At 48.0% G+C, this 57,671-nt stretch carries 51 protein-coding genes and 8 pseudogenes (2 of these 59 cut by a window edge); 27 read left to right on the top strand and 32 right to left on the bottom strand.

Translation table 11 applies throughout. From position 1 onward, the window contains the following. A pseudogene (locus tag QUF14_RS07395) lies at nt 1-209 on the top strand (leucine-rich repeat domain-containing protein) (its annotated part extends 1,030 nt beyond the left edge of the window); the annotation flags it as partial. 167 nt (nt 210-376) lie between these two features. Here QUF14_RS07395 and dadX read toward each other — a convergent pair. Together dadX and dadA are read right to left on the bottom strand one after the other, a co-directional pair. Continuing rightward, nucleotides 377-1,447: a catabolic alanine racemase DadX gene (gene dadX / locus QUF14_RS07390; protein ID WP_000197855.1), complete on the bottom strand. Its 1,071-nt coding sequence runs from the start codon at nt 1,445-1,447 to the stop codon at nt 377-379. Between the two features lie 9 nt (nt 1,448-1,456). Continuing rightward, nucleotides 1,457-2,755, bottom strand: coding sequence for a D-amino acid dehydrogenase (gene dadA, locus QUF14_RS07385; RefSeq protein WP_001266908.1), 1,299 nt, complete (start codon nt 2,753-2,755; stop codon nt 1,457-1,459). 329 nt (nt 2,756-3,084) lie between these two features. On the opposite strand from dadA, the gene QUF14_RS07380 reads away from it, so the two are divergent. Further along, nucleotides 3,085-4,617 carry a SpoVR family protein gene (locus tag QUF14_RS07380; protein ID WP_100733976.1) on the top strand — a complete coding sequence of 511 codons (1,533 nt, stop codon included), beginning with the start codon at nt 3,085-3,087 and terminating at the stop codon, nt 4,615-4,617. 51 nt (nt 4,618-4,668) lie between these two features. Here QUF14_RS07380 and fadR read toward each other — a convergent pair whose 3' ends face one another. After that, the gene (gene fadR / locus QUF14_RS07375) at nt 4,669-5,388 is read right to left on the bottom strand and encodes a fatty acid metabolism transcriptional regulator FadR (RefSeq protein WP_000234823.1); all 720 of its coding nucleotides are present in this window, start codon (nt 5,386-5,388) and stop codon (nt 4,669-4,671) included. A gap of 222 nt (nt 5,389-5,610) precedes the next feature. On the opposite strand from fadR, the gene nhaB reads away from it, so the two are divergent. Both nhaB and dsbB read left to right on the top strand, forming a co-directional pair. Beyond that, nucleotides 5,611-7,152 (top strand): Na(+)/H(+) antiporter NhaB, encoded by a 1,542-nt coding sequence (nhaB, locus tag QUF14_RS07370; protein WP_000406370.1) that lies wholly within the window; start codon nt 5,611-5,613, stop codon nt 7,150-7,152. 145 nt (nt 7,153-7,297) lie between these two features. Continuing rightward, the gene (dsbB, locus tag QUF14_RS07365) at nt 7,298-7,828 is read left to right on the top strand and encodes a disulfide bond formation protein DsbB (protein ID WP_000943444.1); all 531 of its coding nucleotides are present in this window, start codon (nt 7,298-7,300) and stop codon (nt 7,826-7,828) included. 44 nt (nt 7,829-7,872) lie between these two features. On the opposite strand, the gene umuC is transcribed toward dsbB, so the two are convergent. Next, nucleotides 7,873-9,141 (bottom strand): DNA polymerase V catalytic protein, encoded by a 1,269-nt coding sequence (umuC, locus tag QUF14_RS07360; protein ID WP_000457601.1) that lies wholly within the window; start codon nt 9,139-9,141, stop codon nt 7,873-7,875. Further along, nucleotides 9,141-9,560, bottom strand: a complete 420-nt coding sequence (locus QUF14_RS07355) for a translesion error-prone DNA polymerase V autoproteolytic subunit (protein WP_000897378.1) — start codon at nt 9,558-9,560, stop codon at nt 9,141-9,143. The genes umuC and QUF14_RS07355 overlap by 1 nt, the downstream gene beginning before the upstream one ends. 371 nt (nt 9,561-9,931) lie before the next feature. Here QUF14_RS07355 and hlyE point away from each other — a divergent pair, with 371 nt between their 5' ends. Then, nucleotides 9,932-10,843, top strand: coding sequence for a hemolysin HlyE (gene hlyE / locus QUF14_RS07350; protein WP_100733978.1), 912 nt, complete (start codon nt 9,932-9,934; stop codon nt 10,841-10,843). A gap of 206 nt (nt 10,844-11,049) precedes the next feature. Here hlyE and ycgN read toward each other — a convergent pair whose 3' ends face one another. From ycgN to QUF14_RS07335, 3 genes are all read right to left on the bottom strand, one after another. Further along, entirely contained in the window at nt 11,050-11,496 is a 447-nt protein-coding gene (ycgN, locus tag QUF14_RS07345) for a cysteine cluster protein YcgN (RefSeq protein ID WP_001306825.1), read from the bottom strand. A 91-nt stretch (nt 11,497-11,587) separates the two neighbouring features. After that, nucleotides 11,588-12,247: a fumarylacetoacetate hydrolase family protein gene (locus tag QUF14_RS07340; RefSeq protein WP_000284282.1), complete on the bottom strand. Its 660-nt coding sequence runs from the start codon at nt 12,245-12,247 to the stop codon at nt 11,588-11,590. 70 nt (nt 12,248-12,317) lie between these two features. Then, on the bottom strand, nt 12,318-12,611 hold the full coding sequence (locus QUF14_RS07335) for a YcgL domain-containing protein (RefSeq protein ID WP_001355235.1): 294 nt from the start codon (nt 12,609-12,611) through the stop codon (nt 12,318-12,320). A gap of 239 nt (nt 12,612-12,850) precedes the next feature. Between QUF14_RS07335 and pliG the strand changes: the two genes are divergently transcribed. After that, complete coding sequence (gene pliG / locus QUF14_RS07330; protein ID WP_000695225.1) at nt 12,851-13,252, top strand: g-type lysoyme inhibitor PliG; 402 nt, start codon at nt 12,851-12,853, stop codon at nt 13,250-13,252. 143 nt (nt 13,253-13,395) lie between these two features. Here the strand turns inward: pliG and QUF14_RS07325 are convergent, their stop codons facing one another. Beyond that, the gene (locus QUF14_RS07325) at nt 13,396-13,764 is read right to left on the bottom strand and encodes a YcgJ family protein (RefSeq protein ID WP_001057310.1); all 369 of its coding nucleotides are present in this window, start codon (nt 13,762-13,764) and stop codon (nt 13,396-13,398) included. Nucleotides 13,765-14,283: 519 nt separating this feature from the next. Here QUF14_RS07325 and minC point away from each other — a divergent pair. The 3 genes from minC to minE are packed head-to-tail and all read left to right on the top strand — an operon-like array spanning nt 14,284 to nt 16,085. Beyond that, complete coding sequence (minC, locus tag QUF14_RS07320; protein WP_001355234.1) at nt 14,284-14,979, top strand: septum site-determining protein MinC; 696 nt, start codon at nt 14,284-14,286, stop codon at nt 14,977-14,979. 23 nt (nt 14,980-15,002) lie between these two features. Beyond that, the gene (minD, locus tag QUF14_RS07315) at nt 15,003-15,815 is read left to right on the top strand and encodes a septum site-determining protein MinD (protein ID WP_000101055.1); all 813 of its coding nucleotides are present in this window, start codon (nt 15,003-15,005) and stop codon (nt 15,813-15,815) included. A gap of 3 nt (nt 15,816-15,818) precedes the next feature. Next, nucleotides 15,819-16,085 carry a cell division topological specificity factor MinE gene (gene minE, locus QUF14_RS07310; RefSeq protein ID WP_001185665.1) on the top strand — a complete coding sequence of 89 codons (267 nt, stop codon included), beginning with the start codon at nt 15,819-15,821 and terminating at the stop codon, nt 16,083-16,085. A 371-nt stretch (nt 16,086-16,456) separates the two neighbouring features. Here the strand turns inward: minE and QUF14_RS07305 are convergent. The 7 genes and pseudogenes from QUF14_RS07305 to QUF14_RS28995 form a co-directional block, all read right to left on the bottom strand. Continuing rightward, nucleotides 16,457-20,884 (bottom strand): annotated as a pseudogene (locus QUF14_RS07305) (AIDA repeat-containing protein); the annotation flags it as partial. A gap of 27 nt (nt 20,885-20,911) precedes the next feature. After that, nucleotides 20,912-22,483 carry an IS66-like element ISCro1 family transposase gene (locus tag QUF14_RS07300; RefSeq protein WP_000381395.1) on the bottom strand — a complete coding sequence of 524 codons (1,572 nt, stop codon included), beginning with the start codon at nt 22,481-22,483 and terminating at the stop codon, nt 20,912-20,914. A gap of 19 nt (nt 22,484-22,502) precedes the next feature. After that, nucleotides 22,503-22,850, bottom strand: coding sequence for an IS66 family insertion sequence element accessory protein TnpB (tnpB, locus tag QUF14_RS07295; protein WP_000624622.1), 348 nt, complete (start codon nt 22,848-22,850; stop codon nt 22,503-22,505). Next, on the bottom strand, nt 22,850-23,527 hold the full coding sequence (gene tnpA / locus QUF14_RS07290; RefSeq protein ID WP_100733974.1) for an IS66-like element accessory protein TnpA: 678 nt from the start codon (nt 23,525-23,527) through the stop codon (nt 22,850-22,852). The genes tnpB and tnpA overlap by 1 nt, the downstream gene beginning before the upstream one ends. Nucleotides 23,528-23,579: 52 nt before the next feature. Continuing rightward, a pseudogene (locus QUF14_RS07285) lies at nt 23,580-23,840 on the bottom strand (hypothetical protein); the annotation flags it as partial. A gap of 67 nt (nt 23,841-23,907) precedes the next feature. Then, nucleotides 23,908-24,024, bottom strand: a pseudogene (locus QUF14_RS07280) (ATPase); the annotation flags it as partial. Between the two features lie 42 nt (nt 24,025-24,066). Further along, nucleotides 24,067-24,129: pseudogene (locus tag QUF14_RS28995) on the bottom strand (hypothetical protein); the annotation flags it as partial. A gap of 142 nt (nt 24,130-24,271) precedes the next feature. Here QUF14_RS28995 and QUF14_RS07275 point away from each other — a divergent pair. The 3 genes and pseudogenes from QUF14_RS07275 to QUF14_RS07265 form a co-directional block, all read left to right on the top strand. Next, nucleotides 24,272-24,442: pseudogene (locus QUF14_RS07275) on the top strand (hypothetical protein); the annotation flags it as partial. Nucleotide 24,443: 1 nt separating this feature from the next. Beyond that, nucleotides 24,444-24,788 (top strand): YMGG-like glycine zipper-containing protein, encoded by a 345-nt coding sequence (locus QUF14_RS07270; protein ID WP_000726978.1) that lies wholly within the window; start codon nt 24,444-24,446, stop codon nt 24,786-24,788. A 3-nt stretch (nt 24,789-24,791) separates the two neighbouring features. Continuing rightward, the gene (locus QUF14_RS07265) at nt 24,792-25,127 is read left to right on the top strand and encodes a YmgD family protein (RefSeq protein WP_000979977.1); all 336 of its coding nucleotides are present in this window, start codon (nt 24,792-24,794) and stop codon (nt 25,125-25,127) included. 175 nt (nt 25,128-25,302) lie between these two features. Here QUF14_RS07265 and ymgF read toward each other — a convergent pair whose 3' ends face one another. From ymgF to ycgZ, 6 genes are all read right to left on the bottom strand, one after another. After that, nucleotides 25,303-25,521, bottom strand: coding sequence for a cell division-associated protein YmgF (gene ymgF, locus QUF14_RS07260; RefSeq protein ID WP_001065863.1), 219 nt, complete (start codon nt 25,519-25,521; stop codon nt 25,303-25,305). A gap of 131 nt (nt 25,522-25,652) precedes the next feature. Continuing rightward, on the bottom strand, nt 25,653-27,176 hold the full coding sequence (gene pdeG / locus QUF14_RS07255; protein WP_024210570.1) for a cyclic di-3',5'-guanosine monophosphate phosphodiesterase PdeG: 1,524 nt from the start codon (nt 27,174-27,176) through the stop codon (nt 25,653-25,655). A 332-nt stretch (nt 27,177-27,508) separates the two neighbouring features. Further along, the gene (locus tag QUF14_RS07250) at nt 27,509-27,757 is read right to left on the bottom strand and encodes a hypothetical protein (RefSeq protein ID WP_001065748.1); all 249 of its coding nucleotides are present in this window, start codon (nt 27,755-27,757) and stop codon (nt 27,509-27,511) included. 120 nt (nt 27,758-27,877) lie between these two features. Then, nucleotides 27,878-28,144, bottom strand: a complete 267-nt coding sequence (gene ariR / locus QUF14_RS07245; protein WP_000888777.1) for a biofilm/acid-resistance regulator AriR — start codon at nt 28,142-28,144, stop codon at nt 27,878-27,880. 28 nt (nt 28,145-28,172) lie between these two features. Further along, nucleotides 28,173-28,445 (bottom strand): hypothetical protein, encoded by a 273-nt coding sequence (locus tag QUF14_RS07240; protein WP_000858009.1) that lies wholly within the window; start codon nt 28,443-28,445, stop codon nt 28,173-28,175. A 42-nt stretch (nt 28,446-28,487) separates the two neighbouring features. After that, a complete protein-coding gene (ycgZ, locus tag QUF14_RS07235; RefSeq protein WP_001186982.1) occupies nt 28,488-28,724 on the bottom strand; it encodes a regulatory protein YcgZ in 237 nt (78 codons plus the stop codon). 313 nt (nt 28,725-29,037) lie between these two features. On the opposite strand from ycgZ, the gene QUF14_RS07230 reads away from it, so the two are divergent. The 5 genes from QUF14_RS07230 to iraM all read left to right on the top strand — a co-directional run bounded on the left by QUF14_RS07230 (nt 29,038) and on the right by iraM (nt 33,472). Further along, nucleotides 29,038-30,249 (top strand): diguanylate phosphodiesterase, encoded by a 1,212-nt coding sequence (locus QUF14_RS07230; RefSeq protein ID WP_000958306.1) that lies wholly within the window; start codon nt 29,038-29,040, stop codon nt 30,247-30,249. Between the two features lie 204 nt (nt 30,250-30,453). Continuing rightward, nucleotides 30,454-31,185: a DNA-binding transcriptional repressor BluR gene (gene bluR / locus QUF14_RS07225; protein WP_000332296.1), complete on the top strand. Its 732-nt coding sequence runs from the start codon at nt 30,454-30,456 to the stop codon at nt 31,183-31,185. Nucleotides 31,186-31,405: 220 nt separating this feature from the next. After that, the gene (locus QUF14_RS07220; protein ID WP_000373091.1) at nt 31,406-31,810 is read left to right on the top strand and encodes a DUF1398 domain-containing protein; all 405 of its coding nucleotides are present in this window, start codon (nt 31,406-31,408) and stop codon (nt 31,808-31,810) included. A gap of 830 nt (nt 31,811-32,640) precedes the next feature. Next, on the top strand, nt 32,641-32,901 hold the full coding sequence (locus tag QUF14_RS07215; protein WP_001354918.1) for a biofilm development regulator YmgB/AriR family protein: 261 nt from the start codon (nt 32,641-32,643) through the stop codon (nt 32,899-32,901). Between the two features lie 247 nt (nt 32,902-33,148). Then, a complete protein-coding gene (gene iraM / locus QUF14_RS07210) occupies nt 33,149-33,472 on the top strand; it encodes an anti-adapter protein IraM (protein WP_000649798.1) in 324 nt (107 codons plus the stop codon). A gap of 732 nt (nt 33,473-34,204) precedes the next feature. On the opposite strand, the gene trkG is transcribed toward iraM, so the two are convergent. The 4 genes and pseudogenes from trkG to icd form a co-directional block, all read right to left on the bottom strand. Continuing rightward, on the bottom strand, nt 34,205-35,662 hold the full coding sequence (trkG, locus tag QUF14_RS07205; RefSeq protein WP_001360580.1) for a Trk system potassium transporter TrkG: 1,458 nt from the start codon (nt 35,660-35,662) through the stop codon (nt 34,205-34,207). Between the two features lie 249 nt (nt 35,663-35,911). Next, nucleotides 35,912-36,301, bottom strand: a pseudogene (locus tag QUF14_RS07200) (transposase); the annotation flags it as partial. A 312-nt stretch (nt 36,302-36,613) separates the two neighbouring features. Beyond that, complete coding sequence (locus tag QUF14_RS07195) at nt 36,614-37,981, bottom strand: hypothetical protein (protein ID WP_000258473.1); 1,368 nt, start codon at nt 37,979-37,981, stop codon at nt 36,614-36,616. A gap of 385 nt (nt 37,982-38,366) precedes the next feature. After that, nucleotides 38,367-39,617, bottom strand: coding sequence for an NADP-dependent isocitrate dehydrogenase (gene icd, locus QUF14_RS07190; RefSeq protein ID WP_000444487.1), 1,251 nt, complete (start codon nt 39,615-39,617; stop codon nt 38,367-38,369). A gap of 171 nt (nt 39,618-39,788) precedes the next feature. Here icd and rluE point away from each other — a divergent pair, with 171 nt between their 5' ends. From rluE to roxA, 8 genes are all read left to right on the top strand, one after another. Continuing rightward, a complete protein-coding gene (gene rluE, locus QUF14_RS07185; RefSeq protein WP_001248700.1) occupies nt 39,789-40,442 on the top strand; it encodes a 23S rRNA pseudouridine(2457) synthase RluE in 654 nt (217 codons plus the stop codon). Nucleotides 40,443-40,451: 9 nt separating this feature from the next. Then, nucleotides 40,452-40,913 carry a phosphatase NudJ gene (gene nudJ / locus QUF14_RS07180; protein ID WP_000476077.1) on the top strand — a complete coding sequence of 154 codons (462 nt, stop codon included), beginning with the start codon at nt 40,452-40,454 and terminating at the stop codon, nt 40,911-40,913. Nucleotides 40,914-40,966: 53 nt separating this feature from the next. After that, nucleotides 40,967-42,073, top strand: a complete 1,107-nt coding sequence (mnmA, locus tag QUF14_RS07175; RefSeq protein ID WP_001353282.1) for a tRNA 2-thiouridine(34) synthase MnmA — start codon at nt 40,967-40,969, stop codon at nt 42,071-42,073. Between the two features lie 34 nt (nt 42,074-42,107). After that, on the top strand, nt 42,108-42,749 hold the full coding sequence (gene hflD, locus QUF14_RS07170) for a high frequency lysogenization protein HflD (protein WP_001297479.1): 642 nt from the start codon (nt 42,108-42,110) through the stop codon (nt 42,747-42,749). A gap of 3 nt (nt 42,750-42,752) precedes the next feature. Then, complete coding sequence (gene purB, locus QUF14_RS07165) at nt 42,753-44,123, top strand: adenylosuccinate lyase (RefSeq protein WP_000423751.1); 1,371 nt, start codon at nt 42,753-42,755, stop codon at nt 44,121-44,123. Between the two features lie 168 nt (nt 44,124-44,291). Then, complete coding sequence (phoP, locus tag QUF14_RS07160; protein ID WP_001265481.1) at nt 44,292-44,963, top strand: two-component system response regulator PhoP; 672 nt, start codon at nt 44,292-44,294, stop codon at nt 44,961-44,963. Continuing rightward, nucleotides 44,963-46,423: a two-component system sensor histidine kinase PhoQ gene (phoQ, locus tag QUF14_RS07155; RefSeq protein WP_000735412.1), complete on the top strand. Its 1,461-nt coding sequence runs from the start codon at nt 44,963-44,965 to the stop codon at nt 46,421-46,423. The genes phoP and phoQ overlap by 1 nt, the downstream gene beginning before the upstream one ends. Before the next feature lie 75 nt (nt 46,424-46,498). Further along, nucleotides 46,499-47,620: a [50S ribosomal protein L16]-arginine 3-hydroxylase gene (gene roxA, locus QUF14_RS07150; protein WP_001354917.1), complete on the top strand. Its 1,122-nt coding sequence runs from the start codon at nt 46,499-46,501 to the stop codon at nt 47,618-47,620. A 48-nt stretch (nt 47,621-47,668) separates the two neighbouring features. Here roxA and pepT read toward each other — a convergent pair whose 3' ends face one another. After that, nucleotides 47,669-48,895 (bottom strand): peptidase T, encoded by a 1,227-nt coding sequence (pepT, locus tag QUF14_RS07145; RefSeq protein WP_000359451.1) that lies wholly within the window; start codon nt 48,893-48,895, stop codon nt 47,669-47,671. A gap of 249 nt (nt 48,896-49,144) precedes the next feature. Between pepT and potA the strand changes: the two genes are divergently transcribed. Together potA and potB are read left to right on the top strand one after the other, a co-directional pair. Further along, nucleotides 49,145-50,281 (top strand): spermidine/putrescine ABC transporter ATP-binding protein PotA, encoded by a 1,137-nt coding sequence (gene potA, locus QUF14_RS07140; RefSeq protein WP_000531596.1) that lies wholly within the window; start codon nt 49,145-49,147, stop codon nt 50,279-50,281. Then, a complete protein-coding gene (gene potB / locus QUF14_RS07135) occupies nt 50,265-51,128 on the top strand; it encodes a spermidine/putrescine ABC transporter permease PotB (protein ID WP_000799405.1) in 864 nt (287 codons plus the stop codon). Before potA ends, potB begins: the two co-directional genes overlap by 17 nt. A 234-nt stretch (nt 51,129-51,362) precedes the next feature. Here the strand turns inward: potB and QUF14_RS07130 are convergent, their stop codons facing one another. The 5 genes and pseudogenes from QUF14_RS07130 to gpJ form a co-directional block, all read right to left on the bottom strand. Next, nucleotides 51,363-51,935, bottom strand: a complete 573-nt coding sequence (locus QUF14_RS07130) for a DUF4376 domain-containing protein (RefSeq protein WP_047662523.1) — start codon at nt 51,933-51,935, stop codon at nt 51,363-51,365. A gap of 14 nt (nt 51,936-51,949) precedes the next feature. Continuing rightward, a complete protein-coding gene (locus tag QUF14_RS07125) occupies nt 51,950-54,040 on the bottom strand; it encodes a prophage tail fiber N-terminal domain-containing protein (protein WP_286333498.1) in 2,091 nt (696 codons plus the stop codon). 90 nt (nt 54,041-54,130) lie between these two features. Continuing rightward, the gene (locus QUF14_RS07120; RefSeq protein ID WP_000017388.1) at nt 54,131-54,922 is read right to left on the bottom strand and encodes a hypothetical protein; all 792 of its coding nucleotides are present in this window, start codon (nt 54,920-54,922) and stop codon (nt 54,131-54,133) included. Further along, nucleotides 54,919-55,290, bottom strand: a complete 372-nt coding sequence (locus QUF14_RS07115) for a hypothetical protein (RefSeq protein ID WP_047089024.1) — start codon at nt 55,288-55,290, stop codon at nt 54,919-54,921. The genes QUF14_RS07120 and QUF14_RS07115 overlap by 4 nt, the downstream gene beginning before the upstream one ends. Before the next feature lie 45 nt (nt 55,291-55,335). Then, a pseudogene (gene gpJ, locus QUF14_RS07110) lies at nt 55,336-57,671 on the bottom strand (phage attachment tail tip protein J) (its annotated part continues 883 nt past the right edge of the window); the annotation flags it as partial.

Genomic DNA, 57,671 nt, shown 5'->3' with positions numbered 1-57,671 from the left:
AGGATCCGGTACTCCTGGAGCGCGTGAAGGTACAGGAGGACCTGGAGCTACTGGATCAGCAGTTGGGCCTGTTGAGTCTGGAAAGACAACAGGACTCGCAGCCTGTTAATCAACATTCTGAACATGAACCCGAATCTGCATTAAGGGTAAAGCGTGATTTATCTGAAGTCGAGTTCGAGTCAACAATGAAGCGTAAGCGTTTTATGTAGAACGCCTGTGCGGTGAGCTCAGGTTCCGGGGAAATAGTGTCCATCATTTTAATGGGCACTATCATGGAAAATGGCTCTGTCACATTAACAGCGAAAGTTGCTGACCAGCCGGATGGATGATTTTTTTGCAACCAGAAGACACTGCCTCCGATCCGGCTTACAACAAGTTACACCGTCACAACCGGGACCCGTAACGCCAGCGCGCACATCAACTCATAACCCACGGTTCCGGCAGCGGCGGCAACATCATCAATTTTGATCTCCTTGCCCCACAGCTCAACCGGTGTACCAATACCCGCCTGCGGGCAAGGCGTTAAATCGACCGCCAGCATATCCATCGAGACTGTCCCCACCGTCATGGTACGCACGCCGTCGACTAAAACAGGTGTACCGGTAGGCGCGTGGCGCGGATAACCGTCGGCGTATCCTGCGGCAACAATGCCGATTCGTTGCTCATCGCGCGCAGCATAGCGACCGCCATAGCCCACACGCTCACCCGCTTTTAGCGTCTGGACACCAATAATCTCACTGCTTAGCGTCATTACCGGACGTAATCCGGTATTGGCGATATCGCGCCACTGACCCGACGGCGAAGCACCATACAAAATAATGCCAGGCCGAACCCAGTCAAAATGCGCTTCCGGATGCCACAGAGTCGCCGCCGAATTGGACAATGAACGCCGACATTCCAGCCCTTCCGCCGCCTGCTCAATACGCGCCATTGCGCCGGCAATCCCATCAGGATGCTCCGCCTCGGCAAAATGCGACATCAGAGTCATTTCGCCAACATTCGCCATCGCCCGCAGCTGCTGCCAGACGGTAAGCACACGATCGGGCTGGAAGCCCAACCGATTCATCCCACTGTTCACTTTAAGATAAATATCCAACGGCGCTTTTAGCCGCGCATTTTGCAGTGCTTTGAGCTGCCAGTTGCTGTGGACGCAGGTGGTCAGGCGGTACTGGTCATAAATCTCCAGATCCTGTGCATGGAAAAAACCCTCCAGCATCAGGATCGGTCCTTTCCAGCCGCGCTCACGTAACGTTATTGCCTCTTCCAGATTAAGTAATGCAAAGCCATCGGTGGCCCCTAGCGCGCTCCAGATACGCTCAATACCGTGCCCGTAAGCATTCGCTTTTACCACCGACCAGACACGCGCGTGCGGCGCGGCTTGCCGGACAATGGAAAGATTCTGTTTTAATGCCTGCAGATCGAGGCTGGCCTGTATCGGACGGGTCATCTCGTTTCCTTAGCTGTGCGCGCCATGTAAATGGCCCGGGCGTGATGGCGTAAATCCACGGCTGTAGCGTGCTACGCTTAAATCCTCATACGGGATCGCTGGCGTACGGCCAGAGAGCAGATCGCTTAACAACTGACCGGAACCGCAAGCCATCGTCCAGCCGAGCGTACCGTGACCGGTATTCAGCCACAGATTTTTAAAGCGTGTACGCCCCACAACCGGCGTACCGTCTGGCGTCATCGGGCGCAGACCAGTCCAGAATGTGGCCTGCTCGACATGACCGCCGCGTGGATAGAGATCGCGAACCACCATTTCCAGCGTTTCACGACGTGGCTGCAACAGCTCGGTGTTAAAGCCAACAATTTCCGCCATTCCACCAACGCGAATGCGGTTATCGAAACGAGTAATGGCGATTTTATAGGTTTCATCAAGAATGGTGGACACCGGCGCGCCATCTTCTTGCGCAATCGGAATGGTCAGCGAGTAGCCTTTCAGCGGATAGACCGGAATATCAACAATGCCTTTAAGCATCGCCGTCGAATAAGAACCAAACGCCATCACATACGCATCGGCCTTAATCACTTCATCGCCACACTTCACGCCATAGATCTGCTCGCCGTCGCAAAGCAGTTGGTCAACGGGCGTATTAAAGCGGAATTTAACCCCCGCCTGCTCCGCCATCCGCGCCAGATTCTGGGTAAACAGCTGGCAGTCTCCGGTTTCGTCATTGGGCAGTTGCAGACCACCCGTCAGTTTGTGCGCTACTTCTGCCAGCGCGGGCTCCACTTCCGCCAGGCGGCTGGATTCCAGCAGTTGATACGGTACGCCAGCATCTTCCAGCACGGCGATATCGCGGGTCGCATTTTCATACTGTTGTTCGGTACGGAACAGTTGCAGCGTCCCACCCTGACGCCCTTCATACTGAATATTGGTTTCGGCGCGCAATGCTTTCAGGCAATCACGGCTGTATTCCGCCAGACGCACCATCCGTCCTTTGTTTTCCATGTAGTGGCTGGTGTCGCAGTTACGTAACATTTGCCACATCCATTTCAACTGGAACTGCGTACCGTCGAGACGAACCGCCAGCGGCGCATGGCGCTGGAACATCCATTTAATCGCTTTTAAAGGCACACCTGGTGCCGCCCACGGTGCAGCATATCCGGGAGAGATTTGCCCGGCATTCGCGGCACTGGTTTCCAGGGCTGCCCCCGGCTCCCGATCAATGACGGTGACCTCATGTCCTGCCTGATTTAAGTACCAGGCGCTGGCAACGCCTACCACACCACTTCCCAGTATGACAACTCGCATAGCCACTCCGATAACGGTAGATACAGTAAAAGAATAATAATCTAATTACATCTTGATAACTCAGTTGAAAATATTATTCAACATACGGCTTTTTTATGGTGAGCTGGCTCACATCTCCCTGACTCTGCGGCAATATGGCGTCTTTAGTATCTCCTGCTGAACGCCCTTTTTATCCAGCATAAAATTCCGTTCAGAAGCGGATTAGTGGCACTCTGATAATAAGAAATCGCAAAGAAAAAAATTCTTCGGCGACGCGGTTTTTAACAGGTGTTCTATGCTTGAAATGAGGTGCTCCACACAGAGAGCGCCGACAACAATGAGGTGCGCGTATGGCGACGATCGATTCTATGAATAAGGACACCACACGTTTGAGCGATGGACCCGACTGGACGTTCGACCTGCTGGATGTTTATCTGGCAGAGATAGACCGGGTGGCGAAACTCTATCGGCTGGATACCTACCCGCACCAGATTGAAGTGATAACCTCAGAACAGATGATGGATGCCTACTCCAGCGTCGGCATGCCAATTAACTATCCGCACTGGTCATTCGGTAAAAAGTTTATCGAGACTGAACGGCTGTATAAGCACGGTCAGCAAGGACTGGCCTATGAAATCGTCATTAACTCTAACCCGTGTATCGCTTACCTGATGGAAGAAAACACCATTACCATGCAAGCGCTGGTGATGGCACATGCCTGCTATGGGCATAACTCTTTCTTCAAAAACAATTACTTATTCCGTAGCTGGACCGACGCCAGTTCGATTGTCGATTATCTGATTTTTGCCCGTAAATATATTACCGAGTGCGAAGAACGTTATGGCGTTGATGAAGTAGAACGGCTTCTTGACTCCTGTCATGCGCTAATGAACTACGGCGTGGACCGCTACAAACGCCCGCAAAAAATCTCGTTGCAAGAAGAGAAAGCCCGGCAGAAAAGTCGCGAAGAATATCTGCAAAGTCAGGTTAATATGCTCTGGCGTACCCTGCCGAAGCGCGAGGAAGAGAAAACGGTTGCTGAAGCGCGCCGCTATCCGCCCGAGCCACAAGAAAACCTGCTCTATTTTATGGAGAAAAATGCACCCCTGCTGGAATCATGGCAGCGTGAAATTCTGCGTATTGTGCGTAAGGTGAGCCAGTATTTTTATCCGCAAAAACAGACTCAGGTAATGAACGAAGGCTGGGCGACCTTCTGGCACTACACCATCCTTAATCATCTGTATGATGAAGGGAAAGTGACGGAACGTTTTATGCTGGAGTTTTTGCACAGCCACACCAATGTGGTTTTCCAGCCGCCCTATAACAGCCCGTGGTACAGCGGAATAAACCCGTATGCGCTTGGTTTCGCCATGTTCCAGGATATTAAACGGATTTGTCAGTCGCCGACGGAAGAAGACAAATACTGGTTCCCGGATATCGCCGGTTCTGACTGGCTGGAAACATTGCATTTTGCGATGCGTGATTTCAAAGATGAGAGTTTTATCAGCCAGTTCCTGTCACCGAAAGTGATGCGTGATTTCCGCTTCTTCACCGTGCTGGATGACGATCGGCATAATTATCTGGAGATTTCCGCTATTCATAATGAAGAAGGTTATCGGGAGATCCGTAACCGGTTATCGTCGCAATATAATTTAAGTAATCTGGAGCCGAATATTCAGATCTGGAACGTGGATTTGCGCGGCGACCGTTCGCTGACGCTGCGTTACATTCCACATAATCGCGCACCGCTGGATCGGGGGCGCAAAGAAGTGCTGAAGCATGTGCATCGCCTGTGGGGATTTGATGTGATGCTGGAACAGCAAAACGAAGACGGCAGCGTCGAGTTGCTGGAACGTTGCCCGCCGAGAATGGGAAATCTGTAAAAACAACAAAAAACCCCTCGTTTGAGGGGTTTGCTTTTTAAACGGAAGGGATTATCGCCCCTGAATGGCTAAATCACCCGGCAGATTTTTCTGCATCCGGTGCCAAATCTCGCCGCTCTCATGCCCATAGCGACGCACTGTTTCGTATACCTGATCGTGTGCGCCTTCACTGCACAACGCCGACAGTTTGTGGTAGAAGCCCAGCGCCAGACTGCGCGCTTCCGGATTGGCGAAATAGTGACGACCAATGCGCGTATACAGCCCTTTCATCCCGTTAAGGATCAGACCGTAAATCGGGTTGCCGGAAGCAAACGCCAGACCGCGGAATATGTTGTAATCCAGCTCGGCAAAGGCATCGGCGTGATCGGCCACTTCATTAGCGGTAGCCAGCACTTCCTGCGCTTTATCGGGATGCTGACGAAACGCGGTGCGAATAAAAATAGTGGAAATATTGGTACGCACCGACAGCAAATTATCAATAAGCTGCGGCACACTTTCGTGATCCAGTCGCGCCAGGGTTTCAAGGATATTTAAACCGGAAGTTTCCCAGAAATTATTCACCTTCGTCGGCTTGCCATGTTGAATGGTCAACCAGCCATCTCGTGCCAGACGCTGTAACACTTCACGTAACGTAGTACGCGTTACGCCAATTAATTCTGAAAGTTCACGTTCTGCGGGCAAAATAGTCCCGGGAGGGAAGCGGTTATTCCAGATACTTTCAATAATGTACTCTTCCGCGAAACCCGCCGGGCTTTGCGCCTTAATGACCATAGTGAGATTTCCATAACACAGCAAAACAAAGTTGGACTCATCATACCAGAGGGCTATCTACGCTGATAGCACACAAAAAGAAGAAAAAAGGGATCAAGGCTTCATTTTCTACATCTCTTTTCTCCAGACCATCAACACTTGCCTCGATCCCCTCCTGACCGTTAAGCTTTGCGTTCTAAGATAAAAACATCATTGATTATTTCTAAGGTAAGGGAAACCATCATGGAGATCTCCTGGGGCCGTGCCCTATGGCGCAACTTTTTGGGCCAGTCCCCCGACTGGTACAAACTCGCCCTCATTATTTTCTTAATTCTTAATCCGTTAATTTTCATCATCAGCCCCTTTGTTGCCGGTTGGCTGCTGGTGGCGGAATTTATTTTCACTCTGGCGATGGCCCTCAAATGCTATCCGCTGCTCCCCGGTGGTCTGTTGGCTATCGAAGCGGTATTCATCGGCATGACCAGCGCGGAACATGTTCGTGAAGAGGTGGCGGCGAATCTTGAAGTCTTGTTGTTACTGATGTTTATGGTGGCGGGTATCTATTTTATGAAACAGCTGTTGCTGTTCATATTTACCCGTTTGCTGCTAAGCATTCGCTCCAAAATGCTGCTGTCGCTCTCTTTTTGCATGGCGGCGGCGTTCCTCTCCGCGTTCCTCGATGCCTTAACCGTCGTGGCGGTGGTGATCAGCGTTGCCGTCGGTTTTTATGGTATTTATCATCGCGTTGCCTCTTCCCGTACCGAAGATACCGACCTGCAAGACGATAGTCATATCGACAAGCATTACAAAGTGGTTCTGGAACAGTTCCGTGGCTTTCTGCGCAGCCTGATGATGCATGCAGGTGTCGGCACCGCATTAGGCGGCGTGATGACCATGGTGGGCGAACCACAGAACTTGATCATCGCTAAAGCGGCTGGCTGGCATTTTGGCGATTTCTTCCTGCGCATGTCGCCGGTGACCGTTCCAGTTCTGATTTGTGGCCTGTTGACCTGCCTGCTGGTGGAGAAGCTACGTTGGTTTGGCTACGGCGAAACGCTGCCGGAGAAAGTCCGCGAAGTGCTGCAACAGTTTGACGATCAAAGTCGCCACCAGCGTACCCGTCAGGATAAAATTCGTCTGATTGTCCAGGCGATTATCGGCGTCTGGCTGGTCACCGCGCTGGCGTTGCATCTGGCGGAGGTTGGCCTGATTGGTTTGTCGGTCATTATTCTGGCTACATCATTGACTGGTGTCACTGATGAACATGCTATCGGTAAAGCCTTCACCGAATCTCTGCCATTCACCGCACTGTTGACTGTCTTTTTCTCGGTCGTCGCGGTAATTATTGATCAGCAACTGTTCTCACCAATTATTCATTTTGTCCTACAGGCATCGGAGCACGCCCAGCTGTCGTTGTTCTATATTTTTAACGGCCTGCTGTCATCTATTTCGGATAATGTCTTCGTGGGAACGATCTATATCAACGAAGCAAAGGCAGCCATGGAGAGTGGCGTTATCACACTGAAGCAATATGAACTTCTGGCCGTCGCCATTAACACCGGGACCAACCTCCCCTCCGTCGCGACGCCGAATGGCCAGGCGGCGTTCTTGTTCCTGCTGACCTCCGCACTCGCGCCATTGATTCGTCTCTCTTATGGTCGCATGGTATGGATGGCTCTTCCCTACACCCTCGTACTGACGGTTGTCGGGTTACTCTGTGTTGAGTTTACGCTTGCCCCTGTAACCGAATGGTTTATGCAGATGGGCTGGATAGCAACGCTTTGATAACAACTTACCGGGCATATAAATGCCCGGTTTGCCTTTTCGCCCGATAATTGTCCAATTACCTCCTATTTTTGCTGCCTCCTGGTGGCGCAGCGAATGAATTGGTTTAAACTGCGCACTCTATGCATATTGCAGGGAAATGATTATGTTGCGATTTTTGAATCAATGTTCACAAGGTCGGGGCGCGTGGCTGTTGATGGCGTTTACCGCTCTGGCACTGGAACTGACGGCGCTGTGGTTCCAGCATGTGATGTTACTGAAACCTTGCGTGCTCTGTATTTATGAACGCTGCGCATTATTCGGCATTCTGGGTGCTGCGCTGATTGGCGCGATCGCCCCGAAAACTCCGCTGCGTTATGTAGCGATGATTATCTGGTTGTATAGTGCGTTCCGCGGTGTGCAGTTAACTTACGAGCACACCATGCTTCAGCTCTATCCTTCGCCGTTTGCGACCTGTGATTTTATGGTTCGTTTCCCTGACTGGCTGCCGCTGGATAAATGGGTGCCGCAAGTGTTTGTCGCCTCTGGCGATTGCGCCGAGCGTCAGTGGGAATTTTTAGGTCTGGAAATGCCGCAGTGGCTGCTCGGTATTTTTATCGCTTACCTGATTGTCGCGGTGCTGGTGGTGATTTCCCAGCCGTTTAAAGCGAAAAAACGTGACCTGTTCGGTCGCTAATCCATTTGGCGCTCCTGCGGGAGCGCTTTTTGCTACCGCTATGTTCATTTGACCCGCAGTAAATCCGTACTTCGTGTTGTATAACGTGGTGAAAGCATGGCACGCTTCATCTGCCATTGTTGCTGGATCCCCTGCCCGGCAAAATAGAGTGTTCCTCTGCCCTCTTTAGCATTTAGCGAATCCATTACCGCCATCAATTGCTCACTCCCGGGGCGCGGTGCGTTGTCATCGAATAAATTGAGCTGCGCGACTCCCTGACTGAAGAAATCCCCCAGCATCACGCCCGCTTTTTGGTAGCGATGGCCCGCTTGCCAGATGGCATCCAGAGATCGCGTAGCGGCGTTAATGATATCCCTGCTGTCCTGAGTGGGCGTCAGCAGTTTTACCGACGCGCTATTGCCGTAATAAGGTTCATTGAGCGCAAATGGTGACGTCTTAATAAACGTGGAAATAAACCGACAATATTGATGCTCACTGCGAAGTTTTTCCGCCGCCCGGGCAGCGTAACTACAAATGGCCTGCCGCATCGACGTATAATCCGTGATGCGTTCACCAAACGAACGGGAACAGATAATTTCCTGCTTTGTCGGTGCAAACTCTTCCAGTTGCAAACAGGGTTCACCGCGCAGTTCACGCACCGTTCTTTCGAGCACGACATTAAAATGTTTACGGATAAACCGGATATCTGTATCCGCCAAATCGAGAACGGTTTTGATCCCCATCGCGTCCAGTTTTTTGCTGATCCGCCGTCCAATCCCCCAGACTTCATCCACGGGGAGAGCAGACATTAATTTACGCTGGCGTTCCAGATTTGATAAATCCACCACCCCACCCGTCTGCCGCTGCCATTTTTTTGCCGCATGATTGGCAAGCTTAGCCAGCGTTTTGGTCTGGGCGATACCCACACCAACAGTAAGATGGGTACGTTGTAGCACCTTTGCGCGAATTTCTCTGCCAAAATCAGTCAGATCGCGACAATTACGCACACCGGTCAGATCGCAGAATGCCTCATCAATACTGTAAATCTCGACGCGGGGCGATAGCTCTTCCAGCGTCGACATCACCCGATTGCTCATATCGGCGTAAAGCTCATAGTTACTGCTAAAGCAAACCACGCCACAGCGGCGAAACAGATCTTTTTGTTTGAACCAGGGATCGCCCATTTTAACGCCCAGCGCCTTTGCCTCAGCGTTTCGGGCGATAACGCAACCGTCATTATTCGATAGCACAACCACCGGTTTACCCCATAAATCAGGGCGAAACACCGTCTCACAGCTGGCATAAAAAGCGTTTACATCACAGAGGGCAAACATCAGCGCATCGCCTTAACGACGTGGATCACCACACCAAAGACATCCAGCGTATCTTCGCTACTGATGGTAATGGGTGAATATGCACTGTTCATGGGAATAAGCTGCACAGTCGGGCGTAGTTGCAATTTTTTCACCGTAAACTCGCCGTCAACAGCAGCGATGACAATATCACCATGGCTGGCGGTAATAGCGCTATCGACAATCAGTAAATCACCGTCACTAATCCCACCGTCAATCATAGAATCACCACTTGCTTTGACGAAGTAAGTCGCGCTGGGATGCTGGATCAACAGTTGATTCAGATCGATGCGCTGTTCAACGTAATCTGCGGCCGGTGAAGGAAAGCCACACTGAACAAGATCGCTAAATAGCGGAAAAGTCACAATTTCGCGGAGATCCGCAGGCTTGATAAACAACATAATAATCTGCCTGAAGTTATACTGTTTTTATATACAGTAGTCTGTTCTTGCCAGCAGATCAATACTGATTCAGGCTATCAATATTTGTCGCTGCATAGACTGCTGATTTTTCGTTCTCTTATCCTGTGCTCACGCGGCCTTCTGGCGACGACGCTCATCCAGCAGAAATGAAAAATATCACCCGGCTAAAAATAGAATAGAAGCATTCGCCATAATGACATTAAACATTGTTTGATATTTATCATATTAATATAAATAAAGACATTGACGCATCTCACCCGGCTAACTATGAATTAGATGAAGTAAAATTCATTAATAGTTGTAAAACAGGAGTTTCATTACAATTTATATATTTAAAGAGGCGAATGATTATGACTGAAATCGTTGCAGATAAAACGGTAGAGGTAGTTAAAAACGCAATCGAAACCGCAGATGGAGCATTAGACCTTTATAATAAATATCTCGATCAGGTCATCCCCTGGCAGACCTTCGATGAAACCATAAAAGAGCTAAGTCGCTTTAAACAGGAGTATTCACAGGCAGCCTCCGTTTTAGTTGGCGATATTAAAACCTTACTTATGGATAGCCAGGATAAGTATTTTGAAGCAACCCAAACGGTGTATGAATGGTGTGGTGTTGCGACGCAATTGCTCGCAGCATATATTTTGCTATTTGATGAGTACAATGAGAAGAAAGCATCCGCCCAGAAAGACATTCTCATTAAGGTACTGGATGACGGCATCACGAAGCTGAATGAAGCGCAAAAATCTCTGCTGGTAAGCTCACAAAGTTTCAACAACGCTTCCGGAAAACTGCTGGCGTTAGATAGCCAGTTAACCAATGATTTTTCAGAAAAAAGCAGCTATTTCCAGTCACAGGTAGATAAAATCAGGAAAGAAGCGTATGCCGGTGCCACAGCCGGTGTCGTCGCCGGTCCATTTGGATTAATCATTTCCTATTCTATTGCTGCGGGCGTAGTTGAAGGGAAACTGATTCCAGAATTGAAGAACAAGTTAAAATCTGTGCAGAGTTTCTTTACCACCCTGTCTAACACGGTTAAACAAGCGAATAAAGATATCGATGCTGCCAAATTGAAATTAACCACCGAAATAGCCGCCATCGGGGAGATAAAAACGGAAACTGAAACAACCAGATTCTACGTTGATTATGATGATTTAATGCTTTCTTTGCTAAAAGAAGCGGCAAAAAAAATGATTAACACCTGTAATGAGTATCAGAAAAGACACGGTAAGAAGACACTCTTTGAGGTACCTGAAGCCTGATAAGCGATTATTCTCTCCATGTACTCAAGGTATAAAGTTTATCACATTTAAAAATACAGACGTTTTTTAAAGATTGAGAGTTACCTGTTAATAATAAGGTATCGGGTAACTCTCATTATGATAGAGCGCTTTCAAAAACAGGGCTACGAAATGGCGAGCATCCAGACGTATATTAAGAAAGCCCCCATCAACATCTATTAAATTTATCACTGCGCCCAGTCAGGTTTATTTAAGATATGATCCTGCCAGTCAATCACTTCTGATTCTTTCACTGCGATATGACGCACAGAGATACGTTCGCCATGCATTGCCGCTTTCGAACCAGTAAGCAGCGGATGCCACGCAGGTAAATCTTTACCTTCCGCCAGCAAGCGATAAGCGCAAGTCATTGGCAACCATTCGAATGTTGGCAGATTTTCACGGGTTAGTTTAATGCAGTCGGGTTCAAACTCGAAACGACGCTCGTAGTTCCGACATTGACAGGTTTTAATATTGAGCTGGCGACAGGCGACGTTAGTGAAGTAGATTTCGTCGGTGTCTTCGTCCATTAGTTTATGCAGACAACACTGACCGCAACCATCACACAACGACTCCCATTCCGCATCGCTCATTTCGTCCAGGGTTTTACTTTGCCAGAAAGGTACATCGCTCATCAGGTGTTCCGCCATTACGTTAAAACGCACCTTATAACCAGTCTGGCACAGCGATGCAAGTTTTGCCGCCGCTTTCAGGCGGCAAAAAGTATTACAAAACGCGAGTTGTCAAAGAATGTCCATCGAAAGTAACCGTCAGCTCATCACCGCTTTGCAAGGGGCCGACGCCATCAGGCGTGCCTGTCAGCACAACGTCACCGGCCTTGAGGGTAAAAAACTTGCTCATATAAGCGATCAGCGGAACGATTTTATGGATCATGTCCGCAGTCGTACCTTGCTGGCGTTGTTCGCCGTTGACGCTCAGGCCCAGCACTGTATTTTGCGGATCGCCGGTGAATTCCGCCGCTGGAATAAACCCGGATAGCGGACAAGAGTTATCAAACGCTTTGGCCTTTTCCCACGGCTGCCCGGCTTTCTTCATTTTTCCCTGAACATCACGCAATGTCAGATCGAGCGCCACGCCGTAACCGGCAATTGCTTTGCGGACATGCTCTTCCGTAGCCTGACGTAGCGTCGCGCCAATCAACACCGCTAGTTCGACTTCATGATGAACTGAACCGAAATCGGATGGGATCGCCAATGGCTGCCGCAGATCGCACAGTGCCGTCTCTGGTTTAATAAACAGCACTGGCTCTTCGGGCACTGCACTGCCCATCTCTTTAATATGTTTGGCATAGTTACTGCCAACACAGACTACTTTACTCACCGGATAATCCAGCAGCGCACCTTGCCAGTTGTGATGTTGATACATAACGTTCCCCTCACTTATCGTGGATATGAAAACCCGCGCCGACAAAGATAATGCCACCGCCGGATATCGGTTATTTGTTAGTGTCGTCTGTTTTCTGCCCCATTATGGAAAGATGTTGCTTCAGCAAATCTTCGGGGGGTGGCGGTAACTGCAGATAGTAACCTTGCTCGGTTAATGCCAGTTTAACCTTCTCAATATCGGCATTGACCAATTTCTTCCGCCCATCCAGCGGCAGAATCATCGCTAACTGAGGCTGACCAAAACCTTTCATCAGTTCCTCAGGAACACGCGAAAAATCGTCTTTTTTTTCGACATATAAATAGGTCTGGTCACGCTTGCTGCTTCGATAAATCACACAAAACATACATTTACTCTTTAAAATGCCAGGTTTTGGCATAAGCTAACATCAATGAAACCCGCGCCACAAGCCAGCCAGCTGTAGATTTCTGCGGTTTGTTCAATCCATGCGCCCTTTATAAGTAATCCCCGGCAAGAATACCGCACCAGGATTTTACCGAATACAGGAAAGCCACTGGAATTCCCCCGTAAGGAATTGTTATATTATAACAGTTCATCGTACTCATTCTGAACAGGAGACTACCTATGAAAATCAAGAGCATCAGTAAGGGTGTATTGCTGCTTGCACTGCTAACCTCTACGAGCTTTGCTGCAGGTAAGAATGTCAATGTTGAGTTCAGAAAAGGTCATAGCAGCGCTCAGTACTCCGGCGAAATAAAGGGATATGATTACGATACATATACCTTCTATGCCAAAAAAGGCCAGAAAGTGCATGTGAGTATCTCTAATGAAGGCGCTGATACTTACCTCTTCGGACCAGGGATCGATGATTCTGTTGATTTATCCAGATATTCCCCAGAACTCGATAGTCACGGACAATACGCACTCCCAGCTTCTGGCAAATATGAGCTGCGTGTGCTGCAAACTCGAAATGACGCCCGTAAAAACAAAACTAAAAAATATAACGTTGATATTCAAATTAAGTAAATGTCAATCGACGGGGACTCTCCCCGTCATAAACGTTATCGCCCCCACGCCTCTCTGTCGCTCAAGAGGTTAATGACGAATATAAAGAAGGCTATGCGACGACGAGCGGAAAATACAGAATAGAACATAATGTAAACAAGACATCACTCACGACACATAAATAACATCTTTGTGGTGGTTTGATTGATTTTCCCACTCCGCTGACCATCCATACCAAAATAACGATCATCACGACATAATTTTTCTTTAACATCGCAAAATACACCGTTAGAGAATGTAAATTGGCTGGGATCGTAGCCTTCTACTGATTGCAAGTTATCCGCAGCTTTTTCACCGAGATATTTCCTTGTTAACTCAGGGGAAATGCCATCTAAGTCAACACAAATATACGGGTCGCAAACAACGCCACACGCCGGCGATTGAAGTCCGCCGGCGTCATTTCCAGACGCCATTGATGAGAACATCATCCCCACACCTGACAATCCAATATAAAAAATACGCCTCATATTCATAGCACATCCTGAGAAACCAACCGTACAACACTTATGCTCATTTCATCATCAACTCATAATCAAAACCGCTGACCTGGACGAGTTACGATGACCTGACAGAAGCATCAGACATCTTCTGCGGATTCTATGATAGAGCAATTCTTCAGCTGATATTAAGATAAAGGTGGCCGTCTTTTAATGGCGTTGAAAGAAATGGAAAGTTAAGAAAGCTTAGCGATGGTGAAAAAATACGCTTGCCTCAACACTGGATATTTAAACAGTTCTCATGAGATTGTCACGATTAGAGTGCAGAAAAAGGAAGGGTAATTAAGAACAATCAAAAGTACGACGGCAATAGGTTGATTGACAAGGGTATTTTTTAAGCTATGAATCAGCGCCATTTATCACAGAATAGACTTTTACTCTGAATAAATGGGAGGGTGACTTGCCTCAATATAATCCAGACTATAACATGCCTTATAGTCTTCGGAACATCATCGCGCGCTGGCGATGATTAATAGCTAATTGAGTAAGGCCAGGATGTCAAACACGCCAATCGAGCTTAAAGGCAGTAGCTTCACTTTATCTGTGGTTCATCTGCATGAGGCAGAACCTAAGGTTATTCATCAGGCGCTGGAAGACAAAATCGCTCAGGCCCCCGCATTTTTAAAACATGCCCCTGTTGTACTCAACGTCAGTGCACTTGAAGACCCGGTAAACTGGTCAGCGATGCATAAGGCTGTTTCGGCAACCGGTTTGCGGGTTATTGGCGTAAGTGGCTGCAAAGATGCGCAACTTAAAGCCGAAATTGAAAAGATGGGGCTGCCTATCCTGACGGAAGGAAAGGAAAAAGCGCCGCGTCCAGCTCCCGCACCGCAGGCTCCAGCGCAAAATACAACGTCGGTCACAAAAACGCGTTTAATAGATACCCCGGTGCGTTCCGGTCAGCGTATTTATGCTCCACAATGTGATCTGATTGTTACAAGCCACGTTAGCGCTGGGGCCGAATTGATTGCCGATGGTAACATTCATGTTTATGGCATGATGCGCGGTCGTGCGCTGGCAGGGGCAAGTGGTGACCGGGAAACGCAAATATTTTGTACGAACCTGATGGCGGAACTGGTGTCCATCGCAGGTGAATACTGGCTGAGTGATCAAATCCCAGCAGAATTTTATGGCAAAGCAGCGCGACTACAGTTAGTCGAAAACGCTTTGACCGTTCAACCGTTAAATTGATCCCTTTTTAACAAGGAATTTCTATGGCACGCATTATTGTTGTTACTTCGGGCAAAGGGGGTGTTGGTAAGACAACCTCCAGCGCGGCCATCGCCACTGGTTTGGCCCAGAAGGGAAAGAAAACTGTCGTGATAGATTTTGATATCGGCCTGCGTAATCTCGACCTGATTATGGGTTGTGAACGCCGGGTCGTTTACGATTTCGTCAACGTCATTCAGGGCGATGCAACGCTAAATCAGGCGTTAATTAAAGATAAGCGTACTGAAAATCTCTATATTCTTCCGGCATCGCAAACACGCGATAAAGATGCCCTTACCCGTGAAGGGGTCGCCAAAGTTCTTGATGATCTGAAAGCGATGGACTTTGAATTTATCGTTTGTGACTCCCCGGCAGGGATTGAAACCGGTGCGTTAATGGCACTCTATTTTGCAGACGAAGCCATTATTACCACCAACCCGGAAGTCTCCTCAGTACGCGACTCTGACCGTATTTTAGGCATTCTGGCGTCGAAATCACGCCGCGCAGAAAATGGCGAAGAGCCTATTAAAGAGCATCTGCTGTTAACGCGCTATAACCCAGGCCGCGTGAGCAGAGGTGACATGTTGAGCATGGAAGATGTGCTGGAGATCCTGCGCATCAAACTCGTCGGCGTGATTCCTGAGGATCAATCAGTATTGCGCGCCTCTAACCAGGGTGAACCGGTCATTCTCGACATTAACGCCGATGCGGGTAAAGCCTACGCAGATACCGTAGAACGTCTGTTGGGAGAAGAACGTCCTTTCCGCTTCATTGAAGAAGAGAAGAAAGGCTTCCTCAAACGCTTGTTCGGAGGATAAGTTATGGCATTACTCGATTTCTTTCTCTCGCGGAAGAAAAACACGGCCAACATTGCAAAAGAACGGCTGCAGATTATTGTTGCTGAACGCCGTCGCAGCGATGCTGAACCGCATTATCTACCGCAGTTGCGTAAAGATATTCTTGAGGTCATTTGTAAATACGTACAAATTGATCCTGAGATGGTAACCGTACAGCTTGAGCAAAAAGATGGCGATATTTCTATTCTTGAGCTGAACGTGACTTTACCGGAAGCTGAAGAGCTGAAATAAGCCCGCTGTAAAAGCGCATTTATCTTCAAGGCAGAGTCATCTCTGCCTTGAGTTTTTCATTCCTCTCATCCACGTTTAGTAAGCGCGGCGAGCATTCTTGCTGATGCGACGCATTGCTATTTCTCCCTCCCCCTTTACACCTTAATGCTGTTCCCATATACAGAACAAAATGTTTATGCCTGGTTGAGTAGATAACCTTATTGTTAGCATGGGTATACTGGGCGATGATAACCCCGCAATTTCATTATTCATTGTTCTCCCATAGGATGAGGTTTCCCGCCGTAACTGGCGGGCTTTTTTTGCCTCAGCATTTTCCCTTGTAACACCCTGTAAATGAAAACTGCGCCGAAGCGCAGTTTAATTACTGATTGTCAGAACGACCAGTTCACACCAGCCACCGCGTTCCACGGGGATTCCACACTGGCACCATGGCTATACCCCACCCCGAGATGCCCGCTTAACGAACTGCTGAATGAGGCTTTAATACCTGCCTGGTATATTCCACGTCTGCCCGACAAATCATTGACAAAATTACCGTCATTATTCACTTTCACCCGGTTATCATCGACAAATTCTTTGCGCACAGCCGCCTTCAGCCACGGCTCAACTTCCATGCCGTTCCCCAGACGCATGTTGTAACTCAGCGTTGCGCCCAGTTCACGATATATACTGCGGGAATCGACTGATTTCGATTCCATACCATTGGATAAATGATATTCGGGGTTGTCAGCGGTGAACCCCGTTAACGATACATACGGCGTCAGGTTCCAGTTACCATCGGTAAATCGCATCCCGGTTTCAATGTGACCGCCCAGCCCGTTGCTGCGATAACTGCCGTTGGCGGCTCCACCGCTGCTCATTTTACCGGCTACGTTACTTTCAAAGCGGTTCAGCTTCACGATACCGTCCAGATAGAAACCACTTTCATGTTCCCAGCTGACATAGCCCCCCAGAGAATAACTGCCCACACTGCCATGTCCTCCACGATCAAAACCGATATGTGAATGGGAATAACCCATAAAAGCGCCCAGCGTCGCAATCCCCTCAGGAATACCATTACGGCTATCGATCCCCACCGTCATTCCGGTCAGCGTCTGCTCAAACCCGGCACCCGCATCGGTGGTGACATTATTACGGGTGTTATACGTCGTCCCCCAGACATTATTGTTGTGTGGACTCGCTTTCATTATGTTCAACCGCTCGCGAATACTGTTTAGCTCAGCATCAAAGACCAACGGTAATGTTGCTGCCATATTGAGTACGGCTGCCGTAGAAGGCGTGATGCGTTTCTCCGGGACGGGTGTCGGCGTTGGATCGGGAGTCGGGTCTGGTTTCGGATCCGGTTTTGGGTCTGGTTTTGGATCCGGTTTCGGATTTGGGTTGGGGTCCGGGTTGGGTTTGACATCATTGGTCAGGTTCCAGTTGCTGTTGCCGTCGCTTTTCAGGACATACTCATAGGTCCCAAGATCAACGAAACCGCCGGTATTACCCAGCGTAAACGAAGCATCCCCTCCCCCTGTTTTCACCAGCGTCATCGCGTCGTCAGACTGAGGGCTGACGCCGGTATCCTGAACAAAGATTTTAAAATTGCCAGTGGCGTTGTTGTTGACGACCAGTTGATCGCCCCGGGAGCCTGCAACGTTGGTATGCAGGTAGAAATTACCGCTGCCGGAAAGTTCACTGGTGGTCAGCGTATTGTAGATACCGTTAGTTGTGGCAGGCGCTGCTGTTTGTGCTGATAAATAAACATCACCGTCGTTGAGGAGCAAACTGTTTACTCTATATTCGCAGTTGCTGGTGCCTGCACAGGAATTATTGCTGTTAAGCCAGACACTGCCCCGGCTGGCAGCCGTCAGGTCGGCAAGCGTCGTATCGACGCCATTTCCGATAGTTAATGTCGCGCTATCGGTAATCCGGACCACCCCTTCAAGTTTAACTGGCGTAACATTATCCCGTGGCGCCATTAACGACAGGCTTCCTGTCGCTCCACTGACCGATGCATCCGCCAGCGTACCTGCGTAGACGATTGCCGTCCCGCCAGCGACCTGTAGATCTTCTGCCCGGGCCAGAGCCTGAAACTCATCTTTTGACCGACCAAGGGTATATTGCCCACCGGAATTAACCTTTGTGGCGAAGTCCTGACCCAGGTTTTGCATTGCCCCACCGTTGCCAACCGTGGAATCGCGAGCTTCGGTACCTGCTAATACCAATAAATTACCGCCATTTTCCAGCAGCACATTGGTCGCTAAATTTCCGGCAATGGAAAAGGTGCCGTACTGGTGAGTACCGCTGATTTCAATACCGTTAGCCGTGCTCGTCTGGAGAGCGGCACCGCTGTTCTGGATGATATCTGTCGCTTTGCCATTATCGTTGACTGTCAGCGTACCGCCTTCATTAATCGTTGTTTTTACTGCCTCACCGTTAGCCGAAACTGTTTGTATTCCGCCGTCGTTAATCGTTGTCTCAGTCGCCACACCCTCGACGATTTGTTCACCGCCGGTAAGCATCGTGCCAGTCGCAGTGGCTTTTGTTTTGACGATCTCCCGTCCGCCCGCATTGACCTGTGTTTTGGCGGAAGTGGTGTCTGACTCCACGGTTAACACGCCGCCATTTGCCAGCAGGATATTGTTCGCCGCATCCTGCTCGATGCTGAACGCGACGCCATCAGCGCGTGTCCCTGTGACCCGCGTCGCCCTGGTGGTTGCCACCAACGCGCCCTGGCTACTCTGCTGTATCCCCGTAGCGCTGCCTTTCTCCCGCACATCGAGTGTGCCGCCGTCATTAAGTACCGAGTTTTCAGCCAGACCGCCCTCATTAACTACCTGTGAACCGCCATTAATAATGGAACCTTCCGTTGTCCCGTTTGCCATAATTTGTTGTAGGCCAGAGACGATATCGGTATTGATCGCCTTACCATAATTCTGAACGGTTTGCGTGCCGCCTTTGATGTGCGTTTTATCTGTTGACCCACCATCAACAATTTGTTCACCACTTTCGATATTTGCCTCAGTGGCTAAACCATATACCGTTTGCTTGCCACCTTTGATATTTGCTTTATCAGAAGTGGCACTGGCATATATTGTTTGGGTGCCCGCACTATTGAGTACAGTGCCAACATCTTTTCCATAAACATCCATTTTGCCGTTGGCATTAATAATCGTATCAACTGCCCGGGAACCAGTAACGACTGTTAATGAGCCAGCGTTTTCCAGCACTACATTTTTAGCTTCTGAATTCCTGATGTAGAAAGCATCACCATAACTGTTGGTTCCTTCGATAAGTGTTCCGGAAGTCGTGGAAGCAATCAATGCGCCGCCGGATTGTTGCTCAACATGCTTAGCCTCACCACCGTCCTGAACCTCCAGAACGCCACCATTATTAAGTCTGGTGGTATCTGTTTTAGCCTCCTTCTGGACAATCAGCTTACCGCCAGCATCAACGGTAGTATTTTTCGCCGTGGTTTTAGCCACTACCGTCAGTTCGCCGGTATTTTCCAGCACAACATAATTAGCCTCCCCTCCGGTAATAGTGAAGTGAGAGAGCTTGTTGTATCCTTCAATATCAGTCCCTGCGCCCGTGTTGGCAACTAAAGCACTGCCCGTCTCCTGGTTAACCCCATGTGCGATACCACCGGTATAGACAATCAGCGAGCCTCCGGCGCTAATATTGCTGCCAGTTGCCGTACCATCTTTCTCAACAACCTGCCGGCTCCCGGAGGAGATATTTGTCGTGTCAGCTTTCCCGCCGCTCTTGATATTTTGTGTTCCGCTGTTGATATTGGTTCCCGTGGCAATACCATGATTATTTATATTCTGTGTGCCACCATTAATTATGGTATTTGTCGCGTTTCCGGCCACGTCCATGGTTCCGCCGATATCTATTCGGGTCGCATCAGCTTTAGCATTCGCTAAAACTGACATTGTTCCTTTATCTTTAATAATTGTCTTGTTTGCCGAACCATATACGTCTAAATGGCCACCGTTTTCCAGCAACACATTGTCTGCCACGTTATTGTGAATAGAGAATGCACCTTCACTATTCGTACCGCTCACCGTCGACCTGTCAGTCATTGCTTTTAAAGCCGCGCCATCGTGCTGGGTAACATTCGTTGCCGTACCCTCTCTAACATCAAGCACGCCACCGGAATATATTTCAATAACATTCGAGGTGCTCCTGCTATCAACAATTTGCGTCCCACCAGAATAGATCGTGGTAGTGTGCGCCGTTGACGTGTTTTGCAGCGTCTGCATTCCTCCATTTTTAATGGTGGTTATTTGTGCAGTGCTTGAATCAACATCCTGTCGACCACCATCTATTGTGGTGTCCAGCGCATGGCTCTTAATTGTTCTTTGGTCACCTCCATTTTTAATGATAGTGTTTTCTACAATACTCGAATCTACATACTGTCGGCCCCCATCTATTGTTGTGTTCGTTGCCAGACTTCCTTGTGTGATGTTCTGAGAACCAGATGTATTTATCGTCGTACCGTCAACATGCCCCTGAGCTGTTACTGTTTGTTTACCACCATCAATGACAGTCCCGTTTGCTCTCCCTCCTTCGACGTATGAATTACCATTCTTAATTATCGTGCCATTGCTGGTACCATCCTTATAAATGTACTGATTGCCACTCTCGATTAACGTGCCATTGCTGGTACCACCGTTATAAACTTGCTGATTGCCACTCGCGATTATCGTACCGCTAGAATTCCCACCATTATAAATTACCTGTGTACCCCCATGAAGGATTGTATTATTAGCTTGCCCCTGATAATTGTTATGGTTTGCTACATCTTGGTAAGCGACTCGTCAGAACCGTATTGATATTTACTGAGAGCTCAGATCAACTTTCCAGGGCAACAGATCGCGTACCCGGTTTGCCGGCCAGTCCTGGATATGTTCAATGACGTAACGCAGCCACTTTTCTGGCTCCACATTGTTCAGACGGCATGTGCCGATCAGCGAGTACAACACCGCCGCATGTTCACCACCGCTGTCGGAACCCGCGAACATCCAGTTTTTCCGGCCTACGGCCACTCCCCGTAAGGCGTTCTCTGCGATGTTGTTGTCGATTTCCACCCAGCCATTACTGCAGTACACGTTCAGTGCATCCCACTGTTTCAGCAGGTATGCGAACGCTTTTGCCGTATCTGAGTGACGCGACAGTGTTTTCATCTGTTGCTGTATCCAGTCATACAGTGACTGCATCAGTGGCGCGGCTCTGGCTTTTCTTGCCGCCAGACGCTGTTCTGCTGAACAGCCCCGGACCTCTGCCTCGATGGCATACAGTTCACCGATACGCTGCAGGGCTTCCGTGGTGATGTAGGTGGGCGCTCTTGCATGCACATCGTGGATTTTTCTCCGGGCATGAGCCATACACGCGGCTTCCGTTATTCTGCCGGATTCGTATAACGCCCGGTAACCACCGTAAGCATCGGCCTGAAGCACACCGCTGTAACCGGCCAGGTGATTTTGTGGATGGATACCTTTCCGGTCCGGACTGTACGCGAACCAGACCGCCGGGGGCATCTGTGAACCGGCGTTACGGTCATCACGGACGTAGACCCACAGCCGGGCTGTCCGGGTTTTACCGCTGCCCGGCTCCTGGACCGGGACGGGGATATCATCAGCATGGACTTTACCGGGCATCAGCACATACTGGCGCAGGACGTCATACAGCGGCTCCAGCAGTTCAGCAACAGCACCTGTCCAGCGCCCCAGTGTGGCACGGCTCAGCTCCACTCCCTGACGACGGTATATTTCTGACTGGCGGTATAACGGCAGATGGTCTGCATATTTCCCGGTGACAACATGGGCCAGAAGCCCCGCTCCGGCATAACTGCGTGCAATGGGTTTTGAAGGTACTGGTGCCTGCACGATATGGTCGCACCGGCAACAGGCCTGTTTCGGACGTTGTGTTTCGATAACCTTAAAGGCGCTGCTGATAAGCTCCAGTTGCTCTGACACATCACATCCCAGAGAACTGAGTTCACCACCACAGGCAGGACAGCATTCCTCTTCCGGCCGGATAACCCGGGTTTCACGGGGAAGTGAGGCCGGTAACGGTTTACGGGCTGAAGACTGGCGCAGGGCGGATGGCAGTACCGGGTCATATTGCTCACCCAGCGTTTCCGCCATTTCTTCCTGAAGTGCGCTGATTCGCTCCTGTGCTTCCTGTATCTGCCGTTCGGTTTTTGCACGAAGTTTTTCTGAGCTTTTACCGAACTGCATACGTTGCAGTTTCGCAACCAGCGCCTTCAGCCGGTTGATTTCGGAAGCATAAGCCGCCACCCGCTGTGAGAGCAGGCGGTTGTATTCAGCCATCTGGCGGATGGTGTCCTGTTGCGTCTGCAACAGTGCCCGCAGGCGGGCGTTCTCATGAGCAAGTGAGGTGTCCATATCCTCACTTTACAACGGGTTATATGCGGATTCCAGCGCGTTCCGTTCGTTTCGGGTGCTTCCAGTTGATACCTTCAAGAAGCATGGATAACTGAGCCGGAGTAAGGTGCACCTTGCCGTCACGGGTGACTGGCCAGACGAAGCGGCCCCGCTCCAGGCGTTTGGTGAAGAGGCACAGTCCGTCACTGTCAGCCCACAACACTTTTATCTGGTCACCCCGGCGTCCGCGGAAGATGAACAGGTGTCCGGAGAACGGGTCATCCTTCAGGACGTTCTGAACTTTTGATGCCAGGCCGTTAAAGCCATTTCGCATATCGGTGATACCTGCAACCAGCCAGATACGCGAACCTGCAGGGAGAGATATCATCAGTGGCTGCTCCCTTTTATTTCGCGGATAAGTGTCTGTAATAACGCCGGCGTCAGTTTACCTTTAAGCCTGAGAGTTCCGGCCGGCAGAACCAGCTCACAACACAGACTGTCGGACGGTGTATTTATCTGCTCTGGTTCCTGTGCGGGGGCCGGGATTTTATTATCCGGCTCCGGCGTTAACGTCACGGGAAGCAGTGCCGGCATATTTTTTCCGGAAGGCAGCAGGCCACCTTTCCGGTATTGATGGCGCCAGTTGAAGAGCAGGTTATCGTTGATTCCGTTTTCCCGGGCGATCTGCGCCACACAGGCTCCGGGCTGCAGTGACTTCTCCACTAAGGCGATTTTAAACTCATAAGGGAAGTTGGGCCGCCGGGGACGTTTTTTTACCACGGGGGCTTCGGATATAACGGTGCTTTCAGGACGTACGACTGGTACCGTGGAAAATTGTCCGTAAAGGCAGGCATCAAGTTCCTGCTCCGACATGCCTGCGGGCAAAGGCCACGAAAGGCCAGCTCTCCGAAAGCGCACGAACATACTACAAACTGTTGATTTTGGTACACCCAGGCGACGCCCGGCCACAACCCGGGGTAAATGTTCTTCAAAGTGAAGACGTAAAGCTTCAGTGATCCAGGTCCGGTGTTTCATACGATAGTGTCCATTAAAAATGATGGACATTATTTTTGTAGAGCCGGAGGAAACAGACCAGACGGTTTAAATGAGCCGGTTACACATCTTGTTGTCCACCCATTTCAATAATACTTCCATTAGACACCCCACCAAATACAGTCTGGTGGCCGTGATTAATGATATGAGTATCATTAGTTGTCCCCCGTTCATCTACTATTTGCTCGCCATCCACAGTTTCACCATTTACGATACCAGTAACGATTGATGTGAAAGCAGCCTCTCCAGGCTGGGCATATATCAAGGCAGATATCAATAAGGAAAGTACTGAACGGCGAAAATAATAGCGACTGGTCCTGTTCATAAATTTCATCCTCTGAAAAGTGAATACTGAGTAGCGGGTAAGCGACCTTAGCTCTGCTGCAACATCGGCCCACAGGCACCAGACCAGGGGATTCATCCTTAAGAGACAGCGCAAGTGTATTGTGTTCACCGCTCATCAAAGACATCATGATGAAATGATGATATTCCGCATAAGAAAGAGGCATTTTTAGACGCATCGCGCTGAAGTGTGGTTGAATAAAAATCAATCTTTTCAGATAAGACTGTCGTACTCTTATTTTGCGGAAATAAGGCCGTCGGCAAAGTAAAATGACTCACATAATTGTTTCTGATGAATATCTTCTACTCACATGAATATTACACAATAATATTGATGCATCAGATTATCTTACCTTTACAACATCACGTTAACAGCCAATGACACTTCTTGAATAAAAATATTGTCAATCAAAGAGTTATTTTTTATTTAAGATTATTCTCATTCAAGTAAAAGACATAATTCCTATCATCACAGCCACGCTCATTTTGAATTATCTGAATAATAGCGAGCGTTCTTTAGTTAAGCAGGTCTTAATTGAAGACGAAATTATTGTGTGTGCAACTTACTTAATACCGGACATCTAAGTTGAAGAAAAAAATACTCGCCTTCGGGCTTATCTCAGCATTGCTCTGCTCCGCGCCAGCGATGGCGGATATGAATCGCACCACAAAAGGTGCACTACTTGGTGCAGGCGTTGGTTTACTTACTGGCAATGGCGTTAATGGCGTACTGAAAGGTGCAGCTGTTGGCGCTGGCGTTGGTGCAGTAACAGAAAAAGGCCGCGACGGCAAAAATGCGCGCAAAGGTGCAAAAGTGGGTGCCGCCGTTGGTGCTGTCACTGGCGTTCTGACCGGCAATGGCCTTGAAGGGGCGATTAAAGGTGCCGTAATTGGCGGTACGGGTGGTGCAATTCTGGGTAAAATGAAATAAGGAATGATGATGAAAAAATTTGCTTTACTGGCGGGTCTGTTTGTTTTCGCACCAATGACCTGGGCGCAGGACTACAATATTAAGAACGGTTTGCCGTCAGAAACCTATATTACTTGCGCAGAAGCCAACGAAATGGCAAAAACTGACAGCGCACAGGTTGCAGAAATTGTTGCGGTAATGGGTAATGCCAGCGTTGCCAGCCGTGATTTAAAAATTGAGCAATCTCCGGAACTGAGCGCCAAAGTGGTAGAAAAACTGAACCAGGTTTGCGCTAAAGACCCGCAAATGCTGTTGATCACGGCAATTGATGACACCATGCGTGCTATCGGCAAAAAATAATATTTCGTCTGTTACCGCGTCGATTGATTCGACGCGGTGGTTGTATATAGTTCTACAATGAAACATCACACCCGCCAATACGCCCTCACAACAACAAGCAAAGCAATTTAATCGGCATTAAACCACAAGTACAACAATACTTATTACTATATAGCGGCTATAGCATAAAGAAAGATTAGTGCTGATCCCTGTGGCTAACGAGTTTTTCCCTTACTCGATTAACCAGATTGATCGCCAGCCAAACAAGGGCATTCAGCAAATTTATCGTCACAAGCACTTCTCCAAGCCCAGTACTGGGTTTTGCGATAAGGATGACCAGCAAGGTGATCAGCATAAATGCAATGGAAAAGATGATATAGAGAGTGAAATAATCCAGATTATTACTATTGTTCATGCTACTAATGGCAATCCTGTCAAAACTTTCAAACAATTATAGCAAACAAAATAATGAACAATAGTAACAAGACGCAACGAGCTAATTAGCTGTCTATAATTACACCGCACCATGGTCTTAATGATCAATTTTTACTCAATCATAACCTTCACCTTCGGTTTAGAAAGGATAATTTTAACCAGGTCGATGTAGGTTACCGGTTTATAGAAATAATAACCCTGCTGAAATGTGATGTTGTTTTGATTCAGATAATCAAGCTGTTCTTTTGTTTCGACACCTTCAGCGACGATACTGATCGAAAGTTTACGCGCCAGATCCAGTACACAATCCAGAATCCTGGTTGATTCTGGGTCTGCATTGACACGACCAACAAAACTGTGATCAATTTTAATATAATCAATATGCAGATCATGCAGATAAGAAAGCCCTGAATAGCCAGTACCAAAATCATCCAGTGCGATGACAAAACCATTTTCATGCAGAATGTTCAACCGCTGAACCAGACTTTCATCAACATCTAATGATTCACGCTCGGTCACTTCCAGAACGAGGTTTAAATCGCGGCGGGTAAAACTGTCACGGAAAATTAAGCACTCGTCGACAAACGTCGGCGAAATAATATGCGAGGCACTAAAATTAATTCCGATATGAAAACCTTCCGGCAATTTACTCGCGATAGTGTTCATCTGTGTGACAACCTGATTCATCAGACTTTGTGTAAGCGGAACAATTAATCCAGATTTTTCAGCAAGTGGAATAAATGCCGCGGGTGAGATATATTTGCCGTGAGGTTGTTTCCAGCGGGCTAATACCTCAACTCCCCGCAATGACCCTTCCCGACCATTTACCACAGGTTGGTAAAAAGGGACAATCTCACCATTACTTATGGCCCGTCGCAGGACCTCTTCAGGCGTTGCGCTTTTATTAAAATACTTATCAAGCAGGTAGGCTGCGGCGCAGGCAATTAACAGAATGAATATCAAAACCCCTACGCCATTATCGATAAGTCTGTAGAAGCTAAAGAATGGTGGTGGGTTAAAGATAATAGTGAAATGATATCTTGTGGAGTGAACCTTCTCAGTATAAGGATAGTGTCCATTAAGCGTCATCACGTCACCGGTAGGTCCAATAATGTCATCCGCTACGCGTAATGCATACCTTACCCCTTTCAAGGGCACATTAAGCGCTCCACGAATATGCTGATCACTTATCGTGACCAAAATACGCGTGTCTGCAAATTGGCTCTGATAGAGCAGGATAGGCAATCTATTGACGGTGTCGATTGCCGGAGCCAACAGTAAATTACTGTCAGGGAAAGCAGGAATACGAGACAGCAGGACTCGATTCCCCGGCAAGGATGTACACCAGACCATTCCGCGTTTGAGAATGATGATTGTGCGCAAGTGAGGTTTCAGAGCTGCTTCAGTGCCAAGCTGATATTGCTCCTCGAGGTCGCATTCCTTCCCGGCAATGTTAACCGCCGCTTGAGTCGCCTGTGACGCTTCTTCAAGTATGTGATTGATATTGTTGACAGCATATCTCGCTCCCGCCGTATATGCTGCTTTTGCGGAATACCAAAGCTGGATATTCAAAATAGCGACACCGGTTATAAACAAGCATATCGCAACGAGGATGGGTATGAGTGTATTGCGCATTCGCTTGTCCCGGACTAAGGATTTTAATACATAAAATGATGTTCATTCGCTCGTGCTGGCGTCTAAAGAGAGCATGGTAGAGAGCATAAGAAATATCCACGCCGAAGATAAAATTTTCTCCATCGTCATCTAACCTATTAATTATTGTGCTTAATGTGGGTAAAATTAAGCAAATCTGGCAGGATGTCAGACGTCAAGAATGGAGAACAATAGTTCTCCATTCTTGTTTAAACCCTGATATTCCGGATATATTAAGAAACATAACGACTTAAATTATTACTTTGCAACAGAATATGATACAGCTGATGGTAATTTTAAAACCTTACTCAGTTCTAAGAGAGCTCGGATTCCCTGTCATTAATAATGACATCCGTTAGTGTTGTCTTATGCAATTCAATGTACTGCAAAATTTGCAGGTAGAGATCAGAAAGAATCACACTCGTTTCATCTTTTAAACGCAAGCGTAAAGCCTGATCAATAATATGACTATTAACATACCCATGCGCCATGAACACCTCCCTCTCGAGATTTTTAAATAAAGCACATTGAAAAATAAATCTCTCGGGAATTGAATTATTCATGTCAGCCTCGTAAAAATATCAATCCAATAGAATTATGCTGTGTATAGTCTAAGCGACAGACAAAAATAAGATGAATGAGTTTTCTATAAACTTATGCTAGTTATACTAAACAATAAAAAGTCACATATCATCAGCTGTGTATCGCAACACGATTTCCAGTGTTTTTCTAATCACATCAGCTTTGAGAATATCATTCGTTGTTTCCAGGGAGTGTATCAGACTTAAGATAATATTTTTATTATTAACATTATCCCCTGAAAGCATTAAATTGGTCACCGCCTGCCCTAATACAGCAGACTCTTCTTCTAACAAATTCCCCGAACTGCGAAAGTAACTTGATAACGCCTTATCAGTTATTGCGTTATGAATAGTAGTATCTTCAAGCATGGTAACCTCTCATCTTACTTATGAAATTTTAATGTATTCTGTTTATTTTCTTACCATTGAATATACTTTTATTGTCAGCTATTGCTGCTCTTCTGTTAGGCCCTCCTGTATCACAGTTGCTAAAATCACGAATTATGCTATCAATTAAATCTCGTCGGAAGGCATTTTGTTCAACAGATTTCATTACGAGTAATTGCTTAATAAGAGTCTGCAACGAAAAATTTATCTTCATGCGTAATATCTGGAGCACCGCCTGGCCAGTAATTTCATGTTTTATACTTTCATTATCAGATGTCTTCATAACGACTTCATAGTTAATCTGTCAAATAATCAGGCTGTCACATTATTCAAAAAGCAACCCAATTAGTGAATTGTAGTGTTTCTGTTCCTCTTCCCCTGTCGCTTGCTCCAGTCGACAAAGAAGTTTGGTACAAAGCGACTTTCGACTCAGATTACGTCCATCTTTCAAAATTTCAGTCACAATCTCCCCGAGGGTTTCCTGCTGAGTAGGCAAGTTAGCTTTTGCAAAGTAACGAGTAATTGCCCCCGCAGAATCTGAAATCACTGAATTTTGCTGCATGCTACGCCTCTATTAAAAATGTTAAACGTTGTTAAGTGCAGTAACAATAGCAAACTTGTACGAAATATGTGTACAGAATGATAAATTATTTTTTTGCAATTAGTGCTAACACCTATAAAACAATGAGATACGTAAAAATTATTTGCATCATTTGACTGACAACCTATACAAGATTCCAAACGAACTCATCTTCAAATTTTTCCATTTTTTATCAATGTAAATAAATAGTTATGTTTTAGTATTAAAAGCAAGACACCAGAAGATATGTCTGTTACCGTCATACTCTCGCCTCGCCCATTACCCTGGACTATTAATGCTTACTACCCTTATTTATCGTAGCCATATACGTGACGACGAACCTGTCAAAAAAATCGAAGAAATGGTTTCGATAGCAAATCGCAGAAACATGCGGTCTGACGTAACAGGGATTTTACTGTTTAATGGTTCACATTTTTTTCAACTTCTTGAAGGTCCGGAAGAACAGGTTCAAATGATTTATCGGGCCATATGCCAGGATCCACGGCACTATAATATCGTTGAACTGCTGTGCGATTACGCACCTGCTCGCCGTTTTGGCAAAGCAGGAATGGAATTATTTGATTTGCGCCTCCACGAGCGCAATGACGTTTTACAGGCCGTACTCGACAAAGGCACCTCAAAATTTCAGCTAACTTATGATGACAGAGCGCTGCAATTTTTTCGTACTTTTGTTCTTTCAACTGAAAAATCAACCTATTTCGAGATTCCTGCCGAAGACTCCTGGCGTTTTATCGCTGACGGACCTGATAAAGAACTTGATTCCTGTACCCTTTCACCAAATATAAACGACCACTTTGCCTTTCATCCTATTGTCGATCCTTTATCGCGGCGGATAATCGCTTTTGAAGCAATTGTTAAAGATAGGGAAGACAGCCCATCAGCCAGAGTGGTTGGGCAAAGCAATGACGGGGAAATCTACACAGCGGATCTCAAAAGTAAGGCACTTGCATTCGCGATGGCACACGCACTTGAGCTCGGTGATAAAATGATTTCAATCAATCTATTACCTATGACCCTGGTTAACGAGCCTGACGCGGTCTCTTTTTTACTTGATGAAATAAAGGCCAATGGTTTGGTGCCTGAACAAATTATCGTGGAATTTACTGAAAGTGAGGTCATATCTCGGTTTGATGAATTTGCCGATGCTGTTAAATCACTTAAGGCTACCGGTATGAGTGTAGCAATTGACCATTTTGGCACAGGTTTTGCCGGTTTGTTACTCCTGTCACGCTTCCAGCCTGACAGAATTAAAATCAGTCAGGAATTGATTACCAATGTTCATAAAAGCGGGCCTCGGCAGGCAATTATTCAGGCGATCATAAAATGCTGTACATCACTTGAAATTCAAGTCTCTGCTATGGGTGTGGCAACACCAGAAGAGTGGATGTGGCTTGAATCTGCAGGAATTGAGATGTTTCAGGGAGATCTGTTTGCCAAAGCTAAATTGAATGGTATCCCTTCAGTTGCGTGGCCGGAGAAAAAATAATTTTCAGCACATTATTTCACATGATTTCTGGAAATCATCGTGAAAATGAATACGTTATGTTTTAATTTAATCCACATTAAAAATAATGTTTTATCCAATTTAGCTGAAATCTTATTTATACTTTGTACAATTTTAGCGTATATTGTACAAAGTATTATTGGGTCGTGTACAGGCGACGGAGATTTATGAGCGCAAGGAGGAATTGTGGCTTATTACAGCATTGGTGATGTTGCTGAACGTTGCGGGATTAATCCTGTCACTCTCCGGGCTTGGCAACGCCGCTACGGTTTGTTAAAACCACAGCGCAGTGAAGGCGGACACCGACTCTTTGATGAAGAAGACATACAACGCATCGAAGAGATCAAGCGTTGGATAAGTAATGGCGTCCCTGTAGGCAAAGTTAAAGCATTACTGGAAACCACCAGCCAGGATACGGAAGATGACTGGAGCCGCCTGCAAGAAGAGATGATGTCAATTCTTCGTATGGCTAATCCTGCCAAACTACGCGCGAGAATTATTTCACTGGGTCGAGAGTACCCGGTAGATCAATTGATTAATCATGTTTACCTTCCTGTTCGTCAGCGTCTCGTGCTTGATCACAACACCTCCCGCATTATGAGCAGTATATTTGACGGCGCATTAATTGAATACGCAGCAGCCTCACTTTTCGAAACGCGCCGTAAGCCCGGTAAAGAAGCCATTCTGATGGCGTGGAATGTTGAAGAGAGAGCACGATTGTGGCTGGAAGCATGGCGTTTATCATTGTCAGGATGGCATATTTCTGTCCTTGCTGATCCCATTGAATCGCCGCGCCCGGAACTGTTCCCGACGCAAACATTGATTGTCTGGACTGGCATGGCACCAACGAGAAGGCAAAACGAACTATTACAACACTGGGGTGAGCAAGGTTATAACGTCATCTTTCATGCCCCCTAATTTCACCTTTATCCCGCCCCTTAGACAGAATCTTATAATCTGAACCCACAACAGCGTTTGTACCGGAGCTGATCCGTTGCAAAATGCTCACCGGGAGAATTCAGGTAATCCCCCTTTCACACTTTGTACATATCACAGCCAAAGGACAGACCAGCTTGAAGTGAGAAAACCGATCGTGCACACTACGCACTCTCACAACTAACAAAAGGTTATTATCCTGATGGATCAGGTCGTTGTTTTTCAAAAGATGTTTGAAAAAGTGAGAAAAGAGCAAAACTTCTCCTGGTTTTATTCAGAATTAAAACATCACCGTATTGCACATTACATTTATTATCTGGCTACGGATAACATCAGAATTATTACTCACGATGAAACAGTTTTGTTATTAAGAGGAAACCGTAGCCTGTTAAAAGTCAGTACAACCAAAAATCCAGAAAAAATTAAAGAGGCGGCATTGCTTCATATTTCTGGGAACTCTACATTTTGGGAGTATTGTACAACACTGGCAAGTGCTGGCGTTTTCCGCTGGGTAACCGATGTTAATAACAATAAACGCGGCTACTACGCTATTGATAATACGCTGTTGTATGTTGAAGATGTGGAAAATAACAAGCCATTAATCTAGCAAAGTTTTAACACATAAGAGAACTATCATAATTCAGTAAAATAACAAAAAAGAGGTCTTTCTATGACTTATCAGAACTCCCTTTTTATTGTTATCCATAATTGTTCAGCCGACCAATACTATAAATCTGACATTTGACATGCCTCCTTTGCCGTTCTGATACGTTACTTGTATTACAGTTATCAAACCCACAAATACAACGGGCGTGTTATATGCCCGTTCAATACTTAATAGGTATAGCGTTAACATATTCTTGATAGCATGTATTGCATACCTCCAGCCTTAGAGTTATCTCCGGCTAACTCCACCAAACATGGCTGCACACAGCCAGATAAGAACGCTTGCGCGCATCTGGATATCATACCGCTGCTGGAACTGTTTCTTAATCATCCTACCTTATTAGACCTATTCGATACTGGCCATTATGAAGGACGCAAAGTAAGCGCTTTTTATGCGTTTTTGCTGAGTTATCATCACGTTACCTTAATATTATCAGGAACGAGTTAACGCTGCTCATAACGGTCAAACCGATACTATAAAGCCCAATAATTGAAACCTTTTCATCATGTCAGGAAGATAGTCATCCTTATGATCTTTATATAAAAAAGCCAACCATGGGGTTGGCAAAGTGGCACAAACCAGCATAAAAGCTATGCTTTGTTTACAAATCTTCTTTGAATTAAATATATATCGTCCTGACTAAACAGAACTAAAACGGAATGAATTATTTAATCATGTTACTAAATTTCATTTTGTTTAGCCTCTGTTGAGATCCCTTGTTTTAAATTTCATTTAGATAAAATTCTTAATTAAATCCTTGGGAGTCAATTATGTCTATGCAAAGTCAAGGAATGAACTTTGAAATGAACCTATACGCATATTTGAATAAATATGATAGTCGGCTTTCAGAAGAAAAACTTGCAATTGATAAGGCAGTTAGAGATTTATATCTTTGCAACGAACACGTGGATAACAAGAGCATTATACTGAAATTGCTCTCATTTTTATCATCTGCTGATGACATTGTTGAAAAAGATATTATCAGGAATGCTTTGGAAGTGGTGCTTCTTTTTACATTAGACGATATTTAAGTCATCTCAGGAGTTTTAATACACGAAGAGTGCCCGGATACTAGCGATTATATTCATATTTAATTATTAGTGCGGGGAAAGAGATTATGCATTGGCATATTTCTCTAACGTCCGTGATAGAAAAAAACTTTAAATATAAATAAAGAACAAACCACCTTTGCATTCAACCTCATCTGAGCTGACTATAGTACAAATTATATTGATATTCTTTATCAACATCATTGGAACAGAAGAATAAGGCGAAGAAATGAAGTGTATAGTAATTGATACTGTAATACAACCTTCGTGTGGTATATATTTTTCAGTCATATGGAGCGATATGAAAATGATCATTTGGTATCGTTCAAATATATTTCTCCCACCTGGCAGCATATTTACAGTTATTAAGTCAGGTATTATACTCGAGGATAAAGAATATCCGATCAGTATTTTTAACGTGGCGCTATTCAACAAAAATTTATGGAATTTAATCAAAAATAGTCAAGAGTGTCCTACAGAATCAAACAAAATTACGAATAAATGCATGCATAAGCATTGCATTATGCAAATATGTCCACATGGTCTCAAGTAATGGGGGTTATTTAACCTTCCCTATATGCTATAGATAAATCTACCAAAAACTGCCCCTTCGTAGAGGGGCGCTATGATTTTGTTTTATTTGAAGGCATGGTGCTGAATGTATTCGTTGAATCCAGATTCAACACCTGAAGCTGCACTTAACCCATAATACTTGTTTCTGGTTCCTCTACCGAGTGGTCAAACAATGATATGTATGTGACGTCAGAGTTTATTTTTTTAGTGTTTAATGCTATTAATTTAACGTAGTTACCTATCTTTTTTCTACCTTCTGAACTAACCTTAGGTTTCAACGTAACCGGCAGGAGGGGCTATCCCCAATCTTAAATTTTGCTGCCCGATTTGCTCAAGCCAAAGTTTTAATTTTACAACCTATAAACCTGAGTTAAATCAACCTCATGGTGCTGTCTGTTCCCGCTGTGTAACAAGACTCACTGCAACATCTTGCATTCCTAAACTTCGCAGAAGGCGATGGGCAAAAACTGTACTGTAATGTTATTTCGATGTCTCTTATGGTAAATAGGAGGCATCGAGGCTAAGTGAGCAGCCTGCTTGCTTCTCAATCCTGGATACTATCAGCATTCACGCAGATGAAATGATGATATTTCGCGTAAGAAAGAGGCATTTTTTTATCAACTTCACATCGGAGATGGTAATAATCCTATGGGTCCAGTCCATATGAGGGGGCAACATACTATAAAATTCACAATCATAAATTAACTATATATCAAGAACGCCAAAAAAATCCTGAAAATAGTATAATAACAGGGTAAATTTCAAGTCGACCAAGAATCATAGCAATACACATGAGATATTTTGCAATATCATTAAGAACACCGAATGAGGATGCGGTAGCCCCAAAACCCAGCCCCATATTATTAATGCATGCAGCGACTGTCGCAAATGATGTAAGGAAATCATATCCCATACCATTTAGCACCAGTATAAAAAACACTGTAAAGAAAGTATAAAGAAAAAAGAAACTCCATACAGACCTCATTACGCGGTCTGTAACAATCTTCCCTCCTACATTTACACTAAGCAATGCTCTGGGATGAGAAAGCTGATTTATTTCGTGTTTACTTTGTTTAAAAAGTATAAGAAATCTAAGTGATTTAATTCCGCCGCACGTTGAGCCTATACATCCCCCAAAAAAACTTGACAGCAGCAAAAAAACTATCGTATGTGTGGGCCAGTTTGAATAATCCTGCGTAGCTAAACCATTATCAGTGAGCATGGAGCTAGCAAGAAAAAACGAATGAACAACACTTCCAGTTAAGTCATACATACCTATATGCCAGACCTGGAAAGAGGTAACAATGATAACACCTGAAGCTATTAACAAAAAGAAACGAAGTTCAACATCTCTGAGTAAGGGTTTTATTGTTTTCCTGCTTATAACAACATACCAAAGAGTGAAGTTGAAAGCCGATAACAGAGAAAAAGAGCCCGCCACCAGTTCAATCAAATAATTATTGAAATAGCCGATACTCTCACTATGAGTTGAAAAACCGCCAAGAGAAACTGTAGAAAGTCCATGACAAATAGCATCAAACAAAGGCATTCCTGCAAGTCGATAACAAACAATACAAGCAATGCCTAATAAAGAATAAGTTATCCAAAGTGTCCGCGACGTATCAGCCAAGCGTGGAGTCAGTTTGTCATCCTTAAATGGCCCTGGCATTTCTGACTGATAAAGTTTTGCACCACCAATACCCAATAATGGCAACACAGCAACTGCCAGAACAATAACCCCTAAACCGCCTATAAAATTTAATTGTGACCGGTAGAACAAATATGCCCGAGATAATGAACTGACATCATCAATTACTGTTGCTCCTGTTGTTGTTATTCCGGAAACCCCTTCAAACAGCGCGTCAGCAAACGTTAAATTAAGCTCTGAATCAATCCATAATGGAAATGCGCTAATAATAGAAAATAAAATCCAAAACATTACAATTATAATAAACCCATCACGGGTGCGTAATTGAATGCCAGATTTTTTAGTGGTATACCACGCTCCGCCACCAATACAAAAAAATATAACAAAAGTAATAAAAAAAACGAACAAGCTTTTTTCTTTATAAAACAATGCTACAACCATTGGTGGTAACATTGAAAGACTATAGAGCCAGACCAAGAACCCACACATATGAGTTACAACTCTTACATGAGATGTATTCATATCCAAATGTTCTTTCAATTATAACCACCTTACTGCAATGTCATGATTATACTGTATAAATTTAACTCTTCTTAGATCTTACTTCACTGGTCCTTATGAAACAATCAGCAAAATGAATCTTATTATAACACTGTTCGGTTATGTATTGTTGAGCCTTCCCGCTGGGCCTGCATCATTACAAGTCGCTCCCTATGGGGCTTTGTCGAATAAATAATTTTTCGGTAAGTATCCCCTGAGCAGGTTGTATCTTCAGGCAGTATGAACACTTTCTGGCATACCTACCTTCGTCATTATGTTCAGCGTATGCACCATGACCAAAGCCTCTGCAACCGGCCGATCATAATCTAGCAACATCAGAGAACCTCAGAATAACTGTTTTACCCTGTACATTGCCGTTTCCGCTATTGAGCAACGATTGTAATCTTTTGTCCATTTTCACCGGGAATTACCCTCGGTCAATCGCTGATACGCGACTGCACAGTTACGGTCGGCATACTCACCGGGCCAGTAACCCGCTCCTTTTTGGGGTGGGATGAGCGCGCTGATTTTCACACGGCGCAGCTGCTCGTAACAGAGCCGAGAGGCGTAAACTCCGTCTGCTGCTGTCCTGATTTTTTGATGGGTTTGCCGGATTAATCCGGCTACACCTCTACATCCGTTACGCTGAATGCTGAGGTCGCCCTTGGGAAGAAGGCATTGCTGACTTATACCAATCCGAAATCACCTCCTCGTGCAACCAGACAGGGAGGGGCCTCGGTTGATAAGAGCTCTGTTATTGATGTGCCAGTTGGTGATTCTAACTTTTGCTTTGTAACGGGACGAGCCGTGTTGGCAGATGATGTGTGGTCTGATCCTTAAACTCAGTAAAAGTACGATTTATTCAAAAAAGCCCCTCCACTATGATTTCGATTTAAGGGGCTGATGATTATGTAACGCGAATTTACCGGATCCTTACGAACCTTTCTTTATCCTGCTCTTGCCCCTTTCGGTAAGCCCATTCTCTGTCATGTATTTTCTGGCAGTGAATATATTAATGCTGTGGTCAGTACAAAACCCCTTAACACCCTTGATCTTTTCCCGCTGAACCTGGGGCATCTTCGACCATTCCCGGACGAGATTTTTGGTAACTCTGTTCCATTTCTCTGGTTTGTTCAGCTTCGCTCGGCCCACCCAGGTTAATCCGTCCTTGCTCAAATTCAGGTAATGACGTGCTGTGCACGGCCGGATGTTGTGGCTCTCACACCACTTATTGAAATCGACGTTGCGCCGCTCATCCGAGGTCATCATCGACCATTTCCGGATAACCTCGTAGGGAATGGGGAGCTTTATGGCAACTTTCGACCTTACCCTGACGCGACGTTGCGGGACTGTCTCATGTTTCGCACTCAGGTTTTCTTCCGACAGTGCGGAGAGGGAGGACCTGAAATCAAGTGATTCTGGCTGGTTATGTGACAACAGTGTCGCGGCAATGGCGTGAAATCGGGCACTATCCACACTTCCACAGACCTTCACACTGCCATCACTGACATCAATATTCACTAATTTGCTATTACTAATAGTTTTCGTGAAGGTGATGGTGTGGCCGGAAAAACAGAAACTAAACTTGAACGGCTCAGTGAAAAGCTTAGTGAGTTGCGGGTCAGCCCCCACCTCCGCCCGGTACGTAAACAGTGCATTCGTCATGGCAACTACCAGTTCGTTAGCCTCGTCCGTATTCTCGATGATTAAATTTTTCATCTGATTCAGAATTTTCTCGCTGCTCTGGAGCAGCAGCAGGGGCCGGGGCAATGTCGCGCCCATGGCGAGGTTGGAGTAGCATGGCGTTAGCATGTAATTCACTCCTTCCCGTTGTTTTTCTTCTGTGATAGAAGGGCTGAAATCATCTATTCCGGGCTGGCGACTGCGTGAGACCAGTGTTGTGACAAAGGCGTTAAACAGATAACAATCAGCATAGCCACAGGCACTCCTCCCATCCTTGCTGACCATAATATTCACGCAATTGTCCCCATTAAAATCCATATGCGTGTTGGTGAAGGTAATGGTGTGGTCGGAAAAACTAAAACTGAACGACTCAGGAATTTGCAGACCACGCGCCCTAGGCATGTCTGGATTATCCGGCAGTTTAGCCATCTGATTTGGCTGCAGTGCGGTCGCCATGACAGCCGCCAGTTCGTTAATCTGGTCAGAACTCATCGTGCTACAGTCCGTATTTCTGTGAATTAAATTTATCATCTCCCGCAGATGAGTCCTGCAACTTTCCTGGCTCTGCAGGAGCTGGGACAGTGTCACAGCCGCGTTAATGCGGCATGGTGTTACCATATAATACAATCCTTTTTCTCAGGGGGGTTGATATTCCGGATCGTGCCGTGTTTGCCCACGGCTCCCCCTGGAGAGCTGCAGACCTGTTTATTTAACTCGCACAGCGCCGGGGCCTGTCAGCAAACAGGGAGCATAACCGTCGTGCCATTAAATGCCAGACGGGAGATCATTATTATTTTATTAATACAGATCCGTTGCATTCCGGTCTTTACCGCAGTTTAAAAGAAAAGAGAATAGGGACTTAGGCAGTAGAGCAGTCATTGGACAGACCACACTACCCCAAACTAGCAGGGGAGTTTTGATAAAATTTTGATAACCGTTAGCAGGCTAACAAAAGACAACGGGCGTGTTATACGCCCGTTACAGTTTTTAACACATGCAGAAATTACATATTCTTGATGATCGCATCACCAAACTCTGAACATTTCAGCAGTTTAGCGCCTTCCATCAGACGTTCGAAGTCGTAAGTTACGGTCTTGGCGTTGATTGCGCCTTCCATGCCTTTAACAATCAGGTCTGCGGCTTCAGTCCAGCCCATATGGCGCAGCATCATCTCAGCGGAGAGGATAATAGAGCCTGGGTTAACTTTGTCCTGACCAGCATACTTCGGCGCAGTACCGTGGGTGGCTTCAAACAGCGCGCATTCGTCACCGATGTTTGCGCCTGGGGCGATACCGATACCGCCAACCTGCGCTGCCAGAGCATCAGAAATGTAGTCACCGTTGAGGTTCATACAGGCGATAACGTCGTATTCAGCCGGACGCAGCAGGATCTGTTGCAGGAATGCGTCAGCAATCACGTCTTTAATGACGATCTCTTTGCCGGTGTTCGGGTTTTTGACTTTCAGCCACGGGCCGCCGTCGATCAGTTCACCGCCAAACTCTTCACGCGCCAGCTGGTAACCCCAGTCTTTAAACGCGCCTTCGGTGAACTTCATGATGTTACCTTTGTGCACCAGGGTCACAGAGTCACGGTCGTTAGCAATTGCGTATTCGATCGCGGCACGAACCAGACGTTTGGTGCCCTCTTCAGAACACGGCTTAATACCGATACCGCAATGTTCCGGGAAGCGAATTTTCTTCACACCCATCTCTTCACGCAGGAATTTAATCACTTTCTCAGCGTCGGCAGAATCAGCTTTCCATTCGATACCCGCATAAATGTCTTCCGAGTTTTCACGGAAGATAACCATATCGGTCAGTTCAGGATGTTTAACCGGGCTTGGGGTGCCCTGATAGTAACGTACCGGACGCAGGCAGATGTAGAGATCCAGTTCCTGGCGCAGAGCTACGTTGAGAGAACGAATACCGCCGCCAACCGGAGTGGTCAGAGGGCCTTTAATGGCAACGCGATATTCACGAATCAGATCAAGGGTTTCAGCAGGCAGCCAGACGTCCTGACCATAAACCTGTGTGGATTTTTCACCGGTGTAAATTTCCATCCAGGAGATTTTACGCTCGCCTTTATAGGCTTTCTCGACTGCAGCGTCGACCACTTTCAGCATGGCTGGGGTTACATCTACACCGATTCCATCACCTTCAATGTAAGGGATAATCGGATTTTCAGGAACGTTGAGTTTGCCGTTTTGCAGGGTGATCTTCTTGCCTTGTGCCGGAACAACTACTTTACTTTCCATTCACCTCTCCTTCGAGCGCTACTGGTTTGCTCGTCTGCCACCACGTTGCATATGCGTTTGCGTCCTGCGATACGGATGCTTTAGAGCAATTTTTTGTTAATGATTTGTAATTGGCTTGTCAATACTACCCTATTGTTTGCCGTCATGAAAGATGCGCGTTATTAGGCTATAATGCGGCAATTCATAATCTCTGAAAATACCATGCAAAAAACTTCTTTTAGAAATCACCAGGTTAAGCGATTCAGCTCGCAACGTTCTACCAGGCGAAAACCTGAAAACCAGCCCACGCGTGTGATCCTGTTCAATAAACCCTACGATGTTCTTCCGCAGTTCACCGATGAAGCCGGACGCAAAACATTAAAAGAATTCATCCCGGTTCAGGGAGTGTATGCGGCAGGTCGTCTCGACCGCGACAGCGAAGGGTTACTGGTACTGACCAATAACGGCGCTTTGCAGGCGCGTTTAACCCAGCCGGGTAAACGTACCGGGAAAATCTATTATGTACAGGTAGAAGGTATTCCCACACAAGACGCCCTTGAAGCGTTGCGCAATGGCGTAACCTTAAATGATGGCCCTACCCTGCCCGCAGGTGCGGAGATGGTTGAGGAGCCGGAATGGTTATGGCCCCGTAATCCGCCAATTCGTGAACGAAAAAGTATTCCCACCAGCTGGCTTAAGATCACCTTATATGAAGGACGTAATCGCCAGGTGCGCCGCATGACCGCCCATGTTGGTTTTCCCACGCTGCGACTGATTCGCTATGCGATGGGTGATTACTCTTTGGAAAATCTTGCCAATGGCGAATGGCGAGAAGCGACAGATTAAGGACGCAAAATGTTTAAACCGCACGTTACCGTTGCCTGCGTGGTGCACGCAGAGGGCAAATTTTTAATCGTTGAAGAGACGATTAATGGTAAAGCGTTATGGAACCAGCCCGCCGGGCATCTGGAAGCCGATGAAACCTTAGTGGAAGCCGCCGCCCGTGAGCTGTGGGAAGAGACGGGCATCAGCGCGCAACCGCAACATTTTATCCGCATGCATCAGTGGATTGCGCCGGATAAAACGCCGTTTTTGCGCTTCCTGTTTGCCATTGAGCTTGAGCAAATATGTCCAACCCAGCCCCATGACAGCGATATCGACTGCTGCCGTTGGGTCAGCGCCGATGAGATTTTACAGGCCTCAAATCTGCGCTCGCCGCTGGTGGCGGAAAGTATTCGTTGTTATCAAAGTGGGCAACGCTATCCGCTGGAGATGATTGGCGATTTTAACTGGCCTTTTACAAAGGGTGTCATCTAAAAGGCTGCGTGATAGAATACGCCGCCTTGAAGTTCAATGTCGTGAGTGATCCAATGTCTGAAACCGCAAAAAAAGTAATCGTCGGCATGTCCGGCGGTGTCGATTCCTCCGTTTCTGCCTGGCTGTTGCAACAACAGGGATATCAGGTCGAAGGCCTGTTTATGAAGAACTGGGAAGAAGACGACGGTGAGGAATATTGCACAGCGGCAGCGGATCTGGCTGATGCCCAGGCTGTCTGCGACAAGCTCGGCATTGAACTGCACACCGTTAACTTTGCTGCCGAGTACTGGGACAACGTCTTCGAACTGTTCCTTGCCGAATATAAAGCCGGTCGCACGCCGAATCCGGATATTCTGTGCAACAAAGAGATCAAATTTAAAGCTTTCCTCGAATTTGCCGCTGAAGATTTAGGTGCCGATTATATCGCTACCGGTCATTACGTACGTCGGGCAGATGTCGATGGCAAGAGCCGCCTGCTGCGTGGTCTGGACAGCAATAAAGACCAGAGCTACTTCCTTTATACGCTCAGCCATGAGCAGATTGCGCAAAGCCTGTTCCCGGTCGGCGAACTGGAAAAACCGCAGGTGCGTAAGATTGCTGAAGATCTCGGTCTGGTCACCGCGAAGAAAAAAGATTCTACCGGTATCTGTTTTATCGGCGAGCGTAAATTCCGCGAGTTCCTGGGCCGTTATCTCCCTGCGCAACCGGGCAAAATCATTACCGTCGATGGCGATGAAATCGGCGAGCACCAGGGGCTGATGTATCACACACTCGGTCAGCGTAAAGGTCTGGGTATCGGTGGCACCAAAGAAGGCACCGAAGAACCGTGGTATGTGGTCGATAAAGACGTCGAAAACAACATTCTGATTGTTGCGCAGGGCCATGAACACCCGCGTCTGATGTCTGTCGGTCTGATTGCCCAGCAGCTGCACTGGGTCGATCGCGAACCCTTCACCGGCACTATGCGTTGCACGGTAAAAACCCGCTATCGCCAGACCGACATCCCATGCACCGTCAAGGCGCTGGACGACGATCGCATTGAAGTGATTTTTGATGAACCCGTTGCCGCCGTGACGCCGGGCCAGTCTGCCGTCTTCTATAACGGTGAAGTGTGCCTCGGTGGCGGTATTATTGAGCAGCGTCTGCCGCTGCCGGTCTGATTATTATCTTTACTTAAACAAGGAAGCAGTGAACGTGGCAAAGAATTACTATGACATCACCCTCGCCCTGGCCGGTATTTGTCAGTCGGCACGCCTGGTGCAACAACTCGCTCACCAGGGGCATTGTGATGCCGATGCGCTACACGTCTCACTCAACAGTATTATCGATATGAACCCCAGCTCCACGCTGGCGGTTTTTGGTGGCAGCGAAGCTAACCTGCGCGTCGGGCTGGAAACATTGCTCGGCGTGCTCAACGCCAGCAGTCGCCAGGGCTTAAATGCTGAGTTAACCCGCTACACCCTTAGCCTGATGGTGCTTGAGCGCAAACTTTCCTCAGCGAAAGGTGCGCTCGACACTCTGGGCAACCGCATCAACGGCCTGCAACGTCAGCTCGAACACTTCGATCTACAGTCCGAAACGCTGATGAGCGCGATGGCCGCTATTTATGTTGATGTGATTAGCCCGCTAGGCCCGCGCATTCAGGTCACCGGATCTCCTGCTGTACTGCAAAGCCCACAGGTGCAGGCGAAAGTCCGCGCCACCCTGCTGGCAGGCATTCGCGCCGCCGTGCTCTGGCACCAGGTCGGCGGCGGACGTCTACAACTGATGTTTTCTCGTAATCGCCTGACCACTCAGGCAAAACAAATTCTTGCTCATTTAACCCCGGAGTTGTGATCTATGGAATTATCCTCACTGACCGCCGTTTCCCCTGTCGATGGACGCTACGGCGATAAAGTCAGCGCGCTGCGCGGGATTTTCAGCGAATATGGTTTGCTGAAATTCCGTGTACAAGTTGAAGTACGTTGGCTGCAAAAACTGGCCGCGCACGCAGCGATCAAGGAAGTTCCTGCTTTTGCTGCCGACGCAATCGGTTACCTTGATACAATTGTCGCCAGTTTCAGCGAAGAAGATGCAGCACGCATCAAAACCATCGAGCGTACCACTAACCACGACGTTAAAGCGGTTGAGTATTTCCTGAAAGAAAAAGTGGCCGATATCCCGGAACTGCACGCAGTTTCTGAATTCATCCACTTTGCCTGTACTTCGGAAGATATCAATAACCTCTCCCACGCGTTGATGCTGAAAACCGCGCGTGATGAAGTGATCCTGCCATACTGGCGTCAACTGATTGATGGCATTAAAGATCTCGCCGTTCAGTATCGCGATATCCCGCTGCTGTCCCGTACCCACGGTCAGCCAGCCACGCCGTCAACCATCGGTAAAGAGATGGCAAACGTTGCCTACCGCATGGAACGTCAGTACCGCCAGCTTAATCAGGTGGAGATCCTCGGCAAAATCAACGGCGCTGTCGGCAACTATAATGCCCACATCGCGGCTTACCCGGAAGTTGACTGGCATCAGTTCAGCGAAGAGTTCGTCACCTCGCTGGGTATTCAGTGGAACCCGTACACTACCCAGATCGAACCGCACGACTACATCGCCGAGCTGTTTGATTGCGTTGCGCGTTTCAACACCATTCTGATCGACTTCGACCGTGACGTCTGGGGTTATATCGCCCTTAACCACTTCAAGCAGAAAACCATTGCTGGTGAGATTGGTTCTTCCACTATGCCGCACAAGGTTAACCCAATCGACTTCGAAAACTCCGAAGGTAATCTGGGGCTTTCTAACGCGGTGTTGCAGCACCTGGCAAGCAAACTGCCGGTTTCCCGCTGGCAGCGTGACCTGACCGACTCTACCGTACTGCGTAACCTCGGCGTGGGTATCGGTTATGCCTTAATTGCGTATCAATCCACCCTGAAAGGCGTGAGCAAACTGGAAGTGAACCGTGACCATCTGCTGGAGGAACTGGATCACAACTGGGAAGTGCTGGCTGAGCCAATCCAGACAGTTATGCGTCGCTATGGCATCGAAAAACCGTACGAAAAGCTGAAAGAGCTGACTCGCGGTAAGCGCGTTGACGCCGAAGGCATGAAGCAATTTATCGACGGTCTGGCGCTGCCAGAAGAAGAGAAAGCCCGCCTGAAAGCGATGACGCCGGCAAACTACATTGGTCGCGCCATCACGATGGTTGATGAGCTGAAATAAGCCTCAAATCAGTGCCGGATGGCGATGCTGTCCGGCCTGCTTATTAAGATTATCCGCTTTTTATTTTTTCTCTTTACCTCCCCTCCCCGCTGGTTTATTTAATGTTTACCCCCATAACGACATAATCGCGTTACACTATTTTAATAATTAAAACAGGGAGAATGAAAAATGCGCGTACTGGTTGTTGAAGACAATGCGTTGTTACGTCACCATCTTAAAGTTCAGATTCAGGATGCAGGTCATCAGGTCGATGACGCAGAAGATGCCAAAGAAGCCGATTATTATCTCAATGAGCATTTACCGGATATTGCGATTGTCGATCTCGGTTTGCCTGACGAGGACGGTCTGTCATTGATTCGCCGCTGGCGCAGTAATGATGTTTCACTGCCGATTCTGGTATTAACCGCCCGTGAAAGCTGGCAGGACAAAGTCGAAGTATTAAGTGCTGGCGCTGATGATTACGTGACTAAACCGTTTCATATTGAAGAGGTGATGGCGCGAATGCAGGCATTAATGCGGCGTAATAGCGGTCTGGCTTCACAGGTCATTTCGCTACCACCGTTTCAGGTTGATCTCTCCCGCCGTGAATTATCTATTAATGACGAAGTGATCAAACTGACCGCATTCGAATACACCATTATGGAAACGTTGATACGCAATAATGGCAAAGTGGTCAGCAAAGATTCGTTAATGCTACAACTCTACCCGGATGCGGAGCTGCGGGAAAGCCATACCATTGATGTACTGATGGGACGTCTGCGCAAAAAAATTCAGGCACAATATCCGCAAGAAGTGATTACCACCGTTCGCGGCCAGGGCTATCTGTTCGAATTGCGCTGATGAAAAAATTACTGCGTCTTTTTTTCCCGCTCTCGCTGCGGGTACGTTTTCTGTTAGCAACGGCAGCAGTAGTATTGGTGCTTTCGCTTGCCTACGGAATGGTTGCGCTGATCGGTTATAGCGTCAGTTTCGATAAAACCACGTTTCGGCTGTTACGTGGCGAGAGCAATCTGTTCTATACCCTTGCGAAGTGGGAAAATAATAAATTGCATGTCGAGTTACCCGAAAATATCGACAAGCAAAGCCCCACCATGACGCTAATTTATGATGAGAACGGGCAGCTTTTATGGGCGCAACGTGACGTTCCCTGGCTGATGAAAATGATCCAGCCTGACTGGCTGAAATCGAATGGTTTTCATGAAATTGAAGCGGATGTTAACGATACCAGCCTCTTGCTGAGTGGAGATCATTCGATACAGCAACAGTTGCAGGAAGTGCGGGAAGATGATGACGACGCGGAGATGACCCACTCGGTGGCGGTAAACGTCTATCCGGCAACATCGCGGATGCCAAAGTTAACCATTGTAGTGGTGGATACCATTCCGGTGGAGCTAAAAAGTTCCTATATGGTCTGGAGCTGGTTTATCTATGTGCTCTCAGCCAATCTGCTGTTAGTGATCCCACTGCTGTGGGTAGCCGCCTGGTGGAGTTTACGTCCCATCGAGGCCCTGGCAAAAGAAGTCCGCGAACTGGAAGAACATAACCGCGAATTGCTCAATCCTGCCACAACACGAGAACTGACCAGTCTGGTACGAAACCTGAACCGACTGTTAAAAAGTGAACGCGAACGTTACGACAAATATCGTACGACGCTCACCGACCTGACCCATAGTCTGAAAACGCCACTGGCGGTGCTGCAAAGTACGCTGCGTTCTCTGCGTAGTGAGAAGATGAGCGTCAGTGATGCTGAGCCGGTGATGCTGGAGCAAATCAGCCGCATTTCACAGCAAATTGGCTACTACCTGCATCGTGCCAGTATGCGCGGTGGGACATTGCTTAGCCGCGAGCTGCATCCGGTCGCCCCACTGCTGGATAATCTCACCTCGGCGTTGAACAAGGTGTATCAACGCAAAGGGGTCAATATCTCTCTCGATATTTCGCCAGAGATCAGCTTTGTTGGTGAGCAGAACGATTTTGTCGAGGTGATGGGCAACGTGCTGGATAACGCCTGTAAATATTGCCTCGAGTTTGTCGAAATATCTGCAAGGCAAACCGACGAGCATCTCTATATTGTGGTCGAGGATGATGGCCCCGGTATTCCATTAAGCAAGCGAGAGGTCATTTTCGACCGTGGTCAACGGGTTGATACTTTACGCCCTGGGCAAGGTGTAGGGCTGGCGGTAGCCCGCGAAATCACCGAGCAGTATGAGGGTAAAATCGTCGCCGGAGAGAGCATGCTGGGCGGTGCGCGGATGGAGGTGATTTTTGGTCGCCAGCATTCTGCGCCGAAAGATGAATAAATATGTCCATACTTCACGCATTACGTTAAGCATCCGTTATAATCGGTTGCAGATACCAGCCTGTGGATGCTTAACATGGAATACCAACTCACTCTTAACTGGCCCGATTTTCTTGAACGTCACTGGCAGAAACGCCCGGTGGTGTTAAAACGCGGCTTTAATAATTTTATTGACCCGATCTCTCCAGACGAGTTGGCGGGTCTGGCGATGGAAAGCGAAGTCGACAGTCGACTGGTCAGTCACCAGGATGGCAAATGGCAGGTCAGCCACGGCCCGTTCGAAAGCTACGATCATCTCGGTGAAACCAACTGGTCGTTACTGGTACAGGCAGTGAACCACTGGCATGAGCCGACCGCCTCGCTGATGCGGCCGTTCCGTGAACTGCCGGACTGGCGTATTGATGACCTGATGATCTCTTTTTCCGTACCTGGCGGCGGCGTCGGCCCACATCTCGATCAGTACGACGTGTTTATCATTCAGGGTACCGGACGTCGTCGCTGGCGAGTGGGCGAAAAGCTGCAAATGAAACAGCACTGCCCGCACCCGGATCTGTTACAGGTCGATCCGTTCGAAGCCATTATTGATGAAGAACTGGAGCCAGGCGATATTCTTTATATTCCGCCAGGATTCCCCCATGAAGGCTACGCGCTGGAAAATGCGATGAACTATTCCGTCGGTTTTCGCGCACCAAATACGCGGGAACTGATTAGCGGATTTGCCGATTATGTGCTGCAACGTGAACTGGGCGGCAACTACTACAGCGATCCTGATGTTCCACCTCGCGCTCATCCTGCGGACGTTCTGCCGCAAGAGATGGATAAACTGCGTGAGATGATGCTCGAATTGATCAACCAGCCGGAACACTTTAAGCAATGGTTTGGCGAGTTTATATCCCAGTCACGTCATGAACTGGATATCGCGCCGCCGGAGCCGCCTTATCAGCCGGATGAAATCTACGATGCGCTGAAACAAGGTGATGTGCTGGTGCGCCTGGGTGGTCTGCGCGTATTGCGCATTGGCGACGACGTGTATGCCAATGGTGAGAAGATCGATTCCCCGCACCGTCCGGCACTGGATGCGCTCGCCAGCAACATTGCGCTGACCGCGGAGAATTTTGGCGATGCGCTGGAAGATCCGTCATTCCTCGCAATGCTCGCGGCGCTGGTCAATAGCGGATACTGGTTCTTCGAAGGGTAAGTTTGGATTTAAGCCGGATGCGGCATCACATGCCGCATCCCTTTTCGCTTACTTCCGTTGCGCCGTCAACTCGGCAATACGGACGATTACCTGCACCGCTTTTTCCATACCTTCCAGAGTCACAAACTCATGCTTACCATGATAGTTGTAACCGCCAGTGAACAGGTTCGGGCACGGTAATCCCATAAACGACAACTGCGCGCCGTCGGTACCGCCGCGGATCGGTTTCAGTTCCGGTTCAATATCGCAGTCACGCATCGCCTGCTGGGCGATATCGAGAATATGCGGATGCTCAACCACTTTCTCGCGCATATTGTAGTAACTGTCTTCAATCACCAGTTCAATGTAGCAATCAGGATGTAACCCTTTGCCCACTTTTTTGGCGATCTCCATCATTTTACGTTTACGCGCTTCAAACTGTTTACGGTCGAAATCACGGATGATGTAGTGCATATCGGCCCGTTCAACGGTGCCTTTCATGCTCGCCAGGTGATAGAAACCTTCATAGCCTTCTGTCATTTCCGGGCTTTCATTTGCCGGAACTTCCGCATGAATACGTGCCGCCAGCGAAAGCGCATTTACCATCACTCCTTTCGCCGTGCCCGGGTGAACATTGTTACCGACAATTTTGATATTGACCGACGCGGCGTTGAAGTTTTCAAACTCCAGTTCGCCTACGCCACCACCATCAACGGTGTAAGCCCAGCGGGCATCGAAGGCGTCAACATCAAAATGTTTCGCCCCTTTGCCCACTTCTTCATCCGGGGTAAAGGCGACGCGAATATCACCATGCGGAATGTTTTTTTGTTGTAATACCGCCAGCGCGGTCATGATTTCTGCAATACCTGCTTTGTCATCGGCACCTAACAAGGTTTTACCATCGGTGGTAATCAGCGTCTGACCCAGTAGCTGATGCAGCACCGGGAACATAACCGGTGATAAAACTTCATCGCCGATACCCAGCGCAATATCGCCACCGCGATAGTTTTCAACAATTTGCGGATTCACATTTTTGCCGCTGCAATCCGGTGAGGTATCCACATGAGAAATAAAGCCAATCGCCGGGATATCGCCAGGGACGTTAGCCGGTAACGTCGCCATCAAAGTGCCCTTCTCACTTAAGGTCACATTGATAAGCCCCATCTCTTCGAGCTGCTCTTTCAGCAGATGCAATAACTTCCATTGGCCTTCCGTGCTGGGAACCTGTCTCACCCCTGCCTTTGATTGGGTATCCAGAGACACGTAGTTCAAAAATCGCTCAAGTAGTTTATCCATGTAGTCACCCTCACTTTTTGTGACAACATTATTAAGAAGCAAGAAAAGACAAATATTGCGTCAGGTCACTTTTAGCCCTGCAAGCGGGAATATTTATCAGCATTACCTTAATGAATATAAAGCTAAGCCAGTAATTCACAACAAAGATTGGCGATTCAAGCGGTTTGCCGTAGAATTACCGCCCTCATTAAGAGTCACCAAGGTGGTTAACCACAAACCCCGCATCGGTAAGCCATCCGTTGCGTTTACATGGGACAGAGTAAAAAATTGAATAAACAACCGAGTTCGCTTTCACCGCTGGTGCAATTGGCGGGAATTCGCAAATGCTTTGATGGTAAAGAGGTCATTCCCCAGCTGGATCTGACTATCAACAATGGCGAGTTCCTCACGCTGCTTGGCCCTTCTGGCTGCGGTAAAACAACCGTTCTTCGCCTGATTGCAGGTCTGGAAACTGTTGATTCCGGACGCATCATGCTGGATAACGAGGACATCACCCACGTTCCGGCGGAAAACCGCTATGTGAACACTGTTTTCCAAAGCTACGCACTTTTCCCCCACATGACCGTGTTCGAAAATGTGGCCTTTGGGTTGCGCATGCAAAAAACCCCCGCTGCTGAAATTACGCCCCGCGTGATGGAAGCCCTGCGGATGGTGCAGCTGGAAACCTTCGCTCAACGTAAACCGCATCAGCTTTCTGGTGGTCAACAGCAACGCGTCGCCATTGCTCGCGCGGTGGTTAACAAGCCTCGTCTGTTGTTGCTGGATGAGTCGCTCTCAGCGCTGGATTACAAACTGCGCAAGCAAATGCAGAACGAGCTGAAAGCGTTACAGCGTAAGCTTGGCATTACATTCGTGTTCGTAACTCACGACCAGGAAGAAGCACTTACCATGTCGGACAGGATTGTGGTGATGCGCGATGGTCGCATTGAGCAAGACGGCACGCCGCGTGAAATCTACGAAGAGCCGAAAAACCTGTTTGTTGCTGGGTTTATCGGTGAAATCAATATGTTTAATGCCACGGTCATCGAACGTCTCGACGAGCAGCGCGTACGCGCCAACGTTGAAGGCCGCGAGTGTAATATCTACGTTAACTTCGGCGTTGAACCGGGGCAAAAACTGCATGTTCTGCTGCGCCCGGAAGACTTACGTGTTGAAGAGATTAACGACGACAACCACGCCGAAGGGCTGATTGGTTACGTTCGCGAGCGTAATTACAAAGGCATGACGCTGGAGTCGGTTGTTGAGCTGGAAAATGGCAAGATGGTGATGGTCAGCGAATTCTTCAATGAAGACGATCCTGACTTTGACCACTCTCTCGACCAAAAAATGGCCATTAATTGGGTAGAAAGCTGGGAGGTCGTACTGGCTGATGAAGAACACAAGTAAGTTCCAGAATGTAGTGATTGTCACTATTGTCGGTTGGCTTGTGTTGTTTGTCTTTCTGCCCAACCTGATGATCATTGGCACCAGCTTTTTGACCCGCGACGACGCCAGTTTCGTCAAAATGGTCTTTACGCTGGATAACTACACGCGTCTGCTCGATCCGCTCTATTTTGAAGTGCTATTGCACTCGCTGAATATGGCGCTGATCGCCACCCTCGCCTGCCTGGTGCTGGGCTATCCCTTTGCCTGGTTTCTGGCGAAGCTGCCACACAAGGTGCGTCCGCTGCTGCTGTTTCTGCTGATTGTTCCGTTCTGGACCAACTCATTGATTCGTATCTACGGGCTGAAAATTTTCCTCAGCACCAAAGGCTATCTCAACGAGTTTTTGCTCTGGCTGGGCGTTATCGATACACCAATTCGCATTATGTTCACGCCCAGTGCGGTGATAATCGGTCTGGTTTACATTCTGCTGCCGTTTATGGTGATGCCGCTGTACTCCAGTATCGAAAAACTGGATAAGCCGTTGCTTGAGGCGGCGCGCGATCTCGGTGCCAGCAAGTTGCAGACCTTTATCCGCATCATTATCCCACTGACGATGCCGGGAATTATTGCCGGATGTCTGCTGGTAATGCTGCCAGCGATGGGCCTGTTCTATGTGTCCGACCTGATGGGCGGTGCGAAAAACCTGCTGATCGGTAACGTCATCAAGGTACAGTTCCTCAATATTCGTGACTGGCCGTTTGGTGCAGCCACCAGCATTACGCTGACTATCGTAATGGGCCTGATGTTGCTGGTTTACTGGCGCGCTTCTCGTCTGCTGAATAAGAAGGTGAGCGAAATAGGTGATTAATCCTTTATATTCAATGAAATAAGTGCAATTTTTAATATCTTGATTGCTTAAAGCAACAATGTTGTGGATTTCATCAAAATCAATCAGTTACGTTCTAGTTTTGGAGAATGTTTTTTTAGGCTTTTTGTTAAAGGTTGTTATGCATAGACTCAATTAATAACCCTTGCCCTGCAGCCTCTCCCCGACAATTCCAATTGTCGGGGAGAGCTTCGAACGCTAGTCGCAGCTAATCTATTAGCAAATGCCAAACGCTCGAATTGAAGCCAAGTCATTCAGATTATTCAGTTGTTCCTTCATCTCACGCTGGCGTTCGTGGATTTTAAAGCCCTCCGCCACCATGGCCACCATCATGGCATCGTTCAGCGCAATAAGTTTCTCCCTGGTCAGTACGACGTTATTATTATCCGCATCAGTCCAGAAAAATCCCTCCGGAAGCAGTCCGGCCTGCGCTGCTGCAACCACGGGGGCAAGGCGTGACTGCGAGGTTTTTCCGCCATCAAAACGACGGCCATCAAACGTGAAAATAAACTCAACGTTTTCCTGACTGTCGCGCCATGCCTCAATTTCCCGCCTTTTTGCATCCTTTGCCGCTGCAATAAGTTCAGGCGTGACAGTGAACGGGGCGATTTCGCCCCATTTCCCGCTTTGCAGCTCCTGCCAGACATGCTGGCCTGTCGGGGCCGTGTCATCCTGTATGGCGGTATACAGGGCAAACTCCGTTTCACCTTCAAATAACACCTCGCAGTCAACCGCACCATTTTCAAGATAATGTGCGTTTCTGATGCCTTTCACCGCTCTGATTTTCATGCCTGATTTCCTCATTACTCAATGCGTACAAAAAGACCGATAAAGCCACGCTGAGTACCATAATTGTTACCCAGGCCCGAAAGCGCCGTGTAACGACCGGGGAAGTTGTATTCACCGGCACCGCCAATCACAACCTGCGGTGAGGATGCGTATGTCCCTGTATCACTAACCTGTGCACTCATGGCCAGAGGACCAAGACGGGAACCCGGCACAGTATCACCGAGTCCCAGAGAAGCATTTTCACCAAAACTTTCTCCCTGATATACCGCCATAATCGGCACACCGACGGCCGGGTATTGGTAATATGAGAACGGACCATTACCGGCGGTTGAGGACATCAGATATGCCAGGGAGTTGCCGTCATACACAATAAGGCTTGATGTTGCATTCCAGCTGTTACCACTGTAGCGATAACGCATACAATGTATGCTGTGCTCATCCTCGTAATACTGGTTGTAGTACAGCAGCATTTTGAATTTACGCGCTGAGTCTGAACCATCGTTATCAGAGGGTGACCACATCACATCAATGATACCGTTAAATTTCGTGGTGCCCACCAGCAGCGTGGAGGAGTCCGCAATACTGACCGCATAACGCCCCGGGGTGACTGTCTGCAGCCATATAACGAAATCAGCCTGTCCGTTAAATGACAGAGCTTCGGCGCTGGTGAATGCCTGTCCAAACCCATACATCCCGGACAGGGCCAGCCTGCCCGGTGTGCGGTCACGGATATCACTCTGGGGTTCCATCGTCGCAGCCGCGCTCAGCTCAAGCTCCGTGCGCATGGCTTCAGCCGTGTCATGCGCCAGCAATGCGCGGCCCTTCTCTGACAGCAGAGACAGTGAGGCATTCCCGTCTGTATTGAAGTACAGAAGATTATCTGCCCGTTGCGTCAGTGCGCTGATTGCCGTTAAGACGTCATTAAGCGGTTGTTTGCCTGCCAGCGCGTTTGTGATTGTCGTCGCAAAGTTCGGGTCATTGCCCAGCGCCGCTGCCAGCTCGTTCAGGGTGTCCAGAACTTCCGGCGATGAGCCAACCAGCGCAGCAAGCAGTTTGCGCACAAACGCTGCGTTCGCTGCTTCCAGACCGGCGGCATCATCCGGTGGGGTTGGGGTGGTTGGGGTGCCGGTGAAGGCCGGGCTGTCCAGTGGCGCTTTTGTTTTCGTCTCGTCCATGACGTCTTTGACAGCCTTTGGCGTGGCAGCCAGTTCCTCGCTGTCGTTGTCCGTATCACTACAGAGTTGCACCAGACCTTTTTCTGTCGTGCTGGCATTTGTTGCATTCAGGTCATCAACTATCTGCTGTGCCTCATCCCTGTACTGTTTCGCTTCCTGCGCATTGTCTGCACCTGCATCCTGGCTGTCTTTAGCCTGTCGGGCGTATTCAGCGGCGCTGTTTTCATGCCCGAGTGCAGCATTTGCTGCATTTTCCGCGCTGGTTGCAGCTGATGATGCGGCATTATGATAAAGGCGGGCACGTTCGGCGGCATCGACTGATTCGTCCCGCGCTGTGCCTGATGACTGTGCGCTGTTTTCTGCCTCACCCGCAAAACGTTCCGCATCATCACGGGCGGTGACCGTTGCCTCCACATCCTGCGCGGTCTGCTGTGCGTTTCCGGCTGCAGCTTCGGCGCTCTGCTGTGTCTGATTTTTTAGCTCTTCTGCCTCATCCTTACTAACCGCCGCAGATGTTGCTGCATTGATTGCATCATCAGCAGCTGTTTCTGCTCTCTCCCTGTCACTGACCACCTGCTCAGACAAGCGAACAACGGTATTTACCATTTCCTCAAAACGCTTCATTACCTCAGGGCGTAAATCACCCTCCTTTGGTGCATCCAGAAAAGCATTCAGCGTATCCGGCTCATCTGTCGGTGCAACATAAATTTCCCCCGCCTTTACAGTAGGATGCCCTGAGCGGGACAAAAATACATCATAAAATCCCGGCTCAGCATTAATAGTATACCCGCCATCACTTCCCGTAAGACAGGTTGCCACAATATTAACCACAACTGTCGGACTGGTTCTTCTGGCACGCAATTCAATCGCACAGTTTACGACAGGCTCACCCGCTCCGTCCTTCAGGACACCTGAAATCTTTACTGCCATATTCACCCCACAAAAAAGCCCGCCGGTTCCGGCGGGCTGTGATTACATTCAGATTTTCTGTTTCATTTTGCCGTGATTTCGTTACAGCACTTAACCGTTAACGTTCCTTATCTCCACAGGGTTATAATTCGTCGGTAAGCCGGATACATCCGCAACCATGACCTGGGTTTTCATTGAGCCAACCCAGCCTCCTGTCGGTGATATATCGAGATAAACACCTGTCGGTATTATGGATATATAGAGATTACCGTTACCGTCAAGATGACAACACTCATTATAGTAATATCCACCCTGTAAGGATGACTCAATCCAGCCCCTGCCCAGAGGCATTGATAATGCTGTGTTATTGACATCATCGGAAACATGCCCGACATTACTCCAGTTACTACCGCTCTCATGCCCTGAATGGTTTGGATATTGCGGTTCAAGCCATTTCACATCCCGTAATTTCAGAAAATACCACCCGGAATCAAATATAATTCCTCCTGAACCGTCAAACAGTTGCATACCGTATGAACTTCGCTCCGGCGGTATCCACTTGTCAAAAATATAATACTGAACCGTGCCAATATTTATATTCCACCATTTAAACACGTCTATACTTGTCACCGATATATATGTTCCGGGATTAACAAAATCAGGGGACAGCTTATTGACCCCGGTTTTTTGTGTCAGCCTCGAATTATTTGTATTCATCTTCAGAAACAATAAAGGACTGTTCATTCCGGTTGTTATCAGACTGATTGCGCTCGTCGTGTTCCCGCCGGAGATAAAATGACCATTACTGAACTGACCGGCACTTCGCAAAACATAATTCACATCTTCCGCATCTGCCACTGTCAGTCCATAGTCATTAATTAGCTGAATGCCATAACCGCTCATCGGTGGTAAACCCCACAATGAACATCCACACCGCCAACAGCCAGGAGATACCCCAAATCATCAGGATATGAAACATGTCTTGCTGTATAGGTTAAGGTGACGCTGTTACCGTTGATGATAATATCCGGTGCCACCGGATACCATACCCTGCCGGAAGGCACCGTAATCCCCTTCCGTGTCACACAATGTGTGAATGGGGTTCCATTGTTAAAACTGACACCAAATGTCACTGACCACGGGATATTTGATGCCAGTGCTTCAATGATCGGAACATGATATGAGAATAAACGTCTGCACATAATTGCAGACGTATCCGTAACCACCCTGCCCGTTGCATCCATGATTTGCCAGCCATATTGCAATGACATATTCGCTCCTCAGAATAACCTGCCCATTCTCACCCGAATGACATTGTTTTCATCATCGACCCTGAAGCAGTTCAGTTCCCGGCTCAGATCCCAGCCTCCCTGTCCCCTGACTTCAAATCCCGAAGAACGAAGAACCCCCGTAATTTCCGCAAAATCAATCGTCGCCCTGGACATGAAAACCTCATTCAGGAACAGCTGATCCCCCTGAGCCACAAACAAGGGTGTTGTATTACCATTCGCAGGATTAACCATCGCAATCCTGTCTGCCGCCAGCAGCACCTGGCTCTGCATACCGTCAGGGGTGTTCTCAATACCGGCACCGATACCCGCAATATAAAGGCGACCATCCTGCATCTGCTGCAGTTTCACGGCCCACATACTGTTCAGGTTATTACTGGTGTCCGTCTGAACCTTTTGTATCTGCTGGATGGTGGCCTCCTGATCTCCCAGCTTCTGGTCCGTTGTCGTCATGATTTCACTGCTTTTTTGATCCACATACTGGCGAACCTGCGCTATCTGGCGTGCATTCTCCTCATTACTCTGACTGACCGTCTGCGTGAGTTCGCTGCTGACGTTATCCACTCTCTGGCTCACCTGTGATATACCCAGTGACAGCTCATCATTTTTTTTCGCAACCAGCTGTGTGAGGCTGTTTTCTGTCTCCCCGATTTTTTGGGTCACTTCAGCAATATCACTCTCTATCTGCTGATTGATCTCATCCTCCAGTTGCTCAACTTCACTGCGCAATGCCGAGGCATTAATACGATCGTTCAGCTCCTGCCCCAGCAGGGTGCTGTTTATTTTCCCTTCAAAAAAATGGAGATATTTCTCAGCATCGTTACCCGGCTGGCCAACAGCCTCCACAAATGCCGATTTGCCGACGGTATTCACACTGCGAACGTAAAAATAATAATTATTGCCCGGCTCAATATCCGGTCCGGAGGCTATCCAGTACAGCGCCGTACCAAGATAACGCGCGCTGATTTCAACCTGCCTGATATCGATAATCCGCGTTTCCGATAACCAGAACTCAAACTGTACCGTCGGGTCATATACAGCCAGTTTCGGGACCGCCGTTATCTGAAAATACCCCGGTATCAGTTCAATAGTGACAGGCGCGGCCGGTGCCGCAATCCGGAACGATACCGACGCCGGATCGCCCTGCTGCCCCCACGCATTTACCGCCCGGACTGTCAGCCTGTAGTTCCCTAGCGCCAGTTGCCTGAAGCGGTATGTGGTTTCCGTCGTCCGGGCCGTGCTGACCAGCCGCTCACTGCCGTCATCCGCTGTTACGGTCAGACGGAGCAGGAAGCTCACGCCCTTCACCACCTTCGGCGTGTCCCAGCGCGCCAGCACCTGATATTCCCCGCTGTCTGCGGTGACTTCGGCGGTCAGGTGCTGCACCGCTGGCGGCGTGACACCATTCACCGTGCCGCTCTGGTCGCCGTCAAAGTACGCCCCGTTATCCACGATGGCCTCTTTTTCCGGTACATGCTGCACGGCGGTGATGGCATACGTGCCGTCGTCGTTCTCACGGATACTCACGCAGCGGAACAGGCGCTGGCGCAGCGTCGGCAGCTTCAGCCCCCACACGCTGTATTCTGCAACGCCGTCAGGAACACGGCTCACTTTCACCTTCATGCCGTCGGTGACGGACTGAACCTCCACGCTGACCGGATTGCCATTTCCGTCAACCAGGCTTATCAGCGTGGTGCCGGAGGATGGCAGCGTGATTTCACGGTCGAGCGTCAGCGTCCGGGTCTGGCTGTTCACCGCCAGCACGCGACCACCGATGCTGATACCCGCATAGTCATCATCGCAGATTTCAATGATATCGCCCGGCACATGGCGAAGCCCTTCGGCACCCACGCTGAAGTCCACGGTCTGCGTTTCCAGCAGTTCCGTTTTAATCAGCCACAGCCCGGCGCGGTGTGCCTGCCCCCGGCTGGTACAGCCAAAGGCATCCATCTTCGTGACGTTACGACCGTAACGGGCAATGGCCTGCGTGTCCTCCACAAGCTCTGTCGCCGTCTCCCAGCCGTTGTCCGGGTCAATCCAGTTCACCTCAACAGCATTATGGCGGTCCTTCAGGGCGCTGAAGCTGTAGCGGAACGGCGCGCCGTCATCCGGCATCACCACATTACTGCGGTTATAGGTCCACACCTTATCCGACGGCCGGTCCTGCACGAACGTCAGCGTCTGCCCGTTCCATACCGGCATACAGCGCATCGCCGAGCAGAAATCACTGAGAACATCCCACGCCTTACGCTGCGTGGTCAGGTAAGCATTACAGGTGATGCGTGGCTCCGTGCCACCAAAGCCGTCAGGCACCGACTGGTCGCAATGCTGGCCGATGACATACAGCGCCCATTTATCCACAT

This window comes from Escherichia sp. HH091_1A, assembly GCF_030295175.1.
Lineage (GTDB): Bacteria > Pseudomonadota > Gammaproteobacteria > Enterobacterales > Enterobacteriaceae > Escherichia > Escherichia coli_F.
Note: the sequence above shows the minus strand (reverse complement) of the source record. Positions and strands in the feature narration are given on the sequence as shown.

What these genes read in the sequence shown, in the direction of transcription:
- dadX (WP_000197855.1), bottom strand. Translation starts at nt 1,447, where the DNA reads ATGACCCGTCCGATACAGGCCAGCCTCGATCTGCAGGCATTAAAACAG.
- dadA (WP_001266908.1), bottom strand. Translation starts at nt 2,755, where the DNA reads ATGCGAGTTGTCATACTGGGAAGTGGTGTGGTAGGCGTTGCCAGCGCC.
- QUF14_RS07380 (WP_100733976.1), top strand. Translation starts at nt 3,085, where the DNA reads ATGGCGACGATCGATTCTATGAATAAGGACACCACACGTTTGAGCGAT.
- fadR (WP_000234823.1), bottom strand. Translation starts at nt 5,388, where the DNA reads ATGGTCATTAAGGCGCAAAGCCCGGCGGGTTTCGCGGAAGAGTACATT.
- nhaB (WP_000406370.1), top strand. Translation starts at nt 5,611, where the DNA reads ATGGAGATCTCCTGGGGCCGTGCCCTATGGCGCAACTTTTTGGGCCAG.
- dsbB (WP_000943444.1), top strand. Translation starts at nt 7,298, where the DNA reads ATGTTGCGATTTTTGAATCAATGTTCACAAGGTCGGGGCGCGTGGCTG.
- umuC (WP_000457601.1), bottom strand. Translation starts at nt 9,141, where the DNA reads ATGTTTGCCCTCTGTGATGTAAACGCTTTTTATGCCAGCTGTGAGACG.
- QUF14_RS07355 (WP_000897378.1), bottom strand. Translation starts at nt 9,560, where the DNA reads ATGTTGTTTATCAAGCCTGCGGATCTCCGCGAAATTGTGACTTTTCCG.
- hlyE (WP_100733978.1), top strand. Translation starts at nt 9,932, where the DNA reads ATGACTGAAATCGTTGCAGATAAAACGGTAGAGGTAGTTAAAAACGCA.
- ycgN (WP_001306825.1), bottom strand. Translation starts at nt 11,496, where the DNA reads ATGAGCGATGTACCTTTCTGGCAAAGTAAAACCCTGGACGAAATGAGC.
- QUF14_RS07340 (WP_000284282.1), bottom strand. Translation starts at nt 12,247, where the DNA reads ATGTATCAACATCACAACTGGCAAGGTGCGCTGCTGGATTATCCGGTG.
- QUF14_RS07335 (WP_001355235.1), bottom strand. Translation starts at nt 12,611, where the DNA reads ATGTTTTGTGTGATTTATCGAAGCAGCAAGCGTGACCAGACCTATTTA.
- pliG (WP_000695225.1), top strand. Translation starts at nt 12,851, where the DNA reads ATGAAAATCAAGAGCATCAGTAAGGGTGTATTGCTGCTTGCACTGCTA.
- QUF14_RS07325 (WP_001057310.1), bottom strand. Translation starts at nt 13,764, where the DNA reads ATGAATATGAGGCGTATTTTTTATATTGGATTGTCAGGTGTGGGGATG.
- minC (WP_001355234.1), top strand. Translation starts at nt 14,284, where the DNA reads ATGTCAAACACGCCAATCGAGCTTAAAGGCAGTAGCTTCACTTTATCT.
- minD (WP_000101055.1), top strand. Translation starts at nt 15,003, where the DNA reads ATGGCACGCATTATTGTTGTTACTTCGGGCAAAGGGGGTGTTGGTAAG.
- minE (WP_001185665.1), top strand. Translation starts at nt 15,819, where the DNA reads ATGGCATTACTCGATTTCTTTCTCTCGCGGAAGAAAAACACGGCCAAC.
- QUF14_RS07300 (WP_000381395.1), bottom strand. Translation starts at nt 22,483, where the DNA reads ATGGACACCTCACTTGCTCATGAGAACGCCCGCCTGCGGGCACTGTTG.
- tnpB (WP_000624622.1), bottom strand. Translation starts at nt 22,850, where the DNA reads ATGATATCTCTCCCTGCAGGTTCGCGTATCTGGCTGGTTGCAGGTATC.
- tnpA (WP_100733974.1), bottom strand. Translation starts at nt 23,527, where the DNA reads ATGTCCATCATTTTTAATGGACACTATCGTATGAAACACCGGACCTGG.
- QUF14_RS07265 (WP_000979977.1), top strand. Translation starts at nt 24,792, where the DNA reads ATGATGATGAAAAAATTTGCTTTACTGGCGGGTCTGTTTGTTTTCGCA.
- ymgF (WP_001065863.1), bottom strand. Translation starts at nt 25,521, where the DNA reads ATGAACAATAGTAATAATCTGGATTATTTCACTCTCTATATCATCTTT.
- pdeG (WP_024210570.1), bottom strand. Translation starts at nt 27,176, where the DNA reads ATGCGCAATACACTCATACCCATCCTCGTTGCGATATGCTTGTTTATA.
- QUF14_RS07250 (WP_001065748.1), bottom strand. Translation starts at nt 27,757, where the DNA reads ATGAATAATTCAATTCCCGAGAGATTTATTTTTCAATGTGCTTTATTT.
- ariR (WP_000888777.1), bottom strand. Translation starts at nt 28,144, where the DNA reads ATGCTTGAAGATACTACTATTCATAACGCAATAACTGATAAGGCGTTA.
- QUF14_RS07240 (WP_000858009.1), bottom strand. Translation starts at nt 28,445, where the DNA reads ATGAAGACATCTGATAATGAAAGTATAAAACATGAAATTACTGGCCAG.
- ycgZ (WP_001186982.1), bottom strand. Translation starts at nt 28,724, where the DNA reads ATGCAGCAAAATTCAGTGATTTCAGATTCTGCGGGGGCAATTACTCGT.
- QUF14_RS07230 (WP_000958306.1), top strand. Translation starts at nt 29,038, where the DNA reads ATGCTTACTACCCTTATTTATCGTAGCCATATACGTGACGACGAACCT.
- QUF14_RS07220 (WP_000373091.1), top strand. Translation starts at nt 31,406, where the DNA reads ATGGATCAGGTCGTTGTTTTTCAAAAGATGTTTGAAAAAGTGAGAAAA.
- QUF14_RS07215 (WP_001354918.1), top strand. Translation starts at nt 32,641, where the DNA reads ATGTCTATGCAAAGTCAAGGAATGAACTTTGAAATGAACCTATACGCA.
- iraM (WP_000649798.1), top strand. Translation starts at nt 33,149, where the DNA reads ATGAAGTGTATAGTAATTGATACTGTAATACAACCTTCGTGTGGTATA.
- trkG (WP_001360580.1), bottom strand. Translation starts at nt 35,662, where the DNA reads ATGAATACATCTCATGTAAGAGTTGTAACTCATATGTGTGGGTTCTTG.
- QUF14_RS07195 (WP_000258473.1), bottom strand. Translation starts at nt 37,981, where the DNA reads ATGGTAACACCATGCCGCATTAACGCGGCTGTGACACTGTCCCAGCTC.
- icd (WP_000444487.1), bottom strand. Translation starts at nt 39,617, where the DNA reads ATGGAAAGTAAAGTAGTTGTTCCGGCACAAGGCAAGAAGATCACCCTG.
- rluE (WP_001248700.1), top strand. Translation starts at nt 39,789, where the DNA reads ATGCGGCAATTCATAATCTCTGAAAATACCATGCAAAAAACTTCTTTT.
- nudJ (WP_000476077.1), top strand. Translation starts at nt 40,452, where the DNA reads ATGTTTAAACCGCACGTTACCGTTGCCTGCGTGGTGCACGCAGAGGGC.
- mnmA (WP_001353282.1), top strand. Translation starts at nt 40,967, where the DNA reads ATGTCTGAAACCGCAAAAAAAGTAATCGTCGGCATGTCCGGCGGTGTC.
- purB (WP_000423751.1), top strand. Translation starts at nt 42,753, where the DNA reads ATGGAATTATCCTCACTGACCGCCGTTTCCCCTGTCGATGGACGCTAC.
- phoP (WP_001265481.1), top strand. Translation starts at nt 44,292, where the DNA reads ATGCGCGTACTGGTTGTTGAAGACAATGCGTTGTTACGTCACCATCTT.
- phoQ (WP_000735412.1), top strand. Translation starts at nt 44,963, where the DNA reads ATGAAAAAATTACTGCGTCTTTTTTTCCCGCTCTCGCTGCGGGTACGT.
- roxA (WP_001354917.1), top strand. Translation starts at nt 46,499, where the DNA reads ATGGAATACCAACTCACTCTTAACTGGCCCGATTTTCTTGAACGTCAC.
- pepT (WP_000359451.1), bottom strand. Translation starts at nt 48,895, where the DNA reads ATGGATAAACTACTTGAGCGATTTTTGAACTACGTGTCTCTGGATACC.
- potA (WP_000531596.1), top strand. Translation starts at nt 49,145, where the DNA reads ATGGGACAGAGTAAAAAATTGAATAAACAACCGAGTTCGCTTTCACCG.
- potB (WP_000799405.1), top strand. Translation starts at nt 50,265, where the DNA reads ATGAAGAACACAAGTAAGTTCCAGAATGTAGTGATTGTCACTATTGTC.
- QUF14_RS07130 (WP_047662523.1), bottom strand. Translation starts at nt 51,935, where the DNA reads ATGAAAATCAGAGCGGTGAAAGGCATCAGAAACGCACATTATCTTGAA.
- QUF14_RS07125 (WP_286333498.1), bottom strand. Translation starts at nt 54,040, where the DNA reads ATGGCAGTAAAGATTTCAGGTGTCCTGAAGGACGGAGCGGGTGAGCCT.
- QUF14_RS07120 (WP_000017388.1), bottom strand. Translation starts at nt 54,922, where the DNA reads ATGAGCGGTTATGGCATTCAGCTAATTAATGACTATGGACTGACAGTG.
- QUF14_RS07115 (WP_047089024.1), bottom strand. Translation starts at nt 55,290, where the DNA reads ATGTCATTGCAATATGGCTGGCAAATCATGGATGCAACGGGCAGGGTG.